Origin of the sequence: Kutzneria buriramensis (assembly GCF_003387475.1) — a bacterium.
GTDB lineage: Bacteria > Actinomycetota > Actinomycetes > Mycobacteriales > Pseudonocardiaceae > Kutzneria > Kutzneria buriramensis.
Window position 1 is genome coordinate 112,909 of sequence record NZ_QUNO01000017.1, and the last position, 57,671, is coordinate 170,579.

Annotated in this window: 46 protein-coding genes (2 of these 46 only partly in view); 16 read left to right on the forward strand and 30 right to left on the reverse strand. The window is 68.3% G+C overall.

The features are described 5' to 3' along the window. Window positions 1-190: the 5' portion of a YbhB/YbcL family Raf kinase inhibitor-like protein gene (locus tag BCF44_RS40385; protein WP_170218006.1), read on the reverse strand. 302 nt of this gene lie to the left of the window's left edge; 190 of the gene's 492 nt are visible here — the first part of the coding sequence; its start codon is at window positions 188-190; the stop codon falls past the left edge of the window. Window positions 191-259: 69 nt separating this feature from the next. Between BCF44_RS40385 and BCF44_RS40390 the strand changes: the two genes are divergently transcribed. Next, entirely contained in the window at window positions 260-667 is a 408-nt protein-coding gene (locus BCF44_RS40390; RefSeq protein ID WP_116179788.1) for a MarR family winged helix-turn-helix transcriptional regulator, read from the forward strand. A 132-nt stretch (window positions 668-799) separates the two neighbouring features. Here BCF44_RS40390 and BCF44_RS56025 read toward each other — a convergent pair whose 3' ends face one another. Then, the gene (locus BCF44_RS56025; RefSeq protein ID WP_170218007.1) at window positions 800-937 is read right to left on the reverse strand and encodes a hypothetical protein; all 138 of its coding nucleotides are present in this window, start codon (window positions 935-937) and stop codon (window positions 800-802) included. 74 nt (window positions 938-1,011) lie between these two features. Beyond that, window positions 1,012-3,372, reverse strand: coding sequence for a hypothetical protein (locus BCF44_RS40395; RefSeq protein ID WP_147328815.1), 2,361 nt, complete (start codon window positions 3,370-3,372; stop codon window positions 1,012-1,014). Between the two features lie 235 nt (window positions 3,373-3,607). On the opposite strand from BCF44_RS40395, the gene BCF44_RS40400 reads away from it, so the two are divergent. Further along, window positions 3,608-3,826, forward strand: a complete 219-nt coding sequence (locus BCF44_RS40400) for a hypothetical protein (RefSeq protein ID WP_116179790.1) — start codon at window positions 3,608-3,610, stop codon at window positions 3,824-3,826. A gap of 26 nt (window positions 3,827-3,852) precedes the next feature. Here BCF44_RS40400 and BCF44_RS40405 read toward each other — a convergent pair whose 3' ends face one another. The 3 genes from BCF44_RS40405 to BCF44_RS40415 all read right to left on the reverse strand — a co-directional run bounded on the left by BCF44_RS40405 (window position 3,853) and on the right by BCF44_RS40415 (window position 6,697). After that, on the reverse strand, window positions 3,853-4,875 hold the full coding sequence (locus BCF44_RS40405) for an SDR family oxidoreductase (protein WP_116179791.1): 1,023 nt from the start codon (window positions 4,873-4,875) through the stop codon (window positions 3,853-3,855). Between the two features lie 71 nt (window positions 4,876-4,946). After that, on the reverse strand, window positions 4,947-5,651 hold the full coding sequence (locus tag BCF44_RS40410; RefSeq protein WP_116179792.1) for a DUF998 domain-containing protein: 705 nt from the start codon (window positions 5,649-5,651) through the stop codon (window positions 4,947-4,949). After that, the gene (locus BCF44_RS40415; RefSeq protein WP_116179793.1) at window positions 5,648-6,697 is read right to left on the reverse strand and encodes an aldo/keto reductase; all 1,050 of its coding nucleotides are present in this window, start codon (window positions 6,695-6,697) and stop codon (window positions 5,648-5,650) included. Before BCF44_RS40415 ends, BCF44_RS40410 begins: the two co-directional genes overlap by 4 nt. 101 nt (window positions 6,698-6,798) lie before the next feature. Between BCF44_RS40415 and BCF44_RS40420 the strand changes: the two genes are divergently transcribed. Beyond that, on the forward strand, window positions 6,799-7,383 hold the full coding sequence (locus tag BCF44_RS40420) for a TetR/AcrR family transcriptional regulator (RefSeq protein WP_116179794.1): 585 nt from the start codon (window positions 6,799-6,801) through the stop codon (window positions 7,381-7,383). A 396-nt stretch (window positions 7,384-7,779) separates the two neighbouring features. Then, on the forward strand, window positions 7,780-7,929 hold the full coding sequence (locus BCF44_RS56030; protein WP_170218008.1) for a hypothetical protein: 150 nt from the start codon (window positions 7,780-7,782) through the stop codon (window positions 7,927-7,929). 557 nt (window positions 7,930-8,486) lie between these two features. Here BCF44_RS56030 and BCF44_RS40425 read toward each other — a convergent pair. The 6 genes from BCF44_RS40425 to BCF44_RS40450 all read right to left on the reverse strand — a co-directional run bounded on the left by BCF44_RS40425 (window position 8,487) and on the right by BCF44_RS40450 (window position 15,821). Further along, complete coding sequence (locus BCF44_RS40425) at window positions 8,487-8,699, reverse strand: bacteriocin immunity protein (RefSeq protein ID WP_116179795.1); 213 nt, start codon at window positions 8,697-8,699, stop codon at window positions 8,487-8,489. A 14-nt stretch (window positions 8,700-8,713) separates the two neighbouring features. Beyond that, on the reverse strand, window positions 8,714-12,577 hold the full coding sequence (locus BCF44_RS40430; RefSeq protein ID WP_116179796.1) for a DUF6531 domain-containing protein: 3,864 nt from the start codon (window positions 12,575-12,577) through the stop codon (window positions 8,714-8,716). Between the two features lie 84 nt (window positions 12,578-12,661). Beyond that, window positions 12,662-13,453 (reverse strand): ESX secretion-associated protein EspG, encoded by a 792-nt coding sequence (locus BCF44_RS40435; RefSeq protein ID WP_116179797.1) that lies wholly within the window; start codon window positions 13,451-13,453, stop codon window positions 12,662-12,664. After that, the gene (locus BCF44_RS40440) at window positions 13,450-14,886 is read right to left on the reverse strand and encodes a hypothetical protein (protein ID WP_116179798.1); all 1,437 of its coding nucleotides are present in this window, start codon (window positions 14,884-14,886) and stop codon (window positions 13,450-13,452) included. The genes BCF44_RS40435 and BCF44_RS40440 overlap by 4 nt, the downstream gene beginning before the upstream one ends. Continuing rightward, window positions 14,886-15,467 carry a DUF3558 domain-containing protein gene (locus tag BCF44_RS40445; protein ID WP_147328816.1) on the reverse strand — a complete coding sequence of 194 codons (582 nt, stop codon included), beginning with the start codon at window positions 15,465-15,467 and terminating at the stop codon, window positions 14,886-14,888. Before BCF44_RS40445 ends, BCF44_RS40440 begins: the two co-directional genes overlap by 1 nt. A 24-nt stretch (window positions 15,468-15,491) precedes the next feature. After that, window positions 15,492-15,821 carry a hypothetical protein gene (locus BCF44_RS40450; protein WP_116179800.1) on the reverse strand — a complete coding sequence of 110 codons (330 nt, stop codon included), beginning with the start codon at window positions 15,819-15,821 and terminating at the stop codon, window positions 15,492-15,494. Between the two features lie 520 nt (window positions 15,822-16,341). Here BCF44_RS40450 and BCF44_RS58100 point away from each other — a divergent pair. After that, a complete protein-coding gene (locus tag BCF44_RS58100; protein ID WP_246016083.1) occupies window positions 16,342-16,818 on the forward strand; it encodes a hypothetical protein in 477 nt (158 codons plus the stop codon). A 273-nt stretch (window positions 16,819-17,091) separates the two neighbouring features. Here BCF44_RS58100 and BCF44_RS40460 read toward each other — a convergent pair whose 3' ends face one another. The 3 genes from BCF44_RS40460 to BCF44_RS56035 form a co-directional block, all read right to left on the reverse strand. After that, window positions 17,092-18,483: a HEAT repeat domain-containing protein gene (locus BCF44_RS40460; RefSeq protein ID WP_170218009.1), complete on the reverse strand. Its 1,392-nt coding sequence runs from the start codon at window positions 18,481-18,483 to the stop codon at window positions 17,092-17,094. 665 nt (window positions 18,484-19,148) lie between these two features. Next, window positions 19,149-21,845 (reverse strand): tetratricopeptide repeat protein, encoded by a 2,697-nt coding sequence (locus tag BCF44_RS40465; protein ID WP_170218010.1) that lies wholly within the window; start codon window positions 21,843-21,845, stop codon window positions 19,149-19,151. Then, window positions 21,746-22,432 (reverse strand): hypothetical protein, encoded by a 687-nt coding sequence (locus tag BCF44_RS56035; RefSeq protein WP_170218011.1) that lies wholly within the window; start codon window positions 22,430-22,432, stop codon window positions 21,746-21,748. Before BCF44_RS56035 ends, BCF44_RS40465 begins: the two co-directional genes overlap by 100 nt. Before the next feature lie 1,077 nt (window positions 22,433-23,509). Between BCF44_RS56035 and BCF44_RS40475 the strand changes: the two genes are divergently transcribed. The 4 genes from BCF44_RS40475 (at window position 23,510) to BCF44_RS40490 (ending at window position 29,624) form a co-directional block, all read left to right on the forward strand. After that, on the forward strand, window positions 23,510-23,905 hold the full coding sequence (locus BCF44_RS40475; protein ID WP_116179803.1) for a CU044_2847 family protein: 396 nt from the start codon (window positions 23,510-23,512) through the stop codon (window positions 23,903-23,905). Continuing rightward, on the forward strand, window positions 23,902-28,200 hold the full coding sequence (locus tag BCF44_RS40480; protein ID WP_170218012.1) for an nSTAND1 domain-containing NTPase: 4,299 nt from the start codon (window positions 23,902-23,904) through the stop codon (window positions 28,198-28,200). Before BCF44_RS40475 ends, BCF44_RS40480 begins: the two co-directional genes overlap by 4 nt. A gap of 535 nt (window positions 28,201-28,735) precedes the next feature. After that, window positions 28,736-28,882 (forward strand): hypothetical protein, encoded by a 147-nt coding sequence (locus BCF44_RS56040; protein WP_170217993.1) that lies wholly within the window; start codon window positions 28,736-28,738, stop codon window positions 28,880-28,882. Between the two features lie 502 nt (window positions 28,883-29,384). Next, window positions 29,385-29,624, forward strand: coding sequence for a barstar family protein (locus BCF44_RS40490; RefSeq protein WP_246016084.1), 240 nt, complete (start codon window positions 29,385-29,387; stop codon window positions 29,622-29,624). A 73-nt stretch (window positions 29,625-29,697) separates the two neighbouring features. On the opposite strand, the gene BCF44_RS40495 is transcribed toward BCF44_RS40490, so the two are convergent. Both BCF44_RS40495 and BCF44_RS40500 read right to left on the reverse strand, forming a co-directional pair. Continuing rightward, window positions 29,698-30,438, reverse strand: coding sequence for a hypothetical protein (locus BCF44_RS40495; protein ID WP_246016085.1), 741 nt, complete (start codon window positions 30,436-30,438; stop codon window positions 29,698-29,700). Window positions 30,439-30,449: 11 nt separating this feature from the next. Next, window positions 30,450-30,752 (reverse strand): PadR family transcriptional regulator, encoded by a 303-nt coding sequence (locus BCF44_RS40500; RefSeq protein ID WP_116179806.1) that lies wholly within the window; start codon window positions 30,750-30,752, stop codon window positions 30,450-30,452. A gap of 67 nt (window positions 30,753-30,819) precedes the next feature. Here BCF44_RS40500 and BCF44_RS40505 point away from each other — a divergent pair, with 67 nt between their 5' ends. Continuing rightward, on the forward strand, window positions 30,820-32,031 hold the full coding sequence (locus tag BCF44_RS40505; RefSeq protein WP_246016086.1) for an alpha/beta hydrolase family protein: 1,212 nt from the start codon (window positions 30,820-30,822) through the stop codon (window positions 32,029-32,031). A 276-nt stretch (window positions 32,032-32,307) separates the two neighbouring features. Here BCF44_RS40505 and BCF44_RS40510 read toward each other — a convergent pair whose 3' ends face one another. From BCF44_RS40510 to BCF44_RS40525, 4 genes are all read right to left on the reverse strand, one after another. Further along, the gene (locus tag BCF44_RS40510) at window positions 32,308-32,487 is read right to left on the reverse strand and encodes a hypothetical protein (protein WP_147328817.1); all 180 of its coding nucleotides are present in this window, start codon (window positions 32,485-32,487) and stop codon (window positions 32,308-32,310) included. 80 nt (window positions 32,488-32,567) lie between these two features. Further along, window positions 32,568-33,602 carry a GNAT family N-acetyltransferase gene (locus BCF44_RS40515; protein WP_170218013.1) on the reverse strand — a complete coding sequence of 345 codons (1,035 nt, stop codon included), beginning with the start codon at window positions 33,600-33,602 and terminating at the stop codon, window positions 32,568-32,570. Between the two features lie 120 nt (window positions 33,603-33,722). Next, the gene (locus BCF44_RS40520; RefSeq protein ID WP_116179809.1) at window positions 33,723-34,397 is read right to left on the reverse strand and encodes a C40 family peptidase; all 675 of its coding nucleotides are present in this window, start codon (window positions 34,395-34,397) and stop codon (window positions 33,723-33,725) included. Between the two features lie 201 nt (window positions 34,398-34,598). Further along, window positions 34,599-35,555: an AraC family transcriptional regulator gene (locus BCF44_RS40525; RefSeq protein WP_116179810.1), complete on the reverse strand. Its 957-nt coding sequence runs from the start codon at window positions 35,553-35,555 to the stop codon at window positions 34,599-34,601. 93 nt (window positions 35,556-35,648) lie between these two features. On the opposite strand from BCF44_RS40525, the gene BCF44_RS40530 reads away from it, so the two are divergent. Further along, window positions 35,649-36,569: an NADP-dependent oxidoreductase gene (locus BCF44_RS40530; protein ID WP_116179811.1), complete on the forward strand. Its 921-nt coding sequence runs from the start codon at window positions 35,649-35,651 to the stop codon at window positions 36,567-36,569. Between the two features lie 51 nt (window positions 36,570-36,620). Here the strand turns inward: BCF44_RS40530 and BCF44_RS40535 are convergent, their stop codons facing one another. The 8 genes from BCF44_RS40535 to BCF44_RS40565 all read right to left on the reverse strand — a co-directional run bounded on the left by BCF44_RS40535 (window position 36,621) and on the right by BCF44_RS40565 (window position 46,404). Then, on the reverse strand, window positions 36,621-37,586 hold the full coding sequence (locus tag BCF44_RS40535) for a C40 family peptidase (protein WP_116179812.1): 966 nt from the start codon (window positions 37,584-37,586) through the stop codon (window positions 36,621-36,623). Window positions 37,587-37,725: 139 nt separating this feature from the next. Then, window positions 37,726-38,292, reverse strand: a complete 567-nt coding sequence (locus BCF44_RS40540; protein WP_211353451.1) for a hypothetical protein — start codon at window positions 38,290-38,292, stop codon at window positions 37,726-37,728. Beyond that, window positions 38,289-38,504 (reverse strand): hypothetical protein, encoded by a 216-nt coding sequence (locus BCF44_RS54910; protein WP_147328818.1) that lies wholly within the window; start codon window positions 38,502-38,504, stop codon window positions 38,289-38,291. The genes BCF44_RS40540 and BCF44_RS54910 overlap by 4 nt, the downstream gene beginning before the upstream one ends. Window positions 38,505-39,414: 910 nt before the next feature. After that, window positions 39,415-39,585 (reverse strand): hypothetical protein, encoded by a 171-nt coding sequence (locus tag BCF44_RS56045; protein ID WP_170218014.1) that lies wholly within the window; start codon window positions 39,583-39,585, stop codon window positions 39,415-39,417. A 181-nt stretch (window positions 39,586-39,766) separates the two neighbouring features. Continuing rightward, complete coding sequence (locus tag BCF44_RS40550; protein ID WP_116179814.1) at window positions 39,767-40,168, reverse strand: hypothetical protein; 402 nt, start codon at window positions 40,166-40,168, stop codon at window positions 39,767-39,769. A 312-nt stretch (window positions 40,169-40,480) separates the two neighbouring features. Then, complete coding sequence (locus tag BCF44_RS58765; protein ID WP_170218015.1) at window positions 40,481-44,215, reverse strand: hypothetical protein; 3,735 nt, start codon at window positions 44,213-44,215, stop codon at window positions 40,481-40,483. Between the two features lie 19 nt (window positions 44,216-44,234). Then, the gene (locus BCF44_RS40560; protein WP_116179816.1) at window positions 44,235-44,765 is read right to left on the reverse strand and encodes a hypothetical protein; all 531 of its coding nucleotides are present in this window, start codon (window positions 44,763-44,765) and stop codon (window positions 44,235-44,237) included. A 52-nt stretch (window positions 44,766-44,817) separates the two neighbouring features. Next, a complete protein-coding gene (locus tag BCF44_RS40565) occupies window positions 44,818-46,404 on the reverse strand; it encodes a DUF8189 domain-containing protein (protein ID WP_170218016.1) in 1,587 nt (528 codons plus the stop codon). A gap of 279 nt (window positions 46,405-46,683) precedes the next feature. Between BCF44_RS40565 and BCF44_RS40570 the strand changes: the two genes are divergently transcribed. The 4 genes from BCF44_RS40570 to BCF44_RS40585 all read left to right on the forward strand — a co-directional run bounded on the left by BCF44_RS40570 (window position 46,684) and on the right by BCF44_RS40585 (window position 53,537). After that, on the forward strand, window positions 46,684-50,064 hold the full coding sequence (locus BCF44_RS40570; protein ID WP_116179818.1) for an AfsR/SARP family transcriptional regulator: 3,381 nt from the start codon (window positions 46,684-46,686) through the stop codon (window positions 50,062-50,064). 208 nt (window positions 50,065-50,272) lie between these two features. Beyond that, window positions 50,273-50,491 (forward strand): hypothetical protein, encoded by a 219-nt coding sequence (locus BCF44_RS56990; protein WP_211353452.1) that lies wholly within the window; start codon window positions 50,273-50,275, stop codon window positions 50,489-50,491. A 122-nt stretch (window positions 50,492-50,613) separates the two neighbouring features. Then, window positions 50,614-51,207, forward strand: coding sequence for a PI-PLC domain-containing protein (locus tag BCF44_RS40580; RefSeq protein WP_116179819.1), 594 nt, complete (start codon window positions 50,614-50,616; stop codon window positions 51,205-51,207). Between the two features lie 161 nt (window positions 51,208-51,368). Beyond that, window positions 51,369-53,537, forward strand: coding sequence for an ATP-binding protein (locus BCF44_RS40585; RefSeq protein ID WP_116179820.1), 2,169 nt, complete (start codon window positions 51,369-51,371; stop codon window positions 53,535-53,537). A gap of 207 nt (window positions 53,538-53,744) precedes the next feature. On the opposite strand, the gene BCF44_RS40590 is transcribed toward BCF44_RS40585, so the two are convergent. Beyond that, a complete protein-coding gene (locus BCF44_RS40590; RefSeq protein WP_116179821.1) occupies window positions 53,745-54,944 on the reverse strand; it encodes a hypothetical protein in 1,200 nt (399 codons plus the stop codon). Window positions 54,945-55,143: 199 nt separating this feature from the next. On the opposite strand from BCF44_RS40590, the gene BCF44_RS40595 reads away from it, so the two are divergent. Further along, window positions 55,144-57,671: the 5' portion of an AfsR/SARP family transcriptional regulator gene (locus tag BCF44_RS40595; protein WP_147328819.1), read on the forward strand. Its footprint extends 433 nt past the window's final position; the window shows 2,528 of its 2,961 coding nt (coding positions 1-2,528); its start codon is at window positions 55,144-55,146; its stop codon lies beyond the right edge, outside the window.

Here is a 57,671-nt window from a genome sequence, read left to right on the forward strand (position 1 = left end):
GGGCGTCCGCGTCGAAAGCCGTCACGACCAGGCTCCTCGCTTCCGACGGCAACACCCCCCAGGACAGTTCGGGCGACTCGTTGGCCGGCTGGTAGGACCAGATCGGCAGCGGGCCACCGGCGTCGAACTCCCTGCTGGTGACCGGGAACGCCGGCGCGGGGAACGCGAGCGCGTAGGGGTCATAGCTCATCGTCACTCCTTCGATATCTACAGCATTGCTGTAGATCTGAGAGTACAGCATTGCTGTATAGTTTGGTCAATGAGCGACCTCGACCTGGCCGAAGACCTCCGCGCCGCCATGGGCGAATTCGTCCGCCGCGCCCGTCGACACGACACCGTGCGCCCGGGTCAGGCCGCGGTGCTGGGCCATCTGGACCGCACCGGCCCGCTGTCGATCGCCGAGCTGGCCCGAGTGGAGCAGGTCAAGCACCAGTCCATGACTCGCACCGTCAATCTGCTCGTCGACCAGGGCTTGGTCACGACAGCGCCGGATGAGAAGGACCGCCGGCAGCAGGTCGTGACGATCGCCGACACCGGCCGACACCTGCTGGCGGAGGAACGCCACCGTCGCTCATCGGCCATCTCCCGCGCGATCGCCGGCCTGGACGCCCAGGAGCAGGAGATCGTCCGCCGCATCCCGGACATCCTGCGCAAGCTCGAGCCGTGACCGGGACCGGATGAACCATCCGGACTACCGCGAACGGCGTGGCGCGCCCACTACACCCAAATGCACTCGAAGGGCCCCTCACGGGTGGCGCCGGCAGGTGTCGACGCCACCCGTCACGATCCGTCAGGCGGCCTAGCGGGCGGCCTGGTTCAGCAGGTCGTGGGCCTGGTCCAGCAGCTGACAGCCCTGCCGGTCGACGGGACGACCGTGGAAGGCGGCGTCCACCAGCACGGCGCCGATCCGATTGGTCAGCTTGTGGCAATCAAACACAGCGACGCTGCCGAGGCCGGCCTCCGATCAGCGCACGGGTCTGGCCGGGGCGCACGCCCCGGCCAGACCCCGGTTCAGTTGGTCAGTGTCACGTCGTCGAACAGGGTGTAGGTGGCGTCTCCGGTGTAGTTGTCGTCGTGGCTGGTCAGGGTCAGCGTGTAGCGGTGCCCGGCGACGACCTTCGCGCCCGCGCGCTGCCAGCCGGTGCCGTCCGTGCAGGTCTTGGCCAATGGTGTGGTGGTCACGCCGGTGGTGTTGTCCTTCAACGTCGCCGTCGCCCAGTCCGAGTACAGCTGGTCCGGGCAGTTGACGTCGTACCAGAACGACAGCGCGGTCGACCCGGTCGGCACGGTGAAGGTCTGCGTCAGCGTGGAGTCGCCCTTGGTCGGGGTCGGAGCGCCGGCCTGCGCGGCATAGGCGCCGCTGTGCGCTCCACTGTGGACGACCGTGACAGTGCCGGTGTGCTTCCAGTCCGTCAGATCCGCGGTCTCGAAGCCGCCGTTGCTGATCCCGCCGTTGCCGGACTCGACGGTGAGCAGGTAACTGGTGACGTGGGTGGCCGACGGGCCGGTGCCGACGACGGTGATCGGGAAGCTGCCCGACGGGGTCAGCGTCGAGGTGGTGATCGTCAGCGTCGACGAGCCGCCGGCCGTGACCGAAGTGGGGTTGAACGAGGCCGTCGTGCCGGCGGGCAGGCCGGTGGCGGCCAGGTTGACCTGCTGCGCGGAGCCGGAGGTGACGGCCGTGGAGACCGTGGTCGCGGCGGCCTTGCCGGCGGTGACGACGGCCGAGCCCGGGTTGACCGCGACCGAGAAGTCGTCCTGGGTCTTGCTGGTGCAGCCGGGCAGGGTGAACGAGGTGTCCCGGGTCCGCCAGGTGAAGTCCCCGTCGATGGGGAGGTACTCGTGGGTGTACCAGAAGGTGCAGTTGTCGACCGGGTCGACGCTCATGCTCGAGTAGTCGCCCCAGCGCGAGTGCTTGGTCTGCGAGCCGTCGCCGGCCACCGTGGTCGTCTCGGCCTGGGTCAGCTGGCCGGGCGGATCGGCGGCGATCCGCCCGGTGAGCCGGATCGACGGGTGTTGGTCGGCCGCCGACGCCGTGTAGCCGAGGGCGAGGTTGCCGGCTTTGTCCATCGCCGCCGAGCCCAGCCACCGGTAGGTCGCGTCCGGCGCGTACGTGCCCTGCTGGAACACAGTGGGATCACCGGTCGCGCCCAGCCGGAACTCGTACCAACGCTCGCCGACCGACCCGCCCGCGGCGACCGAGTGACTGACCACCAGTGACTGGTGGTCGCCGAAGTTGCGGTAGGCCAGCCGGTACATCAGCCGGTCCGACAGTGCGTCCAGTTGCTGGGTGGTGTCCGCCTGCGGGACGCACGTTCCGCTGGTACCGCAGGCCGGGGTGTACGCGGCGACGGTCAGCGGCGTCGGCCCGGTGAACGTGGTGTTCGCCGGCGTGGTCCAGTCGACGTGGAACCGCCAGTACACCAGCGTGGTGTTGGTGGTGCCCAACGCCATCTGGACGTTGGGCGCGCCGGTCGGTGGCGCGGTGCCGCCGTCGACGTCGGCCGGCAGGATTCCGCCGTAGGCGTTGGAGGTGGTGAAGCACTGCTGGACGGCGGTCTGCCCGGCGAGCATCGCCGCTCGGTTGAGCGCGCAGCTCTCGGCGCCGAGGAAGGTGGTGCCCGAGGTGTCGAACAGGTTGTAGGTGACGTAGTAGGCGTCCGGCCACACCGAGAGCTTCGGGTAGTCCGGGAAGCTATTGTACTGGAAGGAATAACGGTTGTACGCGCCGGTGGCATCGGAGGTCTGACTGACCGCGACGCACTCGTAGTAGGGCCCCTTGCTGTTCACGTTGGCGAACTGCGCCAACACCCAGCGGCCGGCCAGCGTGTCGTAGCGGACGACCGCGTCGCCGTCGTCGGTGGTCTCGCACGGACCGCCGAAGCCGGTGAACAGGGTGTTGGTGGTGGCCGGTCCGTACTCGGCGGCGCCGGTCTTGGCGAACACCGCGAACGCGCTGTTGACGATCTCCACGACCTGGCTCGCGCCGACGGCCGAGTTCGGATCCGGCGGCTCGCTGGTGACGTTGAAGACGCCGCCCGGGCCGGTGAATCCCTGCCCGACCCCGTCGAAGTTGAGGCCGACTTCCGTCTTCGGCCCCGATCCCGGCGCGGACTGTCGCACCGGGTCAGGGGCCTTGCTCACGGCGTGCGGCAATGTTCCCGGCCGGTCGTCCTCCTCCGGCCCACCGACGGCGTGCCGGGGTTTGATCGTCTGCAGCACGGGTGACGTGTCGTGGTGCAGTTCGGTGATGACGGCGGGGGCCGTGCGGCCGGCGGTCGGATCCGGTGCGGCGGTGGCCGGTTGCGCCGTCAACAGGGTCACCGCCGTCGCGATGACGATGATGGCGGACCGGGGCGGCATTCGTCTCATGGAAGGCTCCAGAGGAATGCGCCGCGGCGGAAGCGCGTGGTCGACAGGGTCGAACGCGGATACTAGGAACCTTCGACGATGCCGAACAACCCCGGTTCGGCAAGAGGCGACGAAGGAGATTCCCTTGCTGGACCGAAAGGTTCACGACGATCGTCGTGAACCTCGGAAATCCGGCGCGCCGCGGCGACCACGCCGTGATCGGCACCGACCGCGAGCGGGACCAGAACAGCGGGAGGTGGGCCAGCAGCAGCACCGGCAGGGCGATGTCGACGGCGAGACGGCCGGCCGGCGAGCCCTGTTGCAACCCGAAGCGCCGTCGGCGGCGCGAGCGCCCGTTCGTCACGAGATTGACGAGGACGCCGCCGACGGCACCGCACTGTTGATTCGGTCCGTCCTGTGCTCGACGCCCCGCATGGCCATGAGCCTGAACTCCGCAGACCTTGATCCCCGTTGAGGCCGACGTGGTCTGCCCGATGGCCGTCAGGTGGTCATACCTTTCAGCGTGAGCAGGCTCTCCGCCGTGTCGGCGATGGTGTCCTCGATCGGCCTCGGCGACCAGCCCAGCATCCGCTGAGCCTTCTCCGAGGTGGCGTCGAAGTTCCGGCCCAGCTGTGGGCGCAGAAGGCGCAGTCCCGGGTTGACGCGTGCAAGGGCTCGCGCCGTCCACAACGGCAGTTCACGCGTGGGCACCTTCGAGGCGCGGTCGCCGAGACGGTCACGCAGGATGGCCGCGATCTCACGCACCCACAGGCTGTGCCCGGAGATCGCGAGAAACCGCTCTCCCGCCGCGGCTGGATCGGTCATCGCCCGCAGGTGCAGGTCCGCGACGTCGCGCACGTCCACGTATCCCATCGCGAACTTCGGCAGGGCGGGCAGATCACCGTCCAGCATCCGCTGCACCAGCCCGAGCGACGGTGAGTAGTCGGAGCCGAGAACCGGCCCGAACACTCCGACGGGGTTCACCACAGCCAGCTCGATACCACCGTGCTGGGCGACGAAGTCCCACGCCGCCTTCTCCGACAGCGTCTTGGACTTCTGATACGGCGGGATACCGGCGTCCACATTGCTCCAATCCGCCTCGGTGAACACCCGCGACCTCTCGGGGTGTCCCATCCCGACTGCCCCGAACGCCGACGTCAGAACGACCCGTTTCACGCCGGCCTCGCGCGCGGCCCGCAGGACGCGCAACACCCCGTCCCGAGCGGGCACGACCATCTCGTCGTCGTTCTTGGGCAGGCTGGTCAGGGTCGGGGAGGCGACGTGCAGCACGTAGTCGCAACCCTCGACCGCCTCGCGCCACCCCGCGTCCTGCTGGAGGTCGGCCTGGCACACGGTCAGCTTCGCGTCCTCGGACGCCCCTCCGGCGCGCAGCATCGCCCGCACCGCGGGCTCCTTCTTCAGGTCCCGCACCGTGGTGCGTACCGTGTGCCCGTTCGCCAGCAGCGCGAGAACACACCAGCTGCCAATGTATCCCGAACCGCCCGTGACCAGTACTTCTGACATGACTGCACCTCACAAAATCTCAGCGGAGAAAGCGTCGGGCGGACCGGCGCCGGTGCCGGCCCTACCCAGGGCTACCGGCCGACGGCGACCGGCTGGCGGAGTGATGTCTGCCGGGCGACCAGCAGACCGCTGCCGAGCAGGACATGGCCGATCATGATCGGGTAGATCACCGCGCGTTCGAACATGCCGATGTTCCACGCCCAACCAGTGAACACGTCGGCCATGAACACGGGGAACGCGACCAGGCCGACGATGCCCAGCACGATGCTCGCGATCCGGCGGCCGCGGCCCAGCCCGATCCGGGCGCCACTGGCGCCGACGACGATCGCCATGACGTTGCCGGCGAGCATCACGCCCTGCGCACCGAACTGGTGGAACGCGATCAAGCCGTTCGCGACGTCCGCGTTGGATCCCTGGAAGATCCCCACCAGGGACACGCCGAGGCCGGACACGATCGCCAGCACGAGGATCGTGATGGGCCGCGGGCCCCGGCGCAGATCGAAGGTCAGCAGCGCGCCGACGATGAGCAGGATGCCGTAGAGGACCCAGCCGGTGTCCATGACCGCGCCCAGCGGGGAGTTCCCGATCTGCCCGAAGGCGACCTGGCTCGGTCCGGTCAGACCGAGGTGGCTGACCCAGTTGTAGAACGGCGAGTAGTGGGGGTGCTGCCAGGCTGCCGCCGTGATGAGCTCGGCCGCCCACGACACCAGTGGGCCGAGGAACAACAAGATCGCGCCGAGACGGGCAGTCGGGCCGGAGCGGATGATGGTCCTCACCGTAGGGCCATTCCCGGCACGCGGGCGCGGATCGCGTCCAACTCGGCCTCGTCGGAGATGCCCTGCCAGTCATAGCGCGGCGTGTACGGCGCGATCAGCGCGCGCACCTGCTCGTCGGTGAGTACCACGTCCAGGGACGCCACGGCGTCGTCGATCTGCTGCACCGAACCCGCACCGACCAACGGAGCGGTGACCACCGGCTGGCGCCGCAGCCAGGCCAGGGCGATCTGGGCGCGGCTGACGCCGTGTGCGTCGGCGACCTGCCCGACTGCGTCCACGATCGCGCGGTTGGACGCCTCCTCGGTGGGCGAGTAGAGCATGTCAGCGAACGCGCCGTCGGTCGCGGCCCGTGCGGTGGACTTCGCGTCGCCCCAAGCCCGGGCCAGTCGGCCGCGCGCCAGTGGGCTCCAGATGATCGTGCCGACGCCCTCGTCCAGGCACAGCGGGATCATCTCGCGCTCTTCCTCGCGGTGCAGCAGGTTGTAGTGGTTCTGCATGGACACGAACCGGGCCCAGCCGTGCTGCTTCTGCAGGTGCAGGGCCTTCGCGAACTCCCATGCGGGCATCGACGAGGCGCCCAGGTAGCGGACCTTGCCGGCCTTGACCAGGTCGCTGAGCGCTTCGAGCGTTTCTTCCAGCGGTGTCGCGTGGTCGTTGCGGTGCACCTGGTAGAGGTCGATGTAGTCGGTGCCCAGCCGGCGCAGCGAGTGGTCGACCTCGGTCATGATCGCCTTGCGGGACAGGCCCTTGCCGTTGGGGCCGGGGCGCATCGGGTGGCGCAGCTTGGTGGCGATCACCACCTCGTCCCGGTCGGCGAAGTCCCTCAGCGCGCGGCCGAGGATCTCCTCGCTGGAGCCGAGCGAGTACATGTTCGCGGTGTCGAAGAAGTTGATGCCGGCGTCGAGGGCGTGCTTGATCAGGGGACGCGCGTCCTGTTCGCCGAGCGACCAGACGGGGTGGCCTCGGTCGGGCTGGCCGTAGGTCATCGCGCCGATCGCGATGGGTGAGACGTCCAGGCCGGTGGTGCCGAGCTTCACGTAGCGCATGGGGGGCTCCTGCGAGAATGAACTTGCGGAGGATTCTCCGCAAGTTCTGCCCAAACTAGCGGAGGATTGTCCGCATGTCAAAGGTGGGGCATCATCGAGACATGACCGATGGGACCCCGAGCACCTACGGCACGCAGCGCAAGGCCGCCGCGCGCAACCGGGTCGCGATCATCGAGGCCGCCCACGAACTGTTCTCGGACAACCCGCTCGTGCCGCTGAGCGAGGTCGCCAAACGCGCCGGCGTCGGCGCCGGAACGCTCTACCGCCACTTCCCCACCCGCGAGGACCTGATCCTGGCGGCCTACCAGCACGACATCGAGCGCCTGACCGTCACCGCGGACGAGGTGCTGGCGCGTCATTCGTCGGCCAAGGCCGCGTTCATCGAGTGGTTCGAGACGCTGTCGGCCTACATCCGCATCAAGCACGGTCTCGGTGACGCCTTGCACAGTGCTGCGGCCCAGGAGGTGATCAGCGCGTCCTGGGCGCCGACCACCGCCGCGGTGGCGAAGCTCGTCGACGCCTGCGTGGCCGAGGGCACCATCGCCGCGGGACACGACCCCGCCGACATCATCATGCTGATGAGCTTCCTGTGGCGCGTCGCGAACAACGACGACGGCATGGCTCAGGGACGGCGCCTGATCGCCGCAGTGTTCTCCGGCCTGAAGGAAGTGCCCCAGCCGATCTGACCACGACCGAGTTGAGCCGTCGCGACTCCTCGGTAGCTCGACTCGAACCAGGGGCGGGCTGCCGCCGGAGGTCGCGGGCAATGGATATCGCGCTGTTGGTCGCGTCCAGTTTGTTCGCCTTGCGGGAGTCCACAGTGGTCAGCTACCTGCCAACCGGATGCGCGCGCCGGAACACCTGTCAGTCGATCACCGTGGGGGCGTGAGCCACATTGGCGTGTCCGGTTTGAGCAGACCGGCCGACGCCGTGCGATTCGGCGATCTTGGCCCCGCGTATTCGCCGGCCGAACTCCTCCCGGTCGACCGACGCCGCCGAGGCTGTACGTGCCGAGAACTGCGTCCGCGCAGGTCAGCAAGCATCGGAACGTGACTGGTCGCCCTCCGGCATGATCGCGGCTCGTGCCGGTCCGCTTCGCCTACCTCGCCGTCACCCACGCCTTCGCCGCGCTGCGGCTACTGCGCATGACCGACCGCGAGAAGGTGATCTTGAAGTGGACGGATCGGCGGTCGGCACATTTCAGCACAGCGGGATGGTCCGGGACGCGATAGCCGGATCGTGCTTTCGGCGCGCGTGGTGGTTCGGCGAGACCAGCGGTGGTGAACCTGATCAACTCAGCAAGCTCCACCGTATCTCTCGGGCTCCGGGCGATGGCCCATTCCTCACAGGGCTCGATCGACGCGGGTGAACCCGGTCGCCTCCGGCTGCTTCTACCCGATCGACGGCACGATCGGAGGGAACACGGATGCGCGTGGCTTCACGGGGTACGGCGGTGGCAGCCGTAATACTCGTTTTGGTCGGAGCCGGGGCCCTGCTGTCGCTCCGTGGCGAATGCGCATCCGGACCAGCCCGGCCGGGTGGCCCCGTTCGCGGTTCCTCGCGTGGCAGGCCAGATGTGAGGGGTTCTCGGTGACATACGGGTCGATCCCGGTGTCGACGGCACGCGCACCATCCTGACGGCTAATCACATTCGCCCAGCCAGTGCAGAGGACGCCTTGCTCGGCGCCCATGGAAGGCAGGCCATCGACTGAGTCGACTCGGCAACCTCGCGTCTACGCCTTGGACCGCTGTAGGAGGGACCAGTTGTTATTCACGGGTCCGGCTGCGTTCAGAGTTCGATCGGTCGGTAGGCCAGCGCCTTGTCCACGATCTCCTCGGGCGACAGTTCTTCGTCGGAGTAGAAGATCAGGTCGCTGATCGCCGGGTGCGGAACCGACTGGTTGAGCTGGTCGATCCACTCGCCGGCCTGCTCGTCGTCCCCCTCGCCGCGCTGGAGGCGGTCGACCAGCGCGATCATCTCGTCTCGGGTGAGGCGTTCCATGGTGCCTTTTCCTGTCATCCGAAGTGGTAGCCGCGGTCGAGGACGTCGCGGTGGAACTGCGGGGTCACGACGACGATGTTGCGCATGTCGTACACGGCGCCGCCGTGCTGGATGGGTGTCACGTGGTGCAGCGCGTAGCTTTTGACCTTACCGACGTGTTGGCTGGAGTGCGCGATCGGCGCGTTCTCGTTCTGCATGCGCCGGACGTTGCTGGGGCTGAACTGGGAGGACAGCTGCGGGTCGTTGCCCACGGCCTTCCAGAATGCCTTGCGGAAGTCGTCGAAGGTGTTGAACTGCTGGCCTTGGAGCTGGCGGGCGATCTGGCCGGGGATGCGGCCGGCGTTGCCGTGTGAGCCGCGCAGCCACTTGCCGTTGACGTCGGGCAGGTCCCCGGCGCCGGTGGCCCGGCCGGGCTGGTTGCGCGGGTCGTCGCAGCCAGCCAGGCCCAGCGGGTCCAGCCAGCCGATCGGGTTCGGCACGTACGCGTTCGGGTTGGGGCCGGCGTCGAGCCCGAGCGGGTCGGGTGCGAGATAGGAAGCGGCCTCGGGGTCGTAGTAGCGGAACAGGTTGTAGTTGTTGCCCGTTTCGGGATCGAAGTACTGGCCGGGGAAGCGCAGCGGGCACTGCGTCTGCTGCGCGGGCGCCGTGAGCTGGCCGCCCCACAGCGCGGCCGGCTGCCGCCACGCCACTGTGCCGTAGGGGTCGACGAGTTCGTGCGGGGTGCCGATCAGGTCGGTGACGATGGCGTAGAACCGGCTGTCGACCCATTCCTGCGGGGTCTGGATCCGTTCGGTCTGGGTGATCGGGGTGAAGCCGCCGGGCTGGTAGTCCCAGGTCAGTGCCTGCCCGCCGGAGTGGATCTGCTCGACGAGGGTCGCGCCGTCCCAGACGAACACGGTCTGCTCGGCGATCTGCCCGTCCGGGCCCAGGCGCAGCTTGGCGATGCGGCGGCCGAGCGGGTCGTAGCGGTACCGCCAGGCGATGCCGTCGGGGGTGGTGACGGCGACGAGGCGGTCGTCGCCGTTCCAGGCGTAGCGCCAGGTTCGGGTCTGCCCGGACAGCGTGCGCGTGTGCCGGGCGACGGCCCGGCCCTGGCCGTCGTGGTCATACCGGCTCGCGCCGGCGGCGCGGGGCAGGGTGCCGGCGTGGGTCCGGTCGGGCCCGGTGAGCACGCCGTTGGGGCCGTAGGCGTACTGCTCACGATGGTCAGGTGCGGTGACGGCGGTGACGCGGCCGGCCAGGTCGAGGTCGAATTCCCGGATCCCGGCGAGCTGGTCGACGATCGCGGTCACCGCGGAGTCCGCACGCAGGCGGTAGGCGCGCCGCTGGACCAGCCGTTCCTGGCCGGCCGGGCCGGCGATGGTCAGGGCCTGGGTGTGCAGGCGGTGGTTGACGTCCCAGGTCTGGGTCAGGGTGGCCGTGCCGAACCGGCGGGTGGTCTCGTTGCCGGCGGCGTCGTAGCCGAAGCTGAGGGTCTGCCCGCCGGCGGTGAGCTGGGTGGCCAGGCCGGTGGGGTCGTAGCTCCAGCGGGACACCGCGCCGGTCGGGGTGGTGCAGGCGACCTTGCGGCCCATCGCGTCGAACGCGCTGAGCAGCGTGCGGCCCTCGCAGGTCTCGGCGATCACCTGGCCGAGCACGTCCCGGGTGAAGGTGAGCTCGGCGTCTTGGTTGGTGGCCTGGATGAGCCGGTCGGCCGGGTCGTAGGCGAACGTGGTGACGGCGTCGGCGGACTCGCGGCGCACGAGCCGGCCCAGCACGTCATGGGTGAACGTCGTGATCTGGCCAGCGACGTTGGTGCGGGTGAGGATCTGGCCGGCGGCGTCGCGGGTGTAGGCCTGGTGGCGGCCGTTGACGTCGGTCTCGCCGACGATATTGCCGGCGGCGTCGTGCTCGTAGCGCCACACCAGCCCGGCCGGGTCGGTGACCGTGGTGAGCCGCAGCTCGGTGTCGTAGGCGTACGCGGTGCGCGCGCCGCCCGGCTCGGTCCCGGCCAGCGGAAGGTCGAAGCCGCCGTACTCGGTGGTGACGGTCTGCCCGATTCCGTTGGTGTAGGAGGTTTCGTTGCCTTCGCCGTCGTAGGTCCACCGCTCGACCGTCCCATCCGGCAGGACCCGCTCGGTGGGGCGGCCATCGACCGTCCACGAGAAGCGGGTGAGGCCGCCGAGCGCGTCGGTGACGGCAACGACCTGGCCCAGATCATTGCGCTCATACCGGGTCACCGCGCCCAGCGGGTCGGTCACGGCGAGGATCTGGCCGGCGGCGTCGCACTCGAACCGGGTGGTCGCGCCAGTCGGGTCGGTCACGGCCGCGATGTGCCCGTGCTCGTCGTAATCCAGACGGGTCATGGTCCCGGTCGGGTCGGTGACGGCGATCGTGTTGCCGTTGTGGTCGAACGCCCGCCGCCACTGTGCCCCGTCCGGCTCGACCACGATGTCGGGCAGCCGGTTCTCTCCGTACACCGCGACGGTCTGGGTGCCGTCCGGGCGGGTGAGCCGGTGCAGGTAGCCGGTGACGGTGTACTCGTATCGGGTGGTGCGGCCCAGCGGATCGGTGCGGGCAAGGAGCCGGTCGTAGGCGTCCCACTCCGAAACGGTCTCGCCGCCGAGCGGGTCGACGATCTTCACGACCTGCAGTGCGTCGTTGAAGTGGTAGGTCGTGGCCTGCCCGAGCGAGTTGGTCATGGTCGTGACCGTGTCGCCGTAGTCGAAGGTGGCGTTGAGCAGGCCGTCGTCGCCTTCGCCGGCCACGCAGCGACCTGTGGCGTCGTAGCGGTAGCGGTAGGAGTGACCGTTGCGGTCGGTCCACTGCGTCAGGCGGCCGGCGGCGTCGTAGTCGAAGCGGTAGGAGCGTCCTTCGGGATCGGCGACCTCGACGAGGTTGCGGTCCTCGTCGTAGCCGTAGCGGGCGACCGGCGCGCCGCCGGCCGACAGCCCGACGACCAGCCCGTCGGCGGTGACGACATCGACCACGTAGCCGCCGGAATGCCGCAGCCGGGTCGGACTGCTGGACGCATCACGGTCGAACTCCACCCGGTGCCCGATCCGGTCGCCGATCCACGTCAACGATCCGTCCGCGGCGAAGGCCAGTTCCCGGCCGGCGTCGAGGTCGGCCAAAACGTAGCCGTCGCGGGCGCGCCGCAGCGGCCAGCGCGGGCCGTCGGCCGGCAGCACCGGGTCGGCGTCCGGGGTGGGGAAGGCCAGCAGCAGGCCGTCCTCGCCGACGAACACCACGCCCTCGGCGTCGATCTCCAGCCGCTGGTCGAGCGTGGAGGCCCAGGACGGGCCGAACAGGCGGCCGGCGCGGTAGGACGACTGGTGCGTGCGGGACAACAGCAGCGCCAGCACGCCCGGTAATGCCAGGTCGAGCTGGGTCATCAGCACATCGCCGGTGACCAGGTCGACCGGGTCGCCGCCGGTGCACTTCTTCACCTTCGGGATGCCGCCGGGCCTCGTGTCCTCGCCCACCTGCTGACGAGCCGACCTCTCTGAGCCCCGCGACCCTCCGACTCGGCTACCGGCCCGGCTGCCGCCGCCCATCGGGTCGATATCGCCCTTGGCGTCCGGGTGCAGCCGCCTCAACCGACTGGTGCCCTGGCCGTCGGCCTCTTCGTACAGGTCGGCGGTGGTGCCCAGCCGCTTGCCAGCGCCTTCCACGACACGGCCGCCCTCGCTGAACACCTTGCCGGTGATCTGGACGCCCCTGCCCATGGCCTTGGCAACCACCGCACCAACGCCGGAGCGGTCACTGCTGGCGTGCGAGACCAAGTTCTGGCCTGCGGTTTCCAGCTTCTGGCCGCCCTCGGCTAGCTTGCCGCCGAAGTCGCTGAGCTTGCTCCCGGATCGACGTAAGTGATCGGGATGCGCGTTGATCTTGCTCACGGCGACCTCCTCCAGCGCCCAGGCCTTGAGAACATCACGCCGAGTGCGATCACCTCAACCGCTCGGCGGCGGCCGCGGCCGCTATCAGCGACCGCCTATCAGAGCGCTGTGCATCTCGTACAGCTTGGCCGACAGCACCTGCGGCGTGGCCGGCGCGGCGGTCAACCACGCCTGACCACCGGCGTTGTGCTGGCGCTGCACAAACCAGCGCCCCGCGTCGGTGTCGATCACGTTGAGCGGGAACGGACACCGATGCCGCCGGCCCAGCCGGTCCCGGACCGCGACATACAACTGCGCCCCACTCGTGCGGGGCAGCCCCACCAGGCGCCGCAGCTGCTGCACTGCGGGATTGCGCTGCTGGCCGGCGAACACGCTGAACTCCTCGTCCCCACCGACGCTGCGAGCAGTGCCGTCGATCTCGCTGGCCGGCACCGTGATCGACTGCCCGTGTCCGGCGGGGGCCGCCGGGAGTTGCGCGACCAGAGCGTCCGCGAGTGCGTCATGGCGCACCGGGTGCAACCCGAGTGTGTCGCCGTTCAGCACCGCCAGCACTCCCCTGGTGCTTGTCGTGGTCGCCAACGCGGACACCGGCTTCGGGCGCTGCCGGTCCCCGATCCACCCGAAGAACTCGACTGCCGGCTTAGCCAGCGCCCGGAACGTCTCCAGCAGGTCGGGGTGAACCCCGTGTTCCGAGTCGAACAGCCCCGCCTGGCTCAGCTCCTGCCCCGCACGCACCGTGGCCTGCGCCAGCCGGCTCATGTCGCTGGTGTCCAACGGCACGAACAACGCCTCGTGCTGGACGTCGAATCCTTCCGACATCCACGTCAGCGCATACGTCTCGTCGGCGAGGACGACGCTGGTCCGCAGCATCGTCATTCGCCGATCACGCCGCCGGGAGGCAACGCCGTCGGCAAATCGCCGGTGATCTCGTTGCCGTGCTCGTCGGTGACCAGATAGGCCGCGGTCTTGTGCTCTTTGTCTTCCTCCTTCTTGCCACCCCGGCCACCGGCGCCAGCAGCACCGGCGCCAGGCGCACCGGCCGCGCCACGGGCACCGGCCAGACCGCCCCGACCCGCCATGGCCTCATCCCCAGCGCCCGGCCCGGCAGCGCTGCCCGCCCCCGGGCCGCTTCCGCGTGTGGTGCCGGACATCCCATTGCGCACGCCAGCACTCCCAGATGCCCCGCCGCTGCCGCCCGCCGTGGATCCGCCGGGGCCGAAGCCGCCCATGCCGTAGCCACCGCCGGTCCAGCCACCCGAGCCCGTTCGCGAGCTGTCAGCACCGCCGCTGTAGCCACTGGGGTCGGCCCATCCCGGCGTGCCGCCGGCACCGGGCCCGCCCAGGCCGGTGTAGCCGGCCACATTCGTCCCGGTTGGTGGGGTGTAGCCCGGCGGCGTGGAATACCCCGGTGGGAGACCGCCCGGCTGCGGTCCGCCCGAACCAGGCCCGCCAGGAATGCCGCCCGGCTGCCCGCCCGATGGTCCAGAAACGACGCTGGCACCCCGGCGTTCGCCACCAGGCGGACCGGAGTAGGTGCCCGGCCCCGTGATGCCCGGCCCAGATGGCCCGGTAGGCCCCGGCGCCGGACCGGTGGGGGTCGCGGTCGCGTTCCCGTCGGAAGGGATAGACGACGCGTGCGTCTTAGTCGGCGGCTGGTAACTGGTGTATGCCTGCTGGTTGCCGTGGGCGCCGGCTTGGTAGGCCGCGACCTGCGTAGCCGTGTCGACTTGGCCGATCGGGTCCATCGCGATCGGGTTCATCTGCGGAGGGTTGTCCGCCACCTTCACCACGGAGTTCTTCGTGGTGGTGAACGTCTGGACCTGGTTGGCATAGGCGGCCTGCTTGATCGCGGCGTGCTCGCTGACCTTGGTGAGCGCGTCGTGAGCGTTTTGGATGGCCTGTTGGGCCTGCTGGGAGGCTTGGCCACTGCAGCCGCCGGCCAGCAGGGCTTTGGCCGAGGCGACGGCGGTGGCGCTGCCGGTCAACGATTGGTTGATCGAACCGAGCGTGGCGTGTGCGGTTTGGTAGGAGGGGGTTCCGGGGCCTTCGTGGAACCAGCTCCAGATCTGTTTGGGGTCCAGCCCCGGCATAGCGCCGTCGAAGAACACTTCATCGGCGAAGCCGTCGATGCCCTGCTCGATGCGCTGGCCTCCGGCAGAATCCCCAGTGACGACCGTGTACACGCCGCCGACGGCCCATCCCGTGGCGTGGCCGACGGCCTTACCGGCCTCGTCAACGGCATGTGTGACGGCGTGGCCGGCGTCGCTGAGGGCCCTCCCAGCTGCGTCGAGAAAGTCACCGAACCCCATTACTTCCCCGCTTTGATCGTCGCGACTACGGCTTCGGCCACGGTGCGATTCCGAGGGCAGGGGTTGGTCATGTCCGGCGCCGCGTCGACGCCTGTTTTCAGGTTGACCAGGACGTTGACGAACAGCGCGTTGCTCACGCCGACCGAGACGACACAGTTGCCCTGCTTGGGATCGTCGTTCTGGGCCGTCACTGCCGGGTAGCCCTCAATGTCCGGCAGAGGCTGGAACACCTGGTAGGTGTCCTTCTGGCTGTAGATGCCCGCGAGCCCCTGACCTGCCGTCACGATGTAGACGGCCAGGTCCATCTTCGATGGACCAGTCTGGTTGTCCCAGTGGCATACAGGCCCAAGCGGGTCGGTGAGGTCTGGCTTGCCAGCCGCCGTGATCGTCAGCTGCTGCAGCTGCGCGGCGGTCAACACCGAACACGGCGCCTTCTGGAACGCGGCGGTGTCCAGCGGGTGCGCAACGTTCGGCACCCCGGGGGGAGCGGTGTCCGTCGAGGACGCGGAGCTCGGCCCTGCGGTCCCGCCAATGGACGGCGGGTTCGAGCAGCCGGTCATCATCAGCACTGCGCCGGCCATCACCGCTACTGCTGCGCGTCGCACTTAATTGCCCTTCGTCGTCAAACCGTGAGCACCAGACTGGTCAGCGTCGGTGTACAGCTTCTTCATCGCCGTCAGATTGTCGATGATGTCTTTAAGCTGTTGCTGGGCGGTGACGATGTCCTTGGTCGTCTTCGGGTGCGATGCCTGCATCGGCTTGTGGAACGTGTTCACTGTCACCGGGTCACTGCCCGGTGGCACTGTGTTCTCCAGCGTCTTCGCCTGGTCGATGACGTGGCTCAGCTTGTCGTGTTCGGCTTGTATTTGGTTGATCACCTGTTGGATTACGTCCGGATCGGCGGAGAACCCGCCGCCCAGATCCACCCGCGCCATGCCACGACCCCCGTCGCTTGGTCCAACCCCATCTAGTCAAGACAGACGCAACCCACGTCGTGCCGGTTCCCGAGAGTACAGAGCATGTCCACGCAGCGTGGCCGCTTCTCCGCGACAGCGATAGACCGAACGGGTGACTCCCACCCCTGGTCCGCCGCGAACGCCCCATCGATTGCTTGAGGACAACGCTGGCATCCCTCACTACCGAAGTTCGGCAACCTCAGGCAATCTCAGCCGGCGCTACCCGCCCCGCGGGCGGCCCGTCCGCCGGTGGCTACTCTCGATGGCATCCGCAGCTCACGAAGGACTGGCCAGTGGCAGACCGGCTACCACGCACCTCGTTCTGCGTGATGGCCAGCGGCAGTCCCGGACTCGCCAACTACGAGGAATTCACCCGCCAGCGCGACGCCAGCGTTCTGCAGATCATCGACCGCGCGGCTCCGTCGCCAGCAACGGGAAATCCGATCTGCCGCTGGCGGGTTCCCTTGGGGGCCGCGGTGCCAAGACCATCCGCCCGGCTGTGGCGATCACCGACCACAACGACGCCGAGGGCGATCTGCTACGCCTGGTCTGCGCCGACGCCCCGCCCCCGCGGACCGAACGTACGGAGCCCCCGCTGTTCACCTTCGGCCTGAGCCGAATGCCGGCTGCGGGACAGCGTCATGCGCTACTACTTCAAATGCCTGCACAGCGGCCAAGACCCGAGTCCGCCGAGAACCTGGCGATGGCCATCACCACCGCCCTCCGGGGAACACCGCTGCTCCTGCTCCCCCAACCGCGCGACCTGCACTCGCGGTGCGGGCGATTCGCCCGCGCGACCCTCGGCACTGCCGGGGCCGCCGAACTCAGCGTGGGACTCTCCGACGCGGTCAACGACCTCCTGTTCCCGCGTCTGCACACCCACTCCGACAAGGTCCGTCTGAGCCTCCCGCTGCTGTCGGGCGCGACCGACCCGTTCACCTACGCCGACGCCGTCACCGACCTGCTCGACGTCTGAGTCGACAAGGACCTCGGGCACGGCTACCACCCGCGCGACGGCTGGCCGTGGTTGTGGCCGGGGACAGCGGCGAAACCGATTGGGTGTTCGCCTTCGACCACGGTCGGGTGTGGATCGCCACCGGCGGCGCGTGGCGTGCCCGCTGATACCGCAATCGCGCTAGCAATAGGAAAACCCCACGGAGGAGGAGTTGAACTAAGCCCTGGGAGGGCCGACATCAAAGCGCTACCTGCCACCGACTGAGCGCACTCCCAGCGGACTACTGAGCGGATGTTAGATCGTTATCTGCGCGGGGTCGAGCAGTCGAGCATGCCGCGCTATTGCGGGATCGGCGTCAGCCATTGCCGTGCGCAGCGCCGGTGTGTTTCCCGCAGCATGCGCCAAATCGACGGCACTTCGACGCACCTCCGGGTCGTGGTCTCGGATAACGGTATCGAGGACCTCCTGCGGAAGGCCATCGCTGTGGAAGACGAGCGACCCGAGAGCACGCCCTCTGACGCTCGGATCACTATCGCGCTGAGCCGCAGCCGTCAGGCTTGCTACGACATCAGGAGTGGTGGGGAAGCTCTGCAATGCTTGCGTGGCTGCCCGCCGGACTTCGACGGCAGGTGCCCTGGTAAGTGAGCCGAGCACTCCAGCGACTCGATCGCTGTAGGGACTGAGCGCGAGGGCCTCTGCCGCGTGGATTCTCGCCCGCCGGGTCCGTCCGGTTATCATCAGGCCGGCGAGCCTATCGGCCAGTGGGTCTTCGACAGGCGAGCCGTACATCTTGTCCAATGTCGAGGCTACCGCCTGCTCGCGCAACGCTGAGACTGCGGCCTGCGCGGATTCGCTGAGCGCGGGATGTGCCACGAGACGTACGTCAGCGTCGGACTCGTTGATCACGCGCTCCTGTAGTTGGGCAGGCATCGGTCCCAGTGCCCATGCGAGATTAGCCAACTCGATACGCGAGGTCCACGACGACGCCTCCCCTAACCCCTCCACGAGCGAGCGCTGCAACGCGGAGGGATCATCCACCAGCGTCGTGACTTCCCCACGGCTTACTACGCGGCGCATGGACTCGGCCAAGCTGCGTTCCAACCAGGGATCGGGGAGGTCGCGGAAGAAGTACCGAAGCACCGGTCCCGACAGCGACCCGTCCAATTCTCCTAGTATCTGGATCGCGTGGTAGCCCCGAGTGGGTGACGCCTCGACTGACTCGCGGACTGCTTCTGTCACGGCCTGTCCAGGCAGGTGCGCCAGTGCGGTCACCATGACTCGGTACTCCGCGCTGCTACACACGGACATTGCGTCAGCCGCACGTCGGCAGAACCGCCGGACTGTCCGGGGCAATCGCAGCGTCACGGCAGCGTCGCATGCCCGCGCCCACTGCTGTGGTGTCAGCGACTCTCCCTCCAGAGCACGGTCAACCAGGTCGAAGTCGGCTTGGCTCTGCGCCTGCCCGTACGGTGGGGAGGACAGCACCGGGTGAGTACGCGCATCGACGCTGGCCAGATACCTCTGCAGCCCGCCGCCATCTAACCCGATGAGCTGAAGCCACCGGTCCCGCAGGTCGGGTGGAATCGGACGACGGCCAGCTTCGATGTGGCTGACAAAGGTCCCATCATGGCCAAGCAGCCCGCCGAAACGCGATTGGGTGTGGATGGCAGGATCGGGATTGGCCATCCGAGTCGTACGCAGTAGCCACAAGTACACCGCGGTTGGCCCGCACTCCAGGAGCCCGGCGGCTACCGTCGACAGTGATCGGCCCCGACGACCTGACATGTCGTTCACCCCTGTCTGAGGACTGGTCATGTCGTTCATCTTCGGCGGGTGCGGCGGCCGTGAGCAGTTCTTGACGGCAGCAGGACGCGGCGCGCAAGCCCACTTGCCGCCGCTGGAGATCAGCGATCAGGATCGGCGCGAGCACGGTCGGGCCGGGCAAACTGGGAGTTGTCCTGGCGATAGCCCGAGGTGACGTCTAAAGACCGGGAACCGCCAGGCGGTACACCACGAGAGAGGAGCCCGGCAGTGTACGTGGTGATGCGGTTGAGTTCGATGTTGCGCATTCTATTGGCGACTGCAACCATTTCCATCGTTGTGGTGGTTGCTGTTGTGGATCCCCAGCCCTGTGATAGTCCTCGGCAAGGTTCTTCGTGCGGCGCGCGGCCCGGGTTATCGGCGCAGGCCATGCGCTGGTGACTGGACGGTGCACGCGGTGCCCGATCAGGACTGCGTGCACCTGCTCGGTCGCGTAGACCAGCGGCAGGTGGGAGACCAAAACTCCCGTCCACTCCGTGTGCGCCGACCAGTGCCCAGGGTGATTCGAGCTGCACCATAACACACACTCCTCAAGAGCCGTCTGTCTCCCGCATCCAGTAGGCAAGAGTGGACCTGGTGATCAGGGAGTGGGGGTGGTCTGGCCCGGAGACGCGTTCACGCACGGGCAGCAGCTCCCGCAGCATCTCGCGCGCCGCGGCTGGATCGCCCGCCTCGCCGCTGTAGTGGGCGAGGCCGGCGCGAATGTAGAGCGTGTAGGTGTGCTCGGGCCCGGAGACTCGCTCGCGTACCGGCAGCAGTTCCCGCAACATCTCGCGTGCCCGCACCGCGTCACCCGCCTCCCCGACCCACCGGGCAAGATAGAACCGGGCATTCAACGCAACGGGGTGCTCGGGCCCCAAGACCCGCTCTCGCGCGAGCAGCACCTCCCGGAACAGGTCGCGCGCCCGCACCGCATCGCCCGCTTCTCCCGTCCACCGGGCGACGCCGAACCGGGCTTCCAGCGCGTCCGGGTGTTCGGGCCCTACCGCGCCTTCCCGTGCCAGCAACAACTCCCGCATCAGATCGCGCGCCGTTGCGGCATCACCCGCCTCACCAATCCACCGGGCCATGCCGTACCTGGCAAGCAGCGTGTCGGGGTGTTCGGGCCCCAGCACGCGCTCCAGTAGCGGGAGCAACTCGCGAAACAGGTCGCGGGCGCCCCTTGCATCGCCTGCCTCCCCGGTCCACCGGGCGACACTGCTCCGAGTGTTCAGTGTGCTGGGGTGTACGGGCCCGGAGATGCGTTCCAGCACCGGCACCAGTTCCCGATAGAGATCGCGTGCCGCCACCGCATCGCCCGCTTCCCCGGTCCAGTAGGCGAGGTGGATGCGGGCGTGCAGTGTGTCGGGGTGTTCGGGCCCTAAGACGCGCTCATACGCCGGCACCAACGCGCGGTCGAGGTCGCGTGCGGCAGCCGCATCGCCCGCTTCCCCGATCCACCAGGCGATGCCGTACTGGGTGTGCAGGGTGTAGGGGTGTTCCGGTCCCAGGACTCGTTCACGCACCACCACCAGTTCGCGCAACAGGTCGCGCGCTGTTGCCGCGTCGCCTGCTCGTCCGGTCCACCGGGCGAGGTTGAATCGGACCAGCAGGGTATCGGGGTGTTCGGGGCCGAGAACGCGATCGCGGACGGGCAGCAGTTGCTGGAACAGGTCGCGCGCTGCCACCGCATCGCCCGCCTCCCCGGTCCACTGGGCGAGGCTAGCCCGGATCTGCAGAGCCCGGGGGTGTTCGGGCCCCAACACGCGCTCACACACCGGCACCAGCGCCCGGTAGAGATCGCGCGCCGCGACCGCGTCGCCCGCTTTGCCGGTGTAGGCGGCAAGTCTGGCCTGAGCGGTCAGGGTGTCGGGGTGTTCAGGCCCGGAGACGCGTTGCAGCACCGGCAGAAGCTCCCGCAGCAGATCACGCGCTGTTGCCGCGTCGCCTGCGTGCCCGGTCCACTGGGCGAGGCTGGACTGGATGTGCAGAGTCAGGGGGTGTTCGGGCCCCAGGACGCGCGCACGCACCGGCACCAGCACCTGATAGAGGTCGCGTGCCGTCACCGCATCGCCCGCTTCCCCGGTCCAGTGGGCGAGATTGGACCTGGCGGACAGGGTGTCGGCGTGTTCGGGCCCGAGCCGGTCTTCGTAGACCGTCGCTAGGCGTTGCCACCAGCTGCGGGCGGTCGCGTAGTCGCCACTATCGCCAAGGGCAACGGCCAGGCGCCGCATCGGGGTCCCGAGCGGGTCGGCGACCAACTGGGCGTGCGCCAGCAGGGACCGGCAGACCGGCCACGCCGCTCGGATCGCGACATACTGCGGGACGGCGGCCTCGACCAGGGCCGCGGCCACCGCGCGCCACGCCTGCTGTTCCTGCGGCGGCAACTGGTCGCGGGTCACGGCCTGCACCAGCCGGTGCACGCTGAACGTCGCCCCCGGCGGCCCGATCAGGCTGTAGAGCCGCAGCCCCGCCACCGCGTCATCCAACGCCAACGGTCCCTCGCACAATGCCCGCACCCGTGCGAGAACCTGAGCATCCAGACCCGCCTCGGGCAGTTCGAGGTGGTGCGGCAGCAGCAGCCGGAACGGGATGTCCTCTGGCGCGAGGAACGCGGCGATCCGCAGCAATGCCAGCGCCCCGGGACTGCTTTCCTCCAGCTCCGCCAATGCCAGCGACCAGGTCGCCACCACCGGCACCGCGTGCGCGGCCGGCGCCCCACGCGCGAGCACCGCAGCGCGATTCGCGCGCAACAGATCTAGATACTCGGCCAGGCTGCGCCCAGTGGTCTCGATGAAGGCCGCGGCCTGCTCCAAAGCCAGCGGCAGCAGACCCAGCTCCTCCGCGACCGCCCGCGCAGACGCCCGGTCCGCGGACATCGTACGGTCGAGCAGGAATCCGGCCGCAGTTTGCGCATCGAGGGCGGTGACCTCGACGGCTTGCTCGATTGGCCAGTGCCCGTCCTGCGTCGTCACCACCACATGTCCGGTGCCCTTCGCCGGCAGCCACCGCCGCGCCGCTGCATGATCCTTCAGGTTGTCCAACACGAGCAGCCACCGGCCCGGATGTGCGGCCAGCGCCGCGTGCACCGCCGCTACCGGATCACCCTCCCCGGCATCAAGCAGCTGCGCCAGCTCGTGGAACTGGGTCAACAGGTCAGTGGCTTGCTCAGCGTGGAAGAACCACACCACCTGGTAATGCTGCAGCTGCCGGTAGGCGTATTCGAGGGCTGTCGTTGTCTTGCCCACCCCGCCCAGCCGCACAGGGCCACCACCCCGACTCCCCGTGCGGCTCCAAACCTGGCATGGATATCCGAAATCAGCCCTTCCCGCCCGGCTACCCGACCCGGCCGAGGATCCAATCGCACCGCCTGCCCGGTGCGCGCCCGGCGCTGATACACCACCTGCACCGACGCCGCGGTGCCGATCGCGAACCCACCCCCGTCCGCGGACACCCGCACATCCCCACCCACAGCCACGCCGCCAGCTCCTGCCGACGCCCCGCCCTGTGCCGCCTGCAGCCGACGCACCAACTCCTCGATCGCTGCGCCGAATACAGCGTCGTGCTCGGTCGCGTCTTCGATCGCCAACGCCACTCGCGTCCGTGTCCGCGCCGACGGCTCTACAGCCCCTTGATCCGCTTCTTCGTTCAATCGCGCCAGCGACGCATCGTGGTGCAGCTTGCCCGCCACCAGCTCATGCAACTTTCCCCCGAGGCGATCGACCGCCGCATCAATCGCTTGATCCACCTGCCCGTCCGCCCGATGAGCGGCCCGCCAGCCCTTCCTTGCAAGCCAGGCGAACACGTACCCGACCACCAGTTCCGCGCCGACCACCGCGCACCCCCACCCGAGCACACCGCATCACGACCCTGCGATCCGAGAGTAACTGGCCAGCCGGCCCACCGCACCGACATGCCCCCTGCAGGACCGTATCGCCGCAGTCGAATCACACTTCGAGGCCGCGCGGGCGACCATCGACACCAACCTCACCGACACCATCCGCGTCATCGACGCCTTCACCCGACACCGCCGCCGCTGGCGACGGCGCGGGCAATGACCGAGATCGTCCGCAACCAGATCTTCTTTTCGTGGTTTGCCAATGTCTCACCAGTCACCCGATAGAGCTACATGATCGAGTCGCGGCCGCCACCGACTCACAACGACACCGACTTCACCTGAGCGTCCACAGTGGAGGTCAGTTGTCCTTATCCTTTGTGGACAGCCCGCTTGTCCGTCGCTACCCGGGCAGCATCCAGACACAAGACGGAAATCTACGATCACGTCAACGCGCTAGCCGACAAATCGGCGGCCCTAACTGGGACTACCGAGGAGGAGTTCGCCGAATTGCGGGCTTGGTGTCCCCGGCAAGGGTTCTGAGCCGCAGGCCGTCAACGCGCCAGCGTCGGCGAGCTCGCTGGCGAACAGTAGCAGCAGCCACGCCGACAAGACCCACGGCGTCGGGTCAGGACACTTGCATGCAGTCGCTCCTTCTCCCTCGTACAAGGGAGAAAAAGCAGTGTGCCGGGGCTCGCTAACGTTTCGACCGTGCGTATGTTGGGGCCCAATTTGTCGAACCGGGACCATCGAGCCGAGTTCGTGTGCAACGATACAGAACGTGACAGCACGGTTACCGCTCCTGGTGGGCGTCCGATGCCTCGGTTCTGCATCGCAACGTAGACGCCGCTGGTCCGGCCGACCGTAGCGCTGCTCGCAGAGTTCGGGCCGACCTTGTCACAACTCCGGACGCACGCTTGGTCCTTGAAGCGTGTCCGCGTTGAGGTCACGCCATCCGAACCCGGCCGCATATGGCGGCCGACTCGACCGGAACGGTGAAGCCGGCTGGCTGGGTTGAACAACTCACGGCCACGCCCACGGTGGGGAACGGGGATAGGGCATGGAGGAGGGGCGCGCATGACGTACCTGGTGGAGCTCCCAGTCGGCGAGGCGAACGGACAGCCGCAGACGATCGCCGTCGAGATCGAACAGGCCGAGGACGGGTTGGTCCAGGTCTCCCGGCCCGGCGAGGTGGTCGCGCGCGCCGGGCGGTCACTCGGCGAGATGTTGGCCGGTGTCCGGCCGGTAGCAGAGCACTTCGTGCAGGGATTCCGCGACATGGCAACCGCACCGGACGAGATCGGCATCGAGTTCGGCCTATCCCTTTCCGCCAAGGCCGACGTGATCATCTCCAGCACGGCAGCCCAAGCCAACTTCAAGGTCACGCTCAAATGGCACAAGCAGCCAGCGGACGAACCCGCCCCATCGAGAGAAGAGCCCACCGCGTCGGCTGTGGAGGAGCCGACCGAATGACGACACCAACGCCTCCTGTCCCTGAGAACGCCGGCCCCGGCTCCATGTACGCCGCCATGCTGCGGATCTCCGCCGCGTCGGACAGCCCGGTGGGGCTGGGCTTCATGGTCACCGACCAGCTCGCGCTCACCTGCGCGCACGTGGTGGCTAAAGCGATGGGCATCAAGGACGGTGCCCCGCCACCAGAGGGCGCCACTGTCAAGGTCGACCTCCCCCTACTGGGGGCTGGGCAGGGCACCACAGCAAGTATCGAGCAGTGGGTTCCCGCACAGGCCTCGGGGAACGGGGACGTGGCCGTGCTGCGCCTCAACAGCCCATTGCCCGGCGCTCGTCCGGTCCGGCTAGTCGAGGCGGGCCAAGTGTGGGGGCACCCGGTCCGGGCCTACGGCGTGCCGGTGGGGCGCCCTGGCGGTGTGTGGCACAGCGGCGTACTGCGGGATCGACAGGGCAACGACTGGCTACAAGCAGACCTGGCCGGGGACGGATACCGGGTTTCCCCAGGGTTCAGCGGTGGACCGGTATGGGACGACGAACTCGCCGGCGTGGTCGGCATGATGGCAGTGGCCGAATCCGGGGAGCCACCGGTCAGCTACTTGATCCCCACCTCCGGCCTGCTGGCGGCCTGGCCCGGCCTGCGTGAATTGGTGGCACCGCCGTCACCGTTTCGGGGACTGCGTCCGTTCCTGGAAGCCGACACAGCGATCTTCCACGGCAGGCGGGCCGAGCGCGACCAGGTAGCGCAGATCGTGGCCCGCCAGCGATGGACCACCCTTGTCGGGCCGTCCGGCTGTGGCAAGTCCTCACTGGCCATGGCAGGGGTCGCCCCGCTGCGGCGGTCGGCCGGCGACACGCCTGTGGTGATGCGGCCCGGCCACCACACCAGCCCGCTGCACGCTCTGGCGGCCGCGCTGCTGCCGCTACTGGAGCCCGACCTGTCCGAGACGCAGCGGTTCACCAAGATTTCCGAACTGGCGAGCGTGCTGGCCCAGCAGGGGCTGCACGAGATCGCGCCCCGCATCCTGGAACTGCACACCGCTGACCGGCTGCTGGTAGTGGTCGACCAATTCGAAGAACTGCTCGACCTCCTCCCCGACGCAGTCGACGAGTTCACCCATGCGCTGTTCGGCGACGACACCCCGGCTGCGGTCAAGGTCCTGTGCACGCTGCGGGCCGACTTCCTCGAACCGATGCTGGCGCATCCTCGCCTCGGGCCGATCGTAAGCGAGCACGTCTGTGCCCTCGAACCGATGCGCGCCGAACAGTTGCACGAGATCATCACCAAGCCCGTCGACGAGATTCCGGGCGTGCGCTACCAGCCGAACTTGGCCGAGCGCATCCTGGCTGACGCGGGCACCGAACCTGGTGCCCTGCCGCTGCTGGGCTTCACCCTCGACCTGTTGTGGGAGGGACAGGTCAAACGGCAGGACAACGGCGTGCTCACCCACCACGCCTACGAGGAGATCGGCGGCGTCGCCGGCGCGCTCGGGAAATACGCCGAACGCGCCTGGGCTGAGAACATCCCCGCGCAAGACGAGCAGGCCGCCACACGCCTGCTCACCCAACTGGTACGGGTCCCGATCGGTGCCACGGCGCCCACCCGCCGCATCGCGTCGCGGGCAGAACTGGGAGAGCACGAGTGGCGCATCGCCCAACGGCTGGCCGCCACCCGACTGCTGGTCCTCACCGCCGGCGAGGGCCACGAGACCGTGGAACTCGCCCATGAGGCGTTGATCACCAGCTGGGACAGGCTCAACCACCAGATCGTGGCCGACCGGTCGTTCCTGGACTGGCGTGAGTCCCTACGGCACGACCTCGACCGCTGGCAGCGTAGCGAGCGTGTCCTCGATCTGCTGCCGACCCCCACCGCGCTGGTTGTCGCGGGGCAGTGGCTGCCCGAGCACGCACGCGATCTCAGCGAGGCTGAACGCGACTACCTCGACCGCGGCCGCGTCTACCGGCGCAGGCAGACCCGCAGACGCCGAGCCGGGTTCACCGCGCTCGTGATCGTCGTGGTGGCGGCGTTGGTGCTTGGTTCGCTGTTCGCGTATGCGCAGCAGCAGAGCACCAAACATCAGGCCGAGGCCAACTCTCGGGCGCTGGCGCAAGCATCACAGGACAATGCGGACTACGACCCTGCGCTGTCGATCATGACGGCGCTGGCCGCCTATCAGACCTCGCCCACCCATGAGGCGCGCAATCAACTGTTGCGCCAGTACCTGGAGCATTCGCATTCCGGGCGTGTGCTGTCCGGGCTGTCGGGCAAGATCGCGGCGTTCCACACGAGCCGGGACGGCAACGTGGTGCTCGCCGCCACGGACCTCGACCGCGCGACGCTGTTCGTCCACGCCGCCACGGGCACGGTACGCAGCGAACCGGTGGCCGTCGGCCACTACGCGGCCTACACACTGGTTTCGCCGGATGGCAAGCGAGCTGCCTTCGTCGAGGACGACGGAACCGCGGGATGGTTCGATGTGAATCCCGATGCTGCCCAACCGGCCGGGCCTATACACCTTCTGCCCAAGGTCACAGGGCTGGTCCAAGCAGAACCCTTCACCGACGCGGCGGTGGCGATGTCGGCGGACGGGAGGCTGATCGCCGTACACACCGACGGCCACCTGGCGTGGTGGGATCTGCAAACCGGCACCATCGCTGGATCGGTGCCCGAGCCTGCGAACACGAACATCGGTCTGTGGATCGGCCCCGATGACCGGACGCTGCTGGTCACAACACTCGACAGCCAAGGCTTGAACGGTGTGACCGGCTTGGTCGCCGTCGACATGGCGACTGGCCGGACGCGGACCGTGGTGGCTCCGGCGACGCATCAACATTTCCTGGTCTCCGGTGATCGGTCAGGGGTGGCGGTATGCCAGGAGCAGGGCGACGGGTCGTCCGTTCTTCTCCGACTGGAGCGGGTCTCCGACGGCGCCGCGGAAGGGATCCCATCCCGTCTGCAGTCCTCCAGTTGCACGCATCTGCTGGCCATCGACGCGACCGGGCGGCGGGTTGTCCTGAACGACACCGCACTGACCTTGGTGGATTTGGACGATGGCACCAGCGTCTCGTCCGCCGCCTCGGTGCCTCGCGACCAGAGCTACACCTCAGACCTGATATCGACCGGCGGAAAGCTGCTTCTCGCTGGTCAGGGGGACGCGAAGATCACCTACACCGCGTTGAATACCAGCCCGCAGGGCGATGTGGTGAGCGACCAACGGCTTACCGATGGAGGTAATAAGGTGATCACCCTTCTCCACGGCGGCTCGCTGCAACTGAGGCTCGCGGGCGCGGACGATCGGTTGCTCGCCGAGGCACCCGGCCCGCAATCTCCGTGGTGGGACCTCGCCAGTCACAACCAACTTCGCCTCAGCAGGGACAGAGGACTGGTAGCCGACCAGGAGAACGTGAACGTCGTGTCGGTTCACGAAACATCCACCCTGCGGCTGACGACCCGGATCACCACAGCCATGCCGCCCACCAGTGACCACGCTGGTGACCTGGACCCGAAAAACCACTTCAACTACTTCTTCGACTGGACCGGAAACCTGGTAACCGTCTCCGGCATGCAGGTACAGCAGTGGGATGCACGAACAGGTCGGCAACTCGCACGCCTCGATCTCGGTGCCCTCCTGCGCGCCGCTGGCGACGTTGTCTCAGATGTCCTGGACGGGTCGGATCCCGGAGTCGGTGTCTACCCTGGCGCGAATCTGGTATGGCTAACCTACCGCGGTGATCCTGTCGTCCGCATCGTGGACCTGGCGACAGGTCGGACGGTGACAACGGTGCGGACTGTCGCCGACGCTGGCAGCCTTAGTTTCGACCCTAGTGGGCGCTACTTCGCGCTGCTGCGGCAGTCCTCGATCCTTGAACTATGGCAGCGGGACCCACCACTCAGGGAACTTGGCCCTCTCCACAGCGTCTCCGACGCCAGCCGGTCGCCGGCGGTCGGCGGCTTCCTCGACGGAAATGGCCACTATCTGGTCGCGGCCAACGATGCCATCCGCATCTATCAGATCGGGCAGCAAGCCCCCATGGACTCCTACGAGTTCGGACATCCCGACGGCAGCCAGCAACAGAACCCTTACGTGTTCAGAGATTTCTCCCCGGACGGCACGACCGTGGTCTACGCCGAGGGCGACGGCATCGGCGGCGCGGGCATCGGCGGCCCGCTGACCCTCGATCCTGCCGTGTGGGAGCGTGACCTGTGCCGCATCATCGGCTACCGCACCTTCACCGCCGACGAACAGGCCAGCCTGCCGGCCACCATCCCCACGCAGAAGGTGTGCCCAGCGACGGGGTAGCCGTCATCGGCGCAGACCGCTCATCAACTCTGCACACACCGCATTAGGCTGCCGGGTAATGGGCCATTATCCGGCAGCCTGATCAACATCGAGGGCCAGCTATCCGTTGGAATCATGCGGTGGCGGTGCGCGATTTGTGCGCGTTGTCCGGTAGGCCGATCGGGATGGAGCAGCTTGCTGGCAGCGACCTTGACCAAACTGGCCACCCGATGACGCGTCTCCGGCCAGGCATTGGGCCGGGTGGGTAACAGGTGCGGTTCCAGCTCGCCAGCTTCGCCTCTGGTCCCACAGCTCGGCCAGCACGTCGCCCATCTCGTCGTGCGCTGCCGTCGGCTCGTGGCTGACGTGGTAGGCCACCAACAGCACTGGCTCCGCGCCGGAGTTGCCCCCGGCCGTCGCGCGTCAGCGCGAACCCGAGGACATCACTATGGCGGTGTCGCGTTTCCGAATCGACCGGCTCTGCCGCCGCGACATCCCCGCTGCGGGAGAAGGCGCTGTGGCGGATGCGCTCGATCGCAACCAACAGCCATGACTCATGCGACACACGGACTCTGGAGAACAGATCTCGTTCATCAAGGTCTACGTGTTGCGGCCGCAGGCCGCGCTCGGGCTGGCCGTGCCGATCCCGGAGGGCTCCTGTTGGGCACATCTGGCCGGCCAAGCCCACCCGCCCTCCCGATAAGCCCCAACCCGTCATCCCTGTTCGCCGCTGATTCGCCAGGGCTGGTCCCGGCGGAGCGGACGTGGCTGTGCTCCGACGGTGATCAATGTCGGAGCACAGCCACAGCCGCGATGCTTGGGCGGTTCAGTTCGCATGCGGGGCGGCGGCCGCCTGCTGCGCCGGGGCGAGCGTGAACCGCCTCGGCTTGTCCTGGGCCTTCACCGCCACGCCGTCGGCGACCAGCTTGTCCAGCGCGTGTAGATATGCGGGTCTTCGAGCGCTTCAAGGCCCCACGAAACGCACGCCCAGCGGCTAGCGGACGGCGGGGATGGCGTCATGGTCGGATCATGGCCAACCACAGCGATGGTCTCCCCGTGTTGGTCATCGACGGAGCTCGTTTCTCCGACATCGATGGCCTTACGCACGAGTTCTCCCGGCTACTGTGCCACCACGTGGCAGGGACCCTGGACGCCTTTGACGACATACTCCGAGGAAGCTTCGGAACACACGGAAGCGATGGGTTTTGAGGTGGCTCAACTCCGAGTCGTCTCGGTCCGCGCTCGGCTACCAGGCGAAGACCCGGTGGCTGGAAACGGCTCTGCTCACCTGCCATCCGTCGAACCGTCCTGGCATCGAGGCCAGGATCGCCAGCGCACGTAACGGCGAGGGGCCGACGCTGTTCGACGATGTCGTCGGCATCATCCGCGATCACGGACCCGGCGGTGACGAGGCCGAAGACGGCATCCTCCTGGAGCTACTCTGACCGGGCGGACCGTGCCGACGCTCAGCGACAACCGCTTCTCGACGTGGGGGAATGCGCGGATTTGCGATATTCGTCAACGCCGGCGCAGATCCATGCCTGCGATCAGCACAGCGGTCGCCGATGTAGCCAGTCCGCAGGTCATCAGCGCGAGACCGACCTCAGAGGGCTCGCGGAACGCTGCGGCGAAAGACTGCACCGCGGCGACTGCCAGACCGGTGGCGACGAACATCAACGCGAGGTGCAGCCGCGGCCCACTCGGCATCGCGACGACCCGGCCCGCGCGCGCCACGAGCACGCAGAGCCTGATCCCGCCGAAGCACAGCGTCACCCAATAGCAGACCAGTAAGAGGACCCGCACCGGGCAGACTGGACTATCCAGTGATCCGAGGTTGGCGACCAGGCACAGCGCGGCGAACAGCAGGCCCGGCGGGGCAAGCGTACGGGCGGCAACGGCGACCAGACGACCGAGCACGGGAACGCTGAGCGCTGGCGACGGCACAGCCAGGACAACGCCGGTCAGAATCGGGATGAGCCAGGCACTGCTGGCCGGGTGGTCGATGTTTGCGGTCAGGGGACCGGCGCCGGCCGCGCGCAGTGACAGCGTCAGCACCACGCCGACGGCGACCAGTGCCGTGGCCACCACACGAGAGGTTTGTCCCGCAACGGTTTCCGGCCAGTCACTGGGGTGCAGCCACAGCTTCCCGGCGCCGACGGCGGTGTTGAACCACGAGCGTGGGCCGGCCCGGTCCACCTCGTCGGCGATGTCGCTGCCCCACCGCTCGCGAATCGCCGGTGGGTAGAGCCGGATCAACACGGCTGACGCTCTCATGCCGGCGCGGGGCCCAACGCGCGCAGGCCAGCTTGAGCGACGCGCGCCATCTGTTCGAGCTCGGCGCGCAGGGCGGTGCGACCGGTGTCGGTGATGCGCACCGTCCGCCGCTCATCGGTGTCCGATGACGACGGCTCGATCAACCCGTGTGATTCGAGGCGGGCGAGCGCGCCGTAGAGGCTGCCGGGACGCAGTCGACTCCCGGTCAGTGCCTCGATCGCGGTGTTGATGGCGTAGCCGTGCTGAGGCCCCTGTGCGAGGACTGTGAGCACCAGCATCTGGGCGTCGTTGCTCCGCATGCGTCTCCTTCGTGCCGGTCTCATCATAGTACGTGCCGCGTAGTACGCGTCGCGTACTATCGTCTATGTGAAGCGATGGTTGCGCACCCTGCTGCTGTTCGTGCTCGCGATCGTCCTGGCGACCGGCGGATATGTCGCCTACGTCGCGGTCAGGTCGGCGCAGCCGGTGACACTGCCGGCCCCCACCGGCCCCTATCCGGTCGGTCGCGCCATTCTCGATTGGACGGACCACGCGCGCAGCGATCCGCTCGCCCCGCGCCCCGACACGCCACGGCAACTGTCGGTCTGGCTGTGGTACCCCGCCGCCCGCAGCGCTGCCCTCGTCCCCGCGCCGTACGCTCCTGGCGCGTGGGCGGGCCTCCATCTCGGCGGACTGGCCGGACTGGCTGAGACGGGCTTCGACGACCTCCACGGTCACGCGGTCGCCGACGCCCCCGCCGCCGAGGGCAGGTTTCCCGTCGTCGTTCTGGAACCTGGCCTGGGATTCGCCGCGCCGCAGTACAGCACGTTGGCCGAAAACCTCGCCAGCAATGGATACTTCGTCGTCGGCGTCACGCCCACCTACAGCGCGAACCTGACCGTCCTCGACGGCAAGCCCGTTTCCGCAACCGAAGCCGGCAATCCCCCGGCAGCCTTCGACGGCCCCGACCAGCACTCCGGGCAGGCTCAGATCGTCGGCGACCGACTGATCGAGGTGTGGGCTGCCGACGACCGCTTCGCGGCCGCGCAGACCCTCACGCTGAACACGGTCGGCCCCTTCGCGGCGCACCTCGACACCACCAAGATCGTGTACCTCGGACACTCCTTCGGCGGCGCCGCCGCGCTCGAAGCCTGCCGCACCGACCAGCGTTGCGCCGGCGCAGCCGACCTCGACGGAACACAGTACGGCCCGGTCGTCCAGGCCGGACTGAACAAGCCGATGCTCCTGATCGGCAGCGAGAACTCCTGCATCACCGGCACCTGCCGACCGGCGGGCGGCGGGGACCAGTCCACCCTCACGACCGCCCATGCGTTGTTGGCCGCGAGCCGCGGGCCGACGTGGTGCTACCAACTCAACGGCGCCGAGCACTTCAACTTCAGCGACTACGGCGTCTACTACGTCGCCGCACCCATCCGATCCCAGCTCGCACTCGGCGCGATCGACGGCGCCGACGCGCTCACTATCACGAACGCCTACCTGACCGCGTTCGTCCGGCAGGTGACCAGCGGCCGCACCGAACCCCTCCTGACCAGCCGGACGACGCCGTACCCGCAGGTGGCGGTCCAACACACACCATGACTCCAGCGGAATGCCGAATCCGAAGTAGGGCGCCGATTTCGCGAAGAGACAGGAGATTCGACGCACAAGCTATCAGCCAGCCTTTGACGGTTGATGGGGCCCAGGATCTGCTGGACCACCGCCACTGATGTCCGCCGGACCAGCGAACCGAGGCTCCTGCCGAGCTGCCCAACCGGCTGATCGCCGACCGGGGATTCTCGGGCGGGGACATCGTGTCGGGGCGCGCATAGACCAGCGTGAACGCCCCGACACGACAACAGCTACCGCCTGCTGTGGTTACTCCGCCGCTGCGGCCGAATAGCGGCGGGGCCGCTCAGACACCTGCACCGCCACACCACGCTCGGTCAACCGCGCCAACGCATTCGCCACCGCGCCGCTGGAGCGGCCCAGCGCAGTCCCAATCGCGTGCGGACCGAACGCTGCATCCCGGTGCTCGGCGAGGAAATCCTCCACCATGCCCTGCAACCCACCCTGCGGCAGACGCGCCGTGCCGGGTCCGGTTCGCGTGACCGCCCGCAGACCTGAAGGAGCACGCGTCACTGGGTCGACGCGGAACACCTCGCGCCGAGATCGGCCTCCAGCTCAGCGAGGTCGCGGTTGACAGCGATCATGGTCCGGGCCGTGCGGTAGCCCAGCTGGTGGTTAACCCGGATCATGTGGGCGTTGGCGGCGCCGGTGGTCGTGTTTATGCGGTCGAGATCAGGGCGGTCGGCCAGCAACCATCGAATCATGTACGCCTTGATGCACCGCCCGAGGCCGTGTCCCCGGTGTGCCGGCAACACGGCCGTGTCGCGCTGGAAGGCCCAGTACGGACGGTGGGGGTGCAGTTCGAGTTGTGTCAGCCCGGCGATGTCGCCGGTGTCCTCGTGCACAGCGACGACCACCCGCAGCTCGACATTGTTCTGCCTCAACTCGGCCTCGTGTGCCCGAACCCGCCGCGCATTCCACACCGGCTCGCCAAAGCCCAGGTCTCCGGTCGGGGCGTCTTGCATGGCCGTGAAGGCCTTGGCGAATGACGCGACGAGATCATCGGGTGCGGCGTCCGTCCACTGCTGTACCCGGTACCCGGGGGGAACACTCTGCTGCCACAGGGCGCTGTCGGTTTCCGAAATCACCAACGCTTGAGAGAGGACTGTATGCGCGGTGTGGAAACCCAGCGCGTTCGCGAACCGCTCACCATCGCTGCCCTCGGTGATCTGCCAGGTCTCGACGAAGGTCCGGCCGCGGGCGCGCAGCTCCGGGAGAATCGCCTGCAGCATCGTGGCGCCGATGCTGCGGCGACGGACCCGTGGGTGCACGATCACTTCGGTCAGCCCGATGTGACTGCTCTCCTCCTCCATGAAGTACACAATCGCCAGCCCCACCAGCTCGCCGTTCAGACGGGCCACCCAGTAGGCGACCGGCCCGAACCCGACGAACGGGTTCTTGAGGCGGCCGAGCACGTCTTCGTAGGTCAGCCGCGGAATATCGGGCCGGTCCGTCTCCTGCCTGGCCAGCATCACCTGGTAGTACCCGCGGAGATCATCATCGGTGGCGTGTTCGGGATCGAACGACTCGACTTCCACGCCCACAGTCATGAGGGTCCCCCTCGTCGGTCGCGATGGTCGGCTGTTCAGCCCGCTGCGGGTCGATCACGGACATGGAGCCGACGGCCAGCAATGCGAGTGTGACCATACCGGCACTCACCAGCCTCATGTGGTTCGCCCAGGCCGGGCCGGCTCTGGGGTCGGTGCCGCCGCAATCGCTACCCTCCAAGATCCGTATCGATGCTCGGCTGTTGGGCGGGCGGCTCCGATCGGGCTGCCGATGTGGTCGATCCGGACCAACAGGCCGATGTCAGGAGCGTCGATCATGTCGGTGGGCGAGATGGCGATGCCGACGTGGGTGACCGAGTGGGTGCTGGTGCCGAAGAAGACCAGATCCCCGGGCTGGAGTGGTTGACCAGCAGGAAGAAGCGGTCCCGCGTCGTACTGGTCTTGGGCGACTCTGGGCAGGGCGACGCCAGCAGCGGCGTAGGCGGCTTTGGTCAGGCCGGAGCAGTCGAAGCCGGGGTTGCCGTTGCCGCCCCAGATGTAAGGCTTGCCCAGTTGCGCCTGGGCGAACGCGACGGCGGTCAGGGCGGCGGAAGGGACCGTGATCGCCCGGTACTGCTGGGCGATGTCGAGGACCTGGGCGACGTAGTCCTCGGAGTGGTTGTAGCTGAAGATGGCGGCGTGGATGTCGCGGCTATCACGAGCGCCGTTGACACACAGCAACCTTACCGCCGCGTAGACGGCGTCGACCGGGTCATAAGGGGTTGCCGAAGTCACGCCGCCGGGCGGAATCGGTTGGGAATACTGGACAAACGTGGTCGGAAGAAACTGCATGGGGCCGCCGGTTATCCAGAGGTCGACGCGAGAGATGCTGGTTGAGTGCGTGTGATCGATCGAGGAACGTGAGACATGCTGGACCTAGACGATCGGGTTGGAAAGTATCGATCATGCTCCCGGCGCTGTCGTACAGCGACTCCTTTGCAATGTCTGCACTTTCGTTTCTGGTGTTGTCGATTGCTGGCATCGGCGTGCCGCTCACTGGGTGCTTCCAGGCTGCCGTTGAGTGTGCGCTGCTCGCCGGTACTGGCCTGGTGGACTGCCATGGGCGCGCTTGAAAGCAGCAGCGAAGGCAAATTCCGATGAGTAGCCGACCTTGACGGCGACGGCGTTCAGCGGTGCGCCCGTGTCGCGCAGCAGGCGAGCGGCCGTGGTCATGCGCCACCAGGTGAGGTAAGTCAAGGGCGGTTGGCCAACCAGGGTGGTGAACCGACGAGCGAACGGTGCTCGGGACAGTCCGGCCTGGGCGGCGAGGCTGGCTACGGTCCAGGGGTGCGCGGTGTCGCGGTGGATGGCGTGCAATGCGGCCGTCACCGGTGGGTCGTTCAACGCTGCGGCCCAGCCGCCGGGGTTGTTGTCCGGCTGGGGCTGGATCCACGTGCGCAGGATGTACACCAGCAGGGTGTCCAGCAACGAGGGGATCGCGGCGTCCGCTCCAAGGCCCGGCTGTTCCAACTCGGCACCGAGCAGCTCCACCGCGGCTCGCAGCCGAGGGTGCTGGCCAGGACCGGCGGGCAGGTGGATGATCTCCGGCAGGCTGAGCAGCAATGGGTGCGCGCGCGTCGGATCGAGTTGGTAGGCGCCACAAAGGGTGATGGTGACCGGCCCGCCGTTAACCCGGTCGACGGTGGCGGCGTGGCGTTGGAGGAACCGCGGATCGTTGGGGTCACAAGCCTGCGCGCTCAACGGGGTCATTGGGCTGTCGGCCAGCGCGTGCCCACGTCCGTGGGGCAGGAAGACGACATCGCCGGCCGCCAGCGGGATCGGGTCGGCCGAGGTCGGGAGGAGCCAGCAACTGCCCTGCAAGACCACCTGGAAGCCCGATGCGCCGGGCACCGGCTCGAACCGTTGTCCCCAGGGCGCGTGCCAGGTGACCCGTGCCGACCGTGGCTGGCCGGCCCGCATCACCGTGATCACGTCGCTGAGCATGTCCACACAGCCAACCTACCCAGTTGACGAGACGAACACGCAGAGAATGGGGACTCTGACACATGGATCGTCTTTCATGGCCGCCGTAGGTTCCGTGGCATGAAGATCGCCCGATTCCACCGGTACGGTGATGCGTCCGTCATTCGCTACGACGATGTCGAGATTCCCGAGCCGGGGCTGGACGAGGTGTTGATCGAAGTCGCGGCTACCTCGTTCAACCCGTCCGAGACGGCACTGCGCGCCGGACTGCTGCGGGAGATCACGCCGGTAGCGCTGCCCTACGCCCTCGGGTGGGATGTGGCGGGCACCGTCGTGGCGACCGGAGCCGAGGTGAGCACGCCCTCGGTCGGCGACCGCGTCATCGGTTGGCTGGACGGTGGTGCCGCAGCCCAGTACGCCCGGGCACCAGCCCACCTGTTGGCGTCCGCGCCCACCGAGATCCCGCTCGCTGACGCAGCCGCTCTGCCGCTGGCGGGGCTGACGGCGTGGCAGGCGGTCTTCGATCACGCTCGGGTCATCGAGGGGCAGCGCGTGCTGGTCAATGGGGCTGGTGGAGGCATCGGAGGGTTCACCGTCCAACTGGCCAAGCACGCAGGGGCCGAGGTCATCGCCACTGCAAGCCCACGCAGCGCCGACAGGGTCCGCCGGCAAGGCGCGGACCACGTCATCGACTACACCGCCACCGCTCTCGGCGTGGCCATGCGCCACCCCGTCGACACGATCATCAATCTTGTGCCGATCGGTCTCCCGCAGGCCGACGAATTCATTCCGCTGGTGCGCCCCGGCGGCACCATCGTCTCGATTACCACCCCGCTCCAACCACCACCCGACGCCCGGATCACCGCCACGCACTTCATTACCCGCAACAACACCGCCCAACTCGTCGCGCTGGTGACACTGGTCGACACGGGTGCGGTCACCGTCGAGGTGACCCAGTCCTACCCGCTCACCGAGCTTGACCGCGTCCACCGACGCAGCGAAACCGGCAACGTCCACGGCAAGATCACGATCGTTCCCTGAACACTCTGACCGAACGCACCACGATGGCGCGGAGAGCGATCTGCATTCTCGTTAGCCGCGAGTGGTGCCGGCTGGACGGGTCGCTCCCAGGAAGCCCGTTTCGGTGTAGGGCTCGGATTTCACGTGTTGGCCGAAGTCGGGTGCGTCGATCATCAAACCACCACCGATGTAGAGCCCGACGTGGTGGACGTTGGACGGGGTGCCGAAGAAGACCAGATCTCCGGGGAGAAGTGGCTGTCCTGCTGGAACACGGGGACCGGCGTCGTACTGGGTTTGAGCGGTGCGTGGCAGTGAGATGCCGGCGGCGGCGTAGGCGGCTTTGGTGAGGCCTGAACAGTCGAACCCGCCGTCCTGCGCCCCGTTGCCGCCCCAGACATAGGGCAAACCTCGTTGCCCGCAGGCATAGTTGACCGCGGCCAGCGCTGCGGCGTTGGGTGCTTGAATGTGTTCGCAGTCGCCAGTTCCGGTGGTGACGCCGGTGCAGGTGCCGCCCGCGAGGGCGGCGACGATCTGTCGCGCTGCCTGCTCGTGCTGGGCGTAGGCGTCGGGAAACGCGGAGCGCTCGACGGCTTGGGCGGCGTCGTTGACACTCATCTGCTGCCAGCTGGGGACGGCGAGCAGGTGCCGGTAGAATTGGGTGGCGGCGTAGGTAGGGTTCATGATCTGCGTTGGGGTGCCCGAGCCTTGGGACGGCCGTTGTTGGAACAGGCCGAGGCTGTCCTGGTCGCCGTGATCGAGGTTCACGAGGCTGGATTCCTGGAGCGCGGCCGCGATGGCCACGATCCAGCCTTGAGGTGGGACGGACAATTGTTTGCCGACGGCGACGATCGTCACGGCGTTGGTCATCTGATCGGGTCGCAATCCAACCGCGGCTGTGTTTGCGGAACCTGTTGTGGCGCAGTATGCGCCGCCGCCTCCGAACATCGTGGCGACGCCCGCGACGGCGACGGCGACGAGCACGACGGGAACAGCGAGTATGACCGCCGCGAGAACGGCGATCTTGGTGGTGCCAGACATGGAGCATCGCCTCCGCGGTGTCGAAGGTGAGTGGCAGTAGCTGGTTGACGGGATGGTGTGGTAGCCGTTGCCGAATCAGGGACGGTGCCGCCGTTTGTTGGGGCGCCGTTTTCTGTCCTGCGACCGGCGTGCCCCGTGATCAGCTCTGAGGTGGACGGTTCTCGGCACGGATCATGCGCCGCAGGCTGGTTCGGGCCGCGGCGAGATCGTCTTCGAGTTCAGTGACGCGGACGTGCAGGGCTTGGTTGTCCGTTCGCAGTTGAGCCACGGTGGCGGTGAGTCGGGTGTTGTGGCGGGTGAGTTCGTCAACGCGGGCGACCAGGTCGGCTTTGGCGATGCTGTCCAGGCGGGCGCCGAGTGCGAGCCGTAGTTGGTGCTGTTGTTGGTCGCGCTCGGCCCGCAGCCGTGAGATTTCGGCGCGGGCGAGGGCGAGATTGGTGCGCAGACCGGGCGTGTCCGCCTGGGGTGAGGGTGTGGGGGCGTGGTGGAGGTGTTGGTGGCTGCGGGCGTGCTCGATGGCGTCGCGCAGGCCGGGGGCGTAGACGAGCCAGGTGGAGACCTGCGCGTGCCGTGCCACCGAGGCGAAGGTGATCGGGATGCCCTGGTCCAGCATGTGTTCGAGCGTGGTCAGTACCCGGGCGCGTTTGGTTTCGCTGTCCCGCCGGCGGGCGTGGATCATTCCGGCAGTCTGCGGCGGGGTCGTCACGGCGTGTCCTTGACAGTCAAGGGAAGCAGTGGGCGTCCCGCGCTGGGGTCGCGGCTGGCCCGCACTTTGCTCAGGACGGCGCTGGCGGTCTCGACTTCGGCGCGTTCGGCCTCGGGCAGGTCCTGCACCTTCTCGCGCATGGCGGTTGCGATCTGGATGAAGGCGGTGGCCTGATCGGTCAGGTTGCGGATGACGAAGTCGTCAACATCCATCGCGTGGGCGGTCTCGCGGTCGGCGTTGAGCGCGTTGACGTGTTCTTCGATGGCGGGCAGGTAGGGCGGGTCGGGGCGGTAGAACCCGCAGCCCGCGCACTGGAACCGGATCGGGCACTGCTTCCCGCCGGCCTTGACGTTGGACGGTTCGATGGTCGTTGTCCGACGCCCCCGACCTGACTGCGACTGCCAACGCAATGGGTATCTGGTCGAACGCGTTCGCTCGGACCGACGCGCTGGTCAACCTGCCCAATAAGCACGGACGTCGCCCAGGCAGCGGAGCCAGGTAATCCGGGCGATGGTGCACCCAGACAACGATCAACTTCAGGCCCGCTGTGCCCTGGCTTGGCCACAGCAGCGGCAAAACCCATCGCGCCGATAGGCGGTCCCGGCGGGACCGTCATACGCGTCAGCGGGGCTACCAGAGATTCGCAGCGAAGAATCCCCAGTCGGGTGACATGGAACTGGAGCAAACCCTGACCCCATTTCGCATAGGGTCAGACCCCTGCTCCAGTTCTGCTCCAGTTACGTCATCCACTGTCCACTTGGGACGAAAATACAAGATCGCCCCCAGTCCCGGTTTTCCCAGGTCAGGGGGCGTATCTGAAATATTCAACAATTGTGGAGCTGAGGGGACTCGAACCTCTGACCCTCACACTGCCAGTCTGATTTGGACAGTGCCCCTGAACTGAGAAAACAGAGAACCACCACGTCAAACCCGCTGCGGTCACTGCACTTAAGTGCCGTACAGTGCAGTCCACTGTAGGTTCAACACACATCCCTGCTCCAGTTTTGCTCCAGCCGGTCCAGTGTGAAAACCAGAAGCCCAGCAGAACTTCCTTGTGGCACAGCGTACTCTCGTCCACACCGACCTGCTAGCCGCTTCCCCGGCCAGAACTGAACGATCCACTCACTCGACGGCCGAGAGGAACAGGATGGCGGCTAGCTCGTCGTAGAGCGGATCAGAAGCGACAAACTCGGCATGGCGGCCCATTGTCCGAGCCTGGCCACCGGCCACCTCCACCACATGCTGGACGCGTACGTTGAGCGCTACAACGCCGGCCGCAGCTACCAATGCCACGGCGTTGGATTACGAGCACCCGATGACGACCCGCCGGACCGAGAACCACGCACCCATGGGCGAGGTGGCACCGGCGGTCCCGGCGATGTCGTCGGGACCGGCGTACAGTGCTCTAACAACGCGGTGGCCGAGTCGTTCTTCGCCGCCGACAAGTGGTTCTCATCGAAGGCTGTCAGCGAAACTACGAGACGCGGGCAGCCTTGATGGCCTGGACGACCGGCTCCAGCCGGGCGAACGCTCCATCCCACGCGAACCACAGGAACACACGACGGCTACCGGACCTCATCACTACAGACAGACGACTACAGAGCAGACCTCTCCGCAAATCGGCCTCGACCACGTCCGACCAGCTGACCACACTGTTGGTCGGATGCTCGCACTGGATGGCCAGGATCTGGTCCGCAGTGATCTCGTACTGCGGGGCCGACGACGGGACCGTCCTCCACAGCCCATTGGCGACGGTCTGCCAGAGGCCGAGCCGGCGGCGGATCAGATGCTCGGCAGACAGCCACAGCTCGCCATGGATCACATCAGCCCAGCCGGTAGTGCAGCTACGTGAAATGAGAACCACCCGCTCCGCCATGAGGCAATCGTAGTCCCGGTGGCATGCGGTTCGGCGGACAGCACGTGCGGATGTGCCAGCTCATCGGCCATCTGCGCCGCCGGCACCGCGCGGGTCTCGCGGCGCGTGCGGGCGTTGACCTGCGCGCATCACTGCTCGGCCGCGAACGCCAGGTTGGGCTTGACCCAGTTAAACGGACTCGCTGGTGAGGCGACCAGGCGCGAGGGCCTCGGTGGTCGTTCACTCCGGCGTTCGAGGCTGAGAATGTGGAGTTCAGTGCCTTGTGGGCGAGCGCCCGCGCAACAGCGCGGGCGCTCGCTTGTGTCTGTCAGGTCAGTCCAGGAAGAACGCGTACGGCTCGTAGCGCTGGACAAGGTTCTTCAGCTGGGTGATCTGGTCGGCGTGCAGGCCGATCGTGTCGACGAGCACGTAGTTCGCCTTGTTGCCCTGATGGGTGTTGACGGCCTGGCGTACCTGCTCGGCGATGGTCTGGGCGTTGAAGTTGTTCGGGTCGAACGGCCCCAGCACGCTGTAGGTCATGCCGTCGGCGCCGACCCAGGCCGGCCCTGAGCGCAGCGGCCAGCGGAACAGTTTGACCCCGAGCCGGTTCTGGATGGCCACGGCCAGATCCTGTTGGTGCTGCTGGAAGGCCCCGTCGAGATTGGGGTCCATGCCCAGTCGCTTGAGCCGGTCGGCCTCGCTCATCCCGGCGAACCGGTTGGCCTCCTCCTCAACCAGCGAGTCCTTCACCTCTTCGGTTTCCAATTCCCGCCACTGATCCCAACCCTCCTCGAAGAGCGCCGCCGTCGGGCCGTTGATCGCCACGGCCACGCCGATCTTCTGCCAGGTGGTGGCGGCGAGCTCGGAGAGCTGCTCGGTGATGTAGCTCCACTGGGTGAACGCGGCGTCCGCCGCACCACCGCAGAACTCGAGTAGCCCGACGCAGATCATCGCGGAGTCGAGGAGCGCCTCGCCGCCGCCGACGGCGGAGATCATCTGGCTCAAGGCATTGGTCTGGAACAGGAACTGGTCGGTGCCGAAGGTCGGCGACTGCGCGTCCATGGCGCAGTTCTCCTGGTACTTGCCGGGGTTAATGAAGCGCTGGCAGAACATACCGCGGCCGTAGATGTCCTGGAGGCGGTGCTGGGGGTCGTCCCCGGCGAACTGCACGCAGTCCGCGTAGTTCGACTGGCCGCCGACCGCCTTGGCCGCCTGGCAGGCATCCTTCATCTCGGAGGCCTGTTGCGCCCGCTCGTCGTTGACCTTCCGCACCGCCGCGTCGCGTGCCGTGTTGGCGGCGTCGATCGCCGCGACGGTGTCCTTGCCCGCCGCGACCGCCGAGTCGTACGCCGCGTGCCAAGCGGCGACCGCGGTGTTGGCGAAGCCGTAGGCCCGGTTCGCGGACACGTTGGCCCGCACCGCGAACCACTGTGCCTGCTTGGCCGACTGCTCCGCGCGCTGCGCGGCCTGCCGGGCCGTGTCGGCCGACGCCTGGGCGTCCGCGGCCGACTGCGCCGCCCTGACCGCCGAGTCGTGGGCCTGCGCGGCGTAGTCCGCGGCCTGGGTGGCCGAGTCCCTGGCCTGCTGCGCCCACTGCGCCGCCTGATCGGCCGCGTTCCGCGCGATCGCGGCCACCTGCTGGGCTGTGTCGGCGTCTGCCGTCGCGGTGGCCGCCGCGCTGGTGGCCTGCTGTAGCAGGCCCAGCACCTCGGCGTCGTGGTCGGCTGCCTCCCGGTCGTGGCGGATCGAGATGTACTGTCCCGCCTCGATGAACTGGTGCAGGTATCCGGACGGGCCGTCTAATGCCGCCTGCGCCATACCCTTGGTCTCCGGGCCGCTGTTCGGATCGGCGATCAGCTGGTTGGCGGCCAGCCGGTCGTCGTTGCCCGCCGCAGAGTACTGGCCGGTGGTGACGAACGCGTGCAGCGCGGCGTCGGTGCCGGCGTCCAGCGCCCGCTGCGCCTCGGTCTTCACCGTGGGGCCGCCGGCCGCCATGATCTGGTTGGTCTGGATCCGTTCGTCCTTGGCGCGGTCCGGATAGGTTGGATTCACCAGGAAGGCGTGCACCCCGGCGTCCGGGCCCTTGGTCACGGAGTCGATGGCGGCCCGGAGTCCGTCGGTGCCGTTGTCGCCGACGGTCTGCAGCGTCTCGCGATCGTCCTGCGCCGCAGCGATGTTCACGCCGTCACGGACGTAGGCGACCGCCTCGGCGTCGGACGCGGCCAGCGTGGCCAGGGCTGCCGACCGGCTCCATGGCCCGCCGGACGACGCCAGCCGCAGAGCGACTTTGCGGGCGTCGGCCACGACCACCGACTGGGCGGTGCCGGCGGCGTTCGCCTCGGTGAGCAGGCGGTTGGTCTCGGCGTCGCGCTTGCTGTCCTGTGGTGCGTCCCACGCGGTGTCGAAGTGCAGCGTGTCGGCGTTGGCCTTGGCCGCGATCGCGGCGTCGTCGGCCTGGCCCACGTTGGTCGCGATGCGGGCGGCGTCCGCCTGAGCCGCGGCGTCGTGGATCTGCTTGGCCTGGTTGGCCGCATCGGTTGCGCGCTGGGCGGCCGCCGAAGCGGCGTTCGCATGATCGGTCGCCTCCTTCGCGGCGTCGGCGGCATGTCCGGCGTGGTCGGCGGCGTCGTCGGCCGCCGCCGCGGCCGCGACCGCGTCGGCCGCCGCCCGTTGGGCCGCGTCCCTCGACGCGAAGGCCGCGTTGGCGGCGACCGTGGCGAAGGCCTGCGCGGCGTTGGCTGCCGAGTCGGCGCGGACGGCCTGCGCACGCGCCCGGCTCGCGGCCGCTTCCGCGGCGCTGGCGTCCGCTCCGGCCCGCTTGGCGAAGGTCACCGAGTCGGTCGCCGCCTGGGCCGCCGCCGTGGCGTGGCCGCTCGCGTCGCGGGCGGCACTGGCCGCGTTGTACGCCTGCTGCGCCGCCTGACCGGCCGCATCGGCGGCATCGGCGGCCTGGCTGGCCCCCGTGGCGACGTCTCGGGCGGCCTGCGCGGCCTGCCGCGCGTCGCTGGCCTTGCTGGCGTCGCCGGCGGCCGCCGCTGCGGCCTGCTGGGCCCGTGACGCCGCGCCGCCGGCCAGCGACGCCGCGTTCGCCGCCCGGGCGGCGGCGGATGCCGCGCCACGGGCGGCGGTGCTGGCGGCGTTGGCCGCGCCGATCGCCACTCGGGCTGCGTCGGCGGCGTGGTTGGCGGCGTCGGCGGCACGGTTGGCTGCCGCGGCGGCGTCGGCGGCGTTGTGCTGAGCGGATTCCGTGGCCTGCTCAGCGGCCACGGCCGCCTGCCGGGCCATCTCCGCCTCGACGACCGCGCGCTGGGCGGCGTCCTTGGCGGCCTGGGTTTGCTGTGCGGCTTCGGTCTGCGCGTCCTTGGCCGCCGCAGCCAGTTGGGAGACGCTGGCGGTTTCCTGGTCCCGGGCCTGCGCGACGGCGAGTTCGGAGGTGAGGAGCAGCGCGTAGGCGTTGGGCGTGCCGGTGTCGAGGGCGACCTGCGCGGCCGCCTTGACGGCGTTGCCGCCGCCGGCCACCAGCTGGTTGATCCGGATCCGGGTGTCGGTCAGCCAGGGGTTCACCCAGCCGTCGGTGAGGAACTTGCGCAGCGCGTCGGCGGACCCGTCGTCCAGCGCCTGCTGCCCGGCCGCGTGCTCGTTCGGACCGGCGGCGGCGATCAGCTGGTCGACCTGGAGCCGTTCGTCCTGTTCGGATGGTCCTTGCCAGCCGTTGTCCAGGAACCCGGCCAATGCGCCGGAGTCAGTCGAGTCGAGCGCGGTCTGCGCCGCGGACCCGACCGCCGGGCCGCCGGCGGAGATCATCCGGTTGACCGCGAGGCGGCGGTCGATCTGATCGGCCGGATTCAGCCCGTGGGCGAGGAAGTCCGCCACGTCGGCGTCGGTCCCCACCAGGGCGCGCTCCGCGCCGGCCTTCACCTGCGGGCCGCCGGTCTGCCACAGCATCAGCACCGTGTCACGCGGCGAGGCGGCCGCACCGGGCGGTGGTGTGTCGGCGTGCACGGCCGGCGCCTGCGTCAGTGCGGCCACCAGGCTCAGGCCGAGCCCAGTGGCGAGTAGTCGTCTCATCGGATACATGTCCGTCCCCTCAGGGATTCGCCGTCAGCTGGAGCAAGGTGGTGGGCGCCGCGCCGGGGCCGGTGCCCTGGCCGACGGGGGTGCTTCCGCTCGGATTGACGTCCACTGTGGACTGTGCGCCGGCGTCCGTGGTGAGCTTGGCTTTGACCTTGTGGCCGGCACCGGGGGCGTAGCCGTCGCCGCGGATCTCGAAGACTGCGGGGATCTGCACCTGCACGGTGCCGCTGGTTTCCGTGACCTTGAAGCAAATCACGCCGTCGTGCTTGGCGCCGATAGCCTGCGACGAATGCACCTGCACCAGACCGATGTCGCCGGTGCGCGGGGTGGCGCAGTCCGCGAAAAGGACGTGCCCGTCGCCGGAAATCAGCCGGACACCGGTATCGGCGAAGATCTGGTCCGCGCCGGGGTAGCTGAAGTCCTCGACCGTGGATGGCTGCTGGTCAGCGGCGCCGTCGGCGACGGCGGTCGCGACCCCGCCGGCAACCGAGGCGGCCGCCAGCACGCCGACCACCAACGCGGCCGTCAGATAACGCTTCATCATGTTCTCCGATTCTCGGGAGCCGCGACCTCGCGGTTCCGGGTGCCCTTTGTGGTCAGCCGAACACGGTGTGGCACAGCGCGTTCGACGTGCCCGCGGCGAAGACGTCGACCCGGTTCGGACCCCACGAGACGGCCGTGGGCGCCGACGTCAGCCGCCCGGCGTTGTCCTGGAACCCGAACCACTGGCCTTCCCAGCTGTAATGCAGCAACCGGGAATTACGGTCGGCCGCGAAGACATCGAGCCGGTTCGCCCCCCACGAGGTGACGGTCGGCGCACTGGTGAGATAGCCGCCGTGGTTCTCCCAGCCGAACCAACCGTTGTCCCAACCCATGTGGTACAGCGCGTTGTCCCCGCCTCGGGCGAAGATGTCGATCCGGTTCGGCCCCCACGACACCGCGGCCGGGCTCGCGGTCAGCGTGCCGCCGAGATTCTCCCAATCGTGCCAGGCGCCGTCGAAAGCCATGTGATGCAAGGCATCGTTGACACCCACGGCGAACACGTCGAGCCGGCCTGGTCCCCAGGACGCGACAGTCGGCGCGTACTTGATGATACCGCCGAGTGACTCCCACGGATGCCAGCTGCCATCGAACCACTTGTGCTGCAACGAGTTGTCATAACCGCGGGCGAACACATCGAACCGGCCGGGCGCCCACGACACCACCGCGGGCTCCGACGCCATCCCGTCGCCGAGCGACTCCGCCGCGGACCAGGCGTTGTTCTGGTAGGTCCGGTGGTAGAGGACGTTGTCCGCGCCCTTGGCGAACAGGTCGATCCGCCCGCTGGCCGAGGACGTCACGGCCGGCGCCCCGGACACCGGGATGTCCGGGGAATCCCAGCCGTACCAACGAGGTACCCCACCAGCCGGCGGCACCGGCATACCGTCGGACGGCCCGTCGGCCAGGCACCCGAGCATCGGCCGCAGCCACGTGCCCAGGTCGTCCACCCGGGTCCCGGTCGTTCCCTGGCGGGTCTCGCTCACGCCGACGCAGCCGTGTTGCCACGACCTGCCGGTGACCGCCACGAGCTCCCGCGTCCCGTTGGCATCACGGAACTCCGGGCCGCCGGCGTCACCCTTGCAGGCGTCGACGCCATTGTCCCCGAGCAAGGAGATCTCGCTCGGATTCGTCGCGGTCACCGAGAACGTGTGACTTCGAGCGGACGGACCCTGCGCCGGCGACGGCTGGGTCGGCGCACCCCATTCCGTGGTGGTGCGGCCGAGCCCGGCGACGCGCAAGACCTCACCCGTCGCCGGGCCCGTGGTCGCCACCTTGATCGGCTGAACCCGCGTGGCCGGGGCGTCGAGTTCGGCCAGCATCAGGTTTCGGTCCGACCGCGGCACCAGATTCACTACCTGGGCCGAGCCGACCTCGACGACGTTGCCATCTCTGATCGTCCGGACAACGCTCGCGCTTGTCCGTCTGGCCGGCGCGCCACCCTGCGGGTTCTCCGGGAAGCAGTCGGCCGCGGTCGCCACCCAGCGCGTGTCGATCAGTGTGCCGGAACAGCCACGGCCATCCATGCTCAGCCAGACTGTAAACGGGTAGTCGTCCGACACCGTTCCGCCGGACAGCCCCAGTGCCGGTGTCGCGGACGCGACAAGGATCGCGGCCGCAAGCACGGCCGACCTACGCACGCGCATTGCAGTCCTCGTCTTTCTCATTCCATTCTCTCCCTGTTGTGAATTGACCACCACTCAGGTATGCCGCTCGCACGACGACGCAGACCGCAACGGGGAAAGTTGGTCATGCCGGGTCCGGCGACCACAGCTCCTTGATCAGGAACCAGGAGGAAGGTCACCCCGCTTCGACCACGATGGCCGACCATGTGAGCACAGACTTTGTGAACTCATTGAACGGACTGGTCAGAGCTGGTATCCAGGCAACGAGGTGCATGGGGGTTCAGGGGGAGGGATCCGCGCATGGGCATCGAGTTCAGCCTGCTCGGCGACGTCGAAGTTCGCATCGAGGGCGAAGTCGTCGATATCGGACATATCCGCCAACTCTCTGTGTTGCTGGCGCTGCTGGTCGATGCGAACCGTGTCGTCTCGGCCGATCAGCTCACCGATCGCGTGTGGGGAGAACAACCCCCGCCAACCGCACGTGGCACCCTGTCGGCTTACCTCACCCGCCTGCGAAAAGCGCTCTCCCCTGCCCAGGACGTCACCATTACCCGACGCCTTGGCGGGTACGTCCTCACCGTCGCACCCGAGACGGTCGACGTGCACCGGTTTCGCCGCCTCATCCATCAGGCACACGACGCCGACGACGACCACGCGGCGGTGGCGCTGGACCAGGCATTGGGGTTGTGGCGTGGAGAGGCCTTCGCTCATCTGGACACTGCGTGGCTGGCCACGGTTCGGGAGTCCCTCAACCGGGAACGGTTGGCCGCGCAACTCGACCGCAACGACCTCCACCTTCGCTACGGGGACCACGCTCGGCTGCTCCCTGACCTGGTCGTACAGGCCGGCGAACATCCGTTGGATGAACGCCTGGCCGGCCAACTGATGCTCGCCCTCTACCGCGCCGGCCGTGCCGCCGACGCGCTGGACCACTACGGGCAGGTCCGGGCCCTGCTAGCCGAAGAGTTGGGCACCGATCCAGGCCCCGCGTTACGGGAGCTGCACCATCAGATCCTGATCACGGATCCGGCACTGCTCGATGTGCCATCGCGCGCGCAGGCCCGCCCGGTGGTGGTGCCGCGACAACTGCCGGCGCCACCGGCGCCGTTCGTCGTCCGCGGTGCGGAGCTGGACCGCTTGGAGGTGCCCAGGCAACTGCCGGCGGGCCTGCAGGACTTCGTCGGAAGGGGTGTGACGTTCGAACAGATCGTTGGACTGCTCTCCGGTGATGGAGGTACAGGTGTTCCCGTGGTGGCGATCTCCGGGCAGCCCGGAGTCGGCAAGTCCGCGCTGGCGGTACAGGTCGCCCACCACTTACGGGCACAGTTTCCCGACGGCCAGCTCTTCATCGACCTGCTGGGCAACACGCTGGACCGGGCGCTGACCGCAGAACAGGTGCTTGCCCGGTTCCTACAGTCCCTCAGCCTGTCCCCGGCCCAGCTTCCCGATGACCTGAACGGTCTCGTCAGCGCCTACCGGACCGCACTCGCCGACCGGAAAGTCCTGGTGGTCCTCGACAACGCGGCCAGCCCAGGGCAGGTGCGCAACCTGCTGCCCAGTACGCCAGGATCGGCCGCGTTGGTCACCAGCCGCAAATCGCTGCGTGGCTTGGCCGCGCTGGGCGGAGCACGATTGGTCAACCTGGAAGTGCTCGGGCCTGAGCACTCGGTCGCGCTGCTGAACACCATCATCGGACACGACCGTCGGCACGATCTTGCCGCGTTGGACGAGATAGCCGAGTTGTGCGGCCATCTGCCGCTCGCACTGCGTATCGCTGGAGCGAACCTGCTGCTGCGGGACGACGACTCGGCGCGGGGATATGTCACTGATCTGCGGCACGGCAACCGGCTCTCCGTGCTGGAGATCGAGGACGATCCCGGAGCCACTGTACGCGCCGTGTTCGACCTGTCCTACCTGGCGCTGAAACCGGAGGTCGCTCGCCTGTTCCGGCAGCTGGGCCTGGTGCCGGGTCCCGACTTCTCCCTGCAAGCGGTCGCGGTCCTCGCTCAACTGCCCGCGGAGCGCGCGCGAAAGCTGCTGGCCGAACTGGTCGACGCGGGCCTGATCCAGCAGACCGCGTCCGACCGGTTCCGTTTCCACGACCTGTTGCGGCTCTACAGCGAGGAACGCTGCCAGATCGAGGAGGACTCCACCGAGGCGGACGCGGCGCGGGCCCGATTGTTCGCTTACTACGTACGCTGGCTCGACGCCGTCGCTGATGTGCTCTGGGAAACCTGGGTTCGGCTGCCACGCACCGAAGTGGAATTGGTGGTGTCGAGCCCCACTTTCGACGACACAGCGCCCGCGTTCGCCTGGATGGACCAAGAGGGTCTGAACGTCATAGCCGCGGTCATCGATGCGACAGAACGCGGACCGGTGCTCGCCGCATGGCACCTCGTCGAATCGCTATGTGCTTACCTAGTGACCCGTGGCCGCTATCGGGCCGAGGGGCTCGTCGCCGCGAAGGCTGCCTTGAACGCGGCGAAAGCCGCAGGGGACGCGCATGCGGAGGCAACCATGCACTATGTCCACGCCTCCCTCTACCACCGTGTGCAGGAGCGCGGCACGGCGATGGCGCACACCCTGGCCCAACTGGACGCCTACGACCGATGCGAATCCTATGACGGCAGAGCCCGTGCACTGATCAGTCTTGGCATCCTGTTCCAGGCCGACGGCAAGCTCAGAGCGGCCGCCGAGCAGGTCGAACGGGGCGTGCGCCTCGCCGAGGAACACGGTCTCAACAAAGTCCGGCTCTTCGGGTTGATCAACTTGAGTGTAATCGAACGGAAGCGGGGGCACCTCGACCGGGCGGAATGGTCCGCGCGGGAAGCCTTGACAGTAGCTCCGGCGAGCGGCACGTTCATGACAGTGGCCTCGTCTCGCACTGTCCTCGGCGAGGTAATGATCCGCCGGGGCCGCTTCAGGGAGGCTATCGACCAGTACGCGGCGGCACTGGCATGCTACCGGGAAACCGGGACCCGGTATTACGAGGCCAGAACGCTGAGAGCGCTGGCCGACGCCAACCGCTTGGCTGGGGATCACAAAGCTGCATTGGTCCGGGCTCACGAAGCATTGGCCATCGCTGAAAAGTCCGGCATCGACCAGGACCAGGTCGACTCACTGGTCACTCTCGCCGCCGCGCACCAAGGAATGGCGCACCCCGACGAGGCGGCGACCTGCGCTCGCAACGCACTGGAGATGTCGCGCGGCCTCGGTTACCAACGCGGCGAGATCTCCGCACTGCTGGAACTGGCATCCCAGTGCCGCCAGCGGGGCGACCTGACCACGGCACGGGAACACGCCCGCGACGCCGCGGAGCTGGGCAGGCATGCGGAGTTGGTGGAACTCGAAGGTCAAAGCGAGACTCTCCTGGCCTGGCTCGCGTTCGACGTGCAGGACCTGATCGCCGCGCGTGACCATGCCCAGCGAGCGCTGGCCGCGCACACCAATGCCGGTTCGCGTTTCGGTCAGGCGCGCGCTCTGCATGTGCTCGGCTCGGCGCTGGACGCGTGCAGCGACAGCGAGCAAGCCAGATCCTGCTGGGAACAGGCCCTGGACTGTCTGGCGGGACTGGACATTCCCGACACCGACGAACTACGCCGGCTGCTCGCTGCGAGCCCCCGTTCGTGGTCAAAGACCGCCGAAAACGTCGCCTGTCCTGGTCGAGAATCCGGTCAGTAGCCTTGGCCTGCTGATATGCCGCGCTCGATGATCGGCAGGCTGTGGTTGCTCGACTGTTGTATCAAGTCTTGGCCAAGGGGTTGTCCTGACTGGCACTGCTCGCTCGGTCCTCAGCATCCAAGGACGCGGAGATACTCGTGCTGCGTCACGAGGTCGCGGTGCTGCGCCGGACCAACCCACGCCCGCAGCTCAACTGGGCGGACGGGCGGTGCTCGCGGCCCTGTCCCGGCTCCTGCCGAAATCCCTGCGGTCGTGCCGCATCGTCACTCCCGCCACGTTGCTGCGGTGGCATCGCCGGTTGGTGGCCCGGAGGTGGCGTCAGCCGAAGCCGCCGGGTCGGCCGCCGATCAGTGACGAGACCGCTACCTGGCACATGCTCACCAGCGACGTGGACTACCACGACCTGGGTGGGGACTACTTCGCCTAGCTGGATCCCGAATGCGCTATGCGTCGCATAATCCGCCAAGCCAATGCCTCGGCTTCACCGTCCGCTTCGACCCTATTCAGGCAGCCTGAGCCCACTGCCATCACAAACCGCACCAGCGACCGTTGAACACGTCACGCCCCCGGCTCAGGATTGTTTCGGACCAGACCAGCCTGGGCAGCCGGTTCCGGCTGGTCGACCTGCTCGGCTCGTACCCGACACTGGACGTCGCCGCCAAGGCCAACAACTGGCCGACCCGGGCCGCGATGGCCGGCAAAGCGATCGTGGAGATCATCCCGGGCACCATCGAGGAACAGAACCCAACGGACCGCCTGTGGACCGACGTCGAGTACGCCCGGTATCTCAAAGGCCTGACCACCAGCGGCAACCTGGCCCAGGCACAGATCTTCCCGGCTGTGCACAACACCGCCTCCGGCGACCCCGCACCCGCTAAGGCCGACACCACCCTGCGGCCCTGGTTCGTGGTCTTCGACGGCGACGCCAGCGGCTACATCGACACCTCGTTCTACGTGACCAACCACTACTACCTGATCACGACCGACGCCGAGAACGTCAAGCCCGCCATCGACGACGTCAAGCCGACCGTGCAGCAGGCCCAGGACCGGGTGGCGCTGCCGGCCGGCAAGGGCGCCAGCGTCGTCGGCACCGACTGGCGGCAACTGACCACCGTGCTGCCCGAGGTGCTCCCCCGCGGTTGACGGTGTCTCCACGTGCGCTTCCCATTTGCGCCCAGGCGCCAAATGGGAACCGCACGTGACACTGTTCACCGACCGGGCCCCGATGCGGTGCACCGAGTGGTGGATCCGGTCGGTGGGCACGGTCAAGTACCGTCGATTGGGACCGACGGGACGGGGGTACCGTGGACAACAAGGTGAATACCGACGCCGTAGCCAATGTCGTGCAGTCCGGGGTTATTCACGGTGATGTGCACATGCACGCAACGGTCAGTTTGGATCGACCGCCGCGGCCGCGGCAGTTGCTGCCTGCCCCAATGCATTTCACTGGACGGCGGGCCGAGCTGGCCGCGTTGGACGAGATGCTGATCGAAGCGCAGGCGGGCGAGTTGCCGCTGGTTGTCGTGCTGACCGGGCCGGGCGGCGTGGGTAAGACGGCACTCGCGCTGCACTGGGCGCACGCGATGCGGAATCGCTTCCCGGACGGCGAGCTCTATGCCGATCTGGCCGGGTTCGGCGGCTCCGACCCGGTGTCGCCGCATGAAATCCTCAGCGGGTTCCTCCGTACGATGGGGGTTGATCCGCAACGGATCCCGGCCGGCCTGTCGGAGCAGGCGGCATTGTTCCGCACCGTGACGGCCGACCGTTCGCTGCTGCTGTGCCTTGACGACGCCTTCTCGGCGGCCCAGGTCAGGTTGGCGCTGCCGGCGTCGCCGGGGTGTGCCGTGATCGTCACCAGCAGACACCGGCTACCCGGGCTCGCCGCGGACGGGGCTCGGGTCCTCGAGGTCGAGCCACTCACGTCCGCCACCGCGGTTCGGCTGCTGGCCAGGACGATCGGCGATGACCGGGTGGACCGCCAACCCGAGCAGGCGCAGAGCCTCGCGGACCTGTGCGGCGGCCTGCCGATCGCGCTCAGGGTCGCGGCGGCGCAGCTCGCGACCAGGCCGAAGTGGTCGGTGGCCAGGGTGGTGACCGAGCTGTCCGACGAGCGGCGTCGGCTGGAGGCGCTATCCGCGCCGGGCCAGGTGTCCGTGTTGGCCAGCTTCGACCTGTCGTACCGGGCACTGTCGGACACCGCGGCGACGCTGTACCGGCGGCTGGCGTTGCAGCCCGGCACCGAGTTCGGCGTCGGGCCGGCTTGTGCGGTGCTGACGGGCGCGGATCCGGCCGTGGCCCGAAATCTGCTCGGCGAGCTGGTAGAGGTAAGCATGGTGGAGGAAGTCGGCGAGGACCGGTTCCGGCTGCACGACCTGCTGCGGCTGCACGCGAGCCAGCAATGCGCTCGGCACGACGCTGACGACGACCGGGCGTCGGCCCTGCGGGCCATCGTGGAGTGGTATCTCGCCGCGGCGAGCCGTGCAGACCACCTCGTAAGCCCGACCCGCCGCCGGCTGCAGTACGCGTTCGCCGCCGAGCCGACCGACCTGCCGGAGTTCGCCGGCCGTGAGAACGCGCTTGACTGGCTGGAAGGAGAGCGGATCAACCTGATCGCGGCCGGTCGCGCGGCAATGGACCGGGGGTGGGCCGAGCTCGCCTGGCAGCTGTCCGACGTAATGTGGCCCTTGCTGTTGCACCGCAAGCACTATCTCGACCGGCGGGAGATCGACCAGCGGGGTGTGGCTGCCGCCCGCCAGTGGGGCAACGTCTTCGCCGAGGCGGACATGCTGAAGCGGCTGGGCCAGGTGAACGTCGTGCTTGGCCAGCGCGAAGAGGCCGAGCAGTGCTTCCGGCAGTCGATGGCGCAGGCGGAATCGATCGACGACCAGCGCGGTGTCGCTGATGCCAAGGAAGGGCTCGCGCTGCTGCACTTGAAGACCGGGCAGCCGGAGGTGGCGATCAGCGAGTTCGAGTCGCTGGCGGTAACAAACCGTCGGCTGGGCGCGGCCCGTTCGCTGGGGCTGACCCTGATCAACCTCGGCGCCGCGCTGTCCGCCGCCGGCCGCCACCGCGCGGCCCTGGATGTGCTCGCCGAGGCACCTGCGGTGTTCGCCGGGCTGGAGGTTCCCGATCCTTACAACGAGGCGAGGATCCTCGTGGCCCAGGGACAGGCTTGCGCGGGTGTGGGGGATACGGACCTGGCTTGGGAGACCGCCACTCGTGCCCTGTCCGAGCTGACGGCCCTCGGCTCCCCGGCCGGTGTGGCTGAGAGCCGCGAGGTGCTCGCGGAGGTCGCGTGGAGGCGCGGCGACGCCGACGACGCGGTCGAGTATCTCCGTGCCGCGGTCGAGATCTTCACGACGCTGCGGTCGTGGCGGCTGCCCGCGGCACGGAGCAGGCTCAACGAACTGACCACATCGCGTGCAACGCGAGAGCCAGATCGTCCACAAGAGACGGGCACGGGTGAAGTGTGAATGTCCCACCTCCCCGAGAAGACACTAAAACACCGTTGTCAGGAAGCATGAAAAGGACGATTCCGGCCGGGTGGTCCGAAAACGTTCGGTGCGCGAGGCTACGCGCGGAATCCTCGTCGGAAGCCTCGCCGATGAGCACGTCCGCCAGGCCCGCGAGTCCATCGTGGACAGTGCAGAGCAGAGTGCCGTCCATGGCCCGGCGCACAGTCACCACCGGTCCGGGTTCGGCACCGGTACGGCTTCGACGGCGCGGTGTCGACCGGGCGCTGTCATGCCGAGCAGCCGGTACAGCTGTTCCTGCAAGGCGGTCACGGCGGTACCCGGCCGGGAGGTGAGGCGGCCGGCCACCTTCGCGCCCACTTCCCGCGCACGGCGCCGAGCAAGGTCCAGCTGCGGAGCCAATGGCTCCGCCGCGACCAGCCGGACGGCCGTTACCGACAGCACTTCCTGGGCCGAGCCCGCGGAGTGCACGGCGTGCAGCGACTGGTCGGTGAGCAGCACCGGGCAGCCGATCGCGGCGGCGTACACCGGAAGGGACCCGTGATCGCCCACCAGGTAGTCGGCCGCGACGACCACCGCCCGCCAATCCACCTCCGGTGGCACCAGCATGAGCCCGGCTTGGCGACTGTCCGCCAGCCACGCCCGCAACTGCCGCCGGCCGTGGCCGAACCAGACCGACGGGTGCATCAACGCGGCCAGCCGGTGGCGGCCGGTGGCCAGCGTGTCGTGCAGATGCGGCAGCAGATCACCGTTGCGGGCGAACAGCGAGTCCTGTCCCCAGGTCGACGCGATAACAACGAGTTCCTGGCCCGGCTCCACCCCCAGCGCCTCCCGGTAGGCGTCCCGGCTCGGGACGCTGGCCGCGAGGCGGTCGTAGCAGATGTCGCCGACCACGACGGCCTGGTCGACCGCCGCCGGGCACTGCCGGCGCAGCAACTCCAGTTGGTTGTCATGGGATAGCACCACGGCGTCCGTCAGCACGCGGCCGTTGTGGGTCAGCCGCTGGGCATCCAGCCCGTAGCTCACGGCGGACGCTCCGGTGCCGTGCGTCTTGCCGTAACCGGCGCCGTGCGGCATCACCACAATCGGCGCGTGCAGGTCACGCAACCCGCCGTACGCGGCTGCGATAGCCAGGTCGAAGCGTTCCCGGACGGCCTGCTGCCAGGGCAGCACCACCCCTCCGGTGTTCCGCAGGAACTCGTTGACCCCGTTGCTGAACGCGTCCGGGCCCTGCGCGAACACGACCTGCACCCGTCGATCGGTTTCGATGGTTTCCACCGCCTCCAGCAGGCGCTGGCCGCTGGTGACAGTGTGGACGACGGCAAGCACGTCGCGGCAGCCCGAACGCGTGACCCAGCGGGACGCATCGATGCCGACCGGCGCGCTCGACCATTCGGCGGCGGACATGTGTACCCCCTTGAGATTTCCCCGACTTCCCCGCCACCAGCGTCACCATCACCGTTGACAGCGCACTTGCGGTTCTCTTGCCGTACCCGCGTGGACTAGACCGATCGGGAGACAATCCCGATTTTGCGGTGGTGGCGCCCACTCACTGGTGCACACTGGAAATCCGAAGTCTGGAGGTGACCAGCGAAGGGCGGCGCTGGTGGAATTCACGATCCTCGGTCCGACCCGGCTGCACGTGCAGGGGGTTCCGGCCGAGCTCGGCACGGCCAAGCAACGCGGCCTGCTCGCGTTGCTGCTGCACGATGTCAACAACTCGGTCCCGATCGACACTCTGGTGGGCGAGTTGTGGTCGCCGGACCGGACATTCGGGCAGGTCCGGAGCTCGCTGCACGCCCTGGTGAGCCGCCTCCGCAAGGCGTTGGAAAAGGCCGGCGCGCCGGCGCGGATCGACCGCGACGGCGACGCCTATCGCATCGACACCGATCCCAGCCTCATTGATTTGCACAGGTTCCGCGCGATTGCCGAACGGGCGTACGAATCGGCGGCGCGGCACGATCACGCGAAGTCGTGCGCCCTGCTCAAGGAAGCGCTCGCGCTGTGGACGCCAATGCCGCTAGCCGACGTGAAGGGCCCGTGGGCCGACCACTGCCGGGAACAGATGGAGACCTTCGATCGGCTGCCCGCCCATTACGCGTTGTTCGACAGCCAACTCGCGCTCGGCGAGAACAATGAGGTCCTTCGGGTCGTGCTCACCCTGCTGCGCCAGCGCGAACTGGACGAGGAACTGGTGCTGCGACAGCTGCGGGCGCTGGCCGCGCTCGGCCGGATCCCCGACGCCACGAGGGCGTTCCACCGGTTCCGCGAGCGGATCCTGGACGAGCTCGGCGCCGAGCCGGGGCCGGAACTGCGGGCGCTGAATGCCCGGCTGCTGCGGTCGGAATGGGATCCCGCCGTGCACGCGCACCTGGCCGTGCCGGCTCGGCCGGCGCGGCAGCTCCCGCGCGCGGTGCCGGACTTCGTCGGTCGGGCCGACATCCTGGCCCGGCTGGACGCGCTCGTGAGCGAGGGCGACACCGCCGCCACGCACCGCGTGTTCACTTTGCACGGTATGCCCGGCATTGGCAAAACCAGCCTGGCCGTGCACTGGATCGACCGGAACCGCGAGCGTTTCCCGGACGGGCAGTACTCCATCGACCTTCGCGGATACGGGCCCACCGCGCCGCTCGCCCCTGAGGACGGGCTTGCGCTCCTGCTGCTCTACCTGGGCGAAGATGTGCCGGCCGGCGTCGACGAGCGCCAAGCCCGCGTACGAGGTCTGCTGTGTGACAAGAAGATCGCCCTCTTGCTGGACAACGCCCGGGACACCGTGCAACTGAGGCCGTTGCTCGCGGCCGTGCCCAACTGCGTCGTGCTGATCACCAGTCGAGACCTGCTCGCCGGCCTAGTCGTGCACGACCACGCCGTGCCGATCACGGTGTCCGCGCTGGACCCCACGGAGTCCGTCGCGCTGCTGACCGCCTCGCTCGGCCCCGCCCGGGCGTCCGAGGACCACGACGCGGTCCGACGGCTGGCCGCCCTGACCAGCGGCCTGCCGCTCGCGCTGCGCATCGTCACCCAGCGTGTGGTCGAACGCCCGCACACCCGCCTCGCCGACCTGGCCCGGGAGCTACAGCGGCAGGACGTGCTCGGCGCGATCGGCGTCGGCGACGACGAGGCCGCCACGCTGGCCGCACCGTTCACCTGGTCCTACCGGGCGCTGTCGCCGGCCGCCGCCGGCACGTTCGCCGCGCTCGGCCTGCTGCCCGGCCCAGACTTCTCCGTCGACGCCGTGTGCGCCCTGCTCGGCGCGGAACGGTCCGAAGTGGACCCGAACCTACGTGCCCTGGCCCGCGTGAACCTGCTGCAACCCGGCGCCGGCCAGCGCTATCGGATGCATCTGCTGCTGCAGGGGTATGCCGCCCAACTCGTGGAGCACACCGACGCGGTGCCGGATCCCCGTGCCGCACAACGAAGACTGCTCGATTGGCTCGTGCTGTCCCTGGCCGCCGGCCATCGTCGGCTGGTGCCGGGCGGCGCGGAGATTCCCGCGCTGCCCGATCCGGCCCCGGTGCAGCCGATGACCTTCGCCGATGATTCGGCCGTAATCGCTTGGGCCAGCGAAGAATCCGCCAACCTGAGTGCCGTTGTGACCGCGGCCCGGCACGCCTTCCCAGAGCACTGCTGGCGGCTGGCCGCCTACGCGCAGGAGGTGCTGGACCGGCTCTTCCAGCACACGGAACTGCTGGCGATCCACCGCACCGGTCTGGCCGCGGCCCGGGAGCTCGGCAATTCCGAGAGCGAGTGCGGAATGCTCAACGACGTCGGCATGATCTACCACCGGATCAGCCGGTACTCCGACGCCGGGACGGCGCTACGCCGGGCGCTGACCATTGCCACCGAGCATGGTCTCCGGGAGCTGTTGCCGATTGTGCTGTCCAACCTGGCCAGTGTGCACCTGGCCACCGGCGATCTGGCCACCGCAGTCGGCCTGTACGAGAAAGCGCTGTCCGCGGTCGAGAAAATCGGGACCCAGAACACCGAAGCGGTCGCACTAGACCAGCTCGCGAACACGTACAGGAAACTCGGTCGCGATGACGACGCCCTCGAACTGTACCGGCGAGCCCTCAGCATCCGCGAAAATATCGGACACACCAGAGGAATGGGCACGACCCTCGCCGAGATGGCCGC

What these genes read in the sequence shown, in the direction of transcription:
- BCF44_RS40440 (WP_116179798.1), bottom strand. Translation starts at nt 14,886, where the DNA reads ATGGGGTTCGGTGACTTTCTCGACGCAGCTGGGAGGGCCCTCAGCGAC.
- BCF44_RS40535 (WP_116179812.1), bottom strand. Translation starts at nt 37,586, where the DNA reads ATGTCTGGCACCACCAAGATCGCCGTTCTCGCGGCGGTCATACTCGCT.
- BCF44_RS40420 (WP_116179794.1), top strand. Translation starts at nt 6,799, where the DNA reads ATGACCGATGGGACCCCGAGCACCTACGGCACGCAGCGCAAGGCCGCC.
- BCF44_RS40480 (WP_170218012.1), top strand. Translation starts at nt 23,902, where the DNA reads ATGACGACACCAACGCCTCCTGTCCCTGAGAACGCCGGCCCCGGCTCC.
- BCF44_RS40445 (WP_147328816.1), bottom strand. Translation starts at nt 15,467, where the DNA reads ATGGCCGGCGCAGTGCTGATGATGACCGGCTGCTCGAACCCGCCGTCC.
- BCF44_RS40460 (WP_170218009.1), bottom strand. Translation starts at nt 18,483, where the DNA reads ATGGCCAATCCCGATCCTGCCATCCACACCCAATCGCGTTTCGGCGGG.
- BCF44_RS40390 (WP_116179788.1), top strand. Translation starts at nt 260, where the DNA reads ATGAGCGACCTCGACCTGGCCGAAGACCTCCGCGCCGCCATGGGCGAA.
- BCF44_RS40475 (WP_116179803.1), top strand. Translation starts at nt 23,510, where the DNA reads ATGACGTACCTGGTGGAGCTCCCAGTCGGCGAGGCGAACGGACAGCCG.
- BCF44_RS40435 (WP_116179797.1), bottom strand. Translation starts at nt 13,453, where the DNA reads ATGACGATGCTGCGGACCAGCGTCGTCCTCGCCGACGAGACGTATGCG.
- BCF44_RS40565 (WP_170218016.1), bottom strand. Translation starts at nt 46,404, where the DNA reads ATGCGCGTGCGTAGGTCGGCCGTGCTTGCGGCCGCGATCCTTGTCGCG.
- BCF44_RS40570 (WP_116179818.1), top strand. Translation starts at nt 46,684, where the DNA reads ATGGGCATCGAGTTCAGCCTGCTCGGCGACGTCGAAGTTCGCATCGAG.
- BCF44_RS54910 (WP_147328818.1), bottom strand. Translation starts at nt 38,504, where the DNA reads ATGGATGTTGACGACTTCGTCATCCGCAACCTGACCGATCAGGCCACC.
- BCF44_RS40560 (WP_116179816.1), bottom strand. Translation starts at nt 44,765, where the DNA reads ATGATGAAGCGTTATCTGACGGCCGCGTTGGTGGTCGGCGTGCTGGCG.
- BCF44_RS40425 (WP_116179795.1), bottom strand. Translation starts at nt 8,699, where the DNA reads ATGGAACGCCTCACCCGAGACGAGATGATCGCGCTGGTCGACCGCCTC.
- BCF44_RS40395 (WP_147328815.1), bottom strand. Translation starts at nt 3,372, where the DNA reads ATGAGACGAATGCCGCCCCGGTCCGCCATCATCGTCATCGCGACGGCG.
- BCF44_RS40450 (WP_116179800.1), bottom strand. Translation starts at nt 15,821, where the DNA reads ATGGCGCGGGTGGATCTGGGCGGCGGGTTCTCCGCCGATCCGGACGTA.
- BCF44_RS40530 (WP_116179811.1), top strand. Translation starts at nt 35,649, where the DNA reads ATGAAGATCGCCCGATTCCACCGGTACGGTGATGCGTCCGTCATTCGC.
- BCF44_RS40550 (WP_116179814.1), bottom strand. Translation starts at nt 40,168, where the DNA reads ATGGCGGAGCGGGTGGTTCTCATTTCACGTAGCTGCACTACCGGCTGG.
- BCF44_RS40405 (WP_116179791.1), bottom strand. Translation starts at nt 4,875, where the DNA reads ATGTCAGAAGTACTGGTCACGGGCGGTTCGGGATACATTGGCAGCTGG.
- BCF44_RS40590 (WP_116179821.1), bottom strand. Translation starts at nt 54,944, where the DNA reads ATGTCCGCCGCCGAATGGTCGAGCGCGCCGGTCGGCATCGATGCGTCC.
- BCF44_RS40415 (WP_116179793.1), bottom strand. Translation starts at nt 6,697, where the DNA reads ATGCGCTACGTGAAGCTCGGCACCACCGGCCTGGACGTCTCACCCATC.
- BCF44_RS40500 (WP_116179806.1), bottom strand. Translation starts at nt 30,752, where the DNA reads ATGCGGAGCAACGACGCCCAGATGCTGGTGCTCACAGTCCTCGCACAG.
- BCF44_RS56040 (WP_170217993.1), top strand. Translation starts at nt 28,736, where the DNA reads ATGCGACACACGGACTCTGGAGAACAGATCTCGTTCATCAAGGTCTAC.
- BCF44_RS40510 (WP_147328817.1), bottom strand. Translation starts at nt 32,487, where the DNA reads ATGGTGGAGGATTTCCTCGCCGAGCACCGGGATGCAGCGTTCGGTCCG.
- BCF44_RS40520 (WP_116179809.1), bottom strand. Translation starts at nt 34,397, where the DNA reads ATGCAGTTTCTTCCGACCACGTTTGTCCAGTATTCCCAACCGATTCCG.
- BCF44_RS58765 (WP_170218015.1), bottom strand. Translation starts at nt 44,215, where the DNA reads ATGAGACGACTACTCGCCACTGGGCTCGGCCTGAGCCTGGTGGCCGCA.